Below are 49,496 nucleotides of genomic sequence, written 5' to 3'. Positions count from 1 at the left end.
CCAAGCAGGGTGCCCTCTCTTTTTGGTTACTTTTTCTCTGGGCACGCAGAGAAAAAGTAACTCGCCCCGCGGCAGCGGGGCGAAACCCTCGCCAACGGCGAGACAAGCAAGCGACAGCGCTCACTTCGCGGACGGCAACCCGAGCGCCTCCACGGCACGCACCAGCCAGCGCAGCTGCACCCCCTGCCGCGTGTCGTAATTCGCGCCCGAATACCCCCACCAATCCCAGCATGCCTGCGGATTCAAAGGCGCCATGCTGGCGCGCGTCTGAGGATACAGGACGGCGACGCCGTACACGTCAGCCCAGCGGTTGAAGCCGGCATCCTTGACGAAAGCCTCGCCCACCGCGGTAGCGTTCTGCTTGCAGCCATGGAACGCCACCAGCAGACCGCAAGGCTTGCCGGCAAGACACGACGGCGGCAGGTAGACGTAACCCTCGTCGGCGAGGAACGCATCGGCACCATCCGGCTTGTACGCATTCTGATCGAAGCGGCGCAGCTCACCCTTCGCCTCGCCCGCCGCATGCGCCGGCTTGCCGAACAGCTCGGCGAAGATCTCGCCCGCCGCATCGAAGCCACAATGCCCGAGATACGGCGACACCGACTTGTCGCAATCGTCGCCCTTTGCCGCAATCGGCAGGTTATGCGCGAAATCGCGCGCACCATCGTCATGCACCTTGAAATTCTTCAGCGCCGGATCGCCCGCGCGCAGCTTCTCGTAGAAGCTCGCCGCAGCCTCCGCCACCGAAGGCGCCACCAGCGCATCGCCCTTGCCATGCAGCAGATACACCTTGCCCTTGGCCAGCGCGGCCAGCGAACCGTTCTCGCCCGCTTTCGCGCGCTGGCGCGCCTTCTCCACCAGCGCCGGCACATCCGCCGGCGGCGCACCCTTCATGCAGGTACTGAGCGCCACGTCGAGCTTGCCATCCGCGCATCCGTACGGCCCGCCCGCCACCAGCGCGGCGGCGGGAAAGCGCTCCGGATACGCCAGCTGCACCTGGGTCGCCATATAGGCGCCCGAGGACAGCCCGGCCACCGCGACGCGCGATGCGTCCAGCTTCAACGACGGCAGCGCCGCCACGTCCGCGGCCTGCGCCGCGCCTGCCGCGGCCAGCAGCGCGCACGCCGCCAGCCAGGTTCCCCATCGATGCTTCATCGCCGTGCTCCGCGCCGTGTCCATGCTCAGAAGTTGTAGCGCGCGCTGACATACCAGTTGCGCGGCATGCCGTAGTACGCCGTGCGGATATTGCCCACGCTGGAGAACTCCTGCCCGTCGGTCTTGTACACCTTGTTGGTGGCATTGCGCACGCCGGCGCGGAACTGCCAGTGGCCGTCCAGGGTGTCGTAGATGCCGAACAGGCCCAGCAGGGTATACGCCTTCTGGCTCAGCGCCGCATAGTTGTCCACGCTCAGCCAGGTCTCGCTGCGGTACGACACGTCGCCGCCCAGGGTCAGCGTGCCGGCGTTGCCGATATTGAAGCTCTGGGTCAGCGCCAGGCGGCTGGTCCACTTCGGCGAGAACGGCACGTACTTGTGCAGGTTCGGGTTGTACTGCGGATCGCCGGGAATCAGGCGGTGGTCGTCGAAGCGGTCGTAGCGCGCATCCAGATAACCCACCTGCGCCTGCAGGCGCGTGCCCTCGCCCAGCACGGCGGCGCCTTCGAATTCGATGCCGTCCATCTTCAGCTTGGCCGCATTGATCACCGGGAAGGCGAAGGTCGGGGTGATCGAACCCGGATTCTGGATCTCCGACACGCGCGCCTGGAAATCCTTGTAGTCGCTGTGGAAGGCGGCGATGTTGGCCTGCAGGCGCTGGTCGGCGGAGCGCCACTTCAGGCCCAGCTCGTAGGTCCACACGTATTCCGGCGCGAACTGTGGATTGCGCGCCTCGTTGGCATCGTTGGCGCGGCCGTTGAAGCCGCCGGACTTGAAGCCGCGCGCGGCCGAGACATACACCATGGTCTGCGGATCGAGCTGCTTCTGCAGGCTCACCGTGGGCGTCCATGCGCTCCAGCGCTTGCTCTTGTCCAGCGCCACCGTGCCGTTGAGCGCGGTGAACGGCACGCCCCAGAAGGTGCTGGTGGTGCGGTAGTAGTCCTTGTCGTCGCTGCTGTAGCGCACGCCCGCGGCCAGGGTCCACGAGGGCACGAACTGCCAGTTGACGTGGGCGAAGCCGGCGTAGCTGGTGGTCTTCAGGTCGTCGTCGATGGTGCGCAGGAAAGTGATCTGGCGGCCGGCCAGCGCGAACAGGTCGTTGGCATAGGCTTCCTGGTGCGAGGGTACCGTCTCGCGCAGGTAGTACAGGCCGTACACCGCCTGCAGGTTGCTGCCATTGTCGTACTGCAGCTGCAGTTCCTGGCTGGTCTGCTTCTGGTGGAAATCCACCAGCACGTCGCCGAGCTGGTACTGCGAGGCGTCGATGTCGATATACGAATCGCTGTTGAGCTTGCGGAACGCACTGATGCTCTTGAGCGTCCACTGGTCGTTGAGCTTCCAGCTCAGGTTGAGCGCGGCGCCTTCGTGCTTGAGCTTCTGGCCCCGGTCGGGATCGAACGAGGTGCGCGTCTGGAAGTTGTATTTCCGGTCGAGGTCGGGCTTGTACAGCACCACCGGACCCAGCACCAGGTCGGTGCGGATCAAGGGGGACACCGGCTGGCCCAGGGTGAGGCCGGTGTCCTGCCTGGTGTAGTCCAGGCTCAGCACCGCGTCGAAGCGATCGGAGGGGTGGTAGCGCAGCTTGGCGCGCACCGCCTTGGTGTCCTCGTCATTGTATTCGTGATTGGTCGACGGGTCCTTGACGTAGCCGTCCGTCCTGGTCGCCACGCCGGCGATCGAGGCCGACCAGGCGCCGCCCAGCGCACCGCTCAGATAGAACTTGCCTTCGCGCCGGCCGAAGCGGCCGAAGGTCACTTCGGCCGCGCCTTCGGTCTGCTCGCCGGGATTGCGCGTCACCACCTTCACCGCGCCGCCGGTGGAGTTCTTGCCGTACAGCGTACCCTGCGGGCCGCGCAGCACTTCCACGCGCTCCACGTCGAACAGGTTCAGCAGCGCGCCCTGGATGCGCGAGTAGTAGACGTCGTCCACGTACATGCCGACGCCGGGATCGAAGGTCTGCAGCGCGTCGGGCTGGCCGATGCCGCGGATGAAGATGTTCACCGCCGAGGACGAACCGCGTCCCTGCACGATATTGAGATTGGGCACCGCGCCCTGCAGGCCGTCGATATTCATCGCCTGCAGGTCTTTCAGGTCTTCGCCGCTGAAGGCAGTGACCGCCACCGGCACCTTTTCCAGCGACTCCTCGCGGCGCCGCGCGCTGACGGTGATCTCCTCCAGCTGCTTGGCCTCCGTCTTCTTCGCGGCCGGCTGATTGCCGCTGTCCGCCGCCTGCTGCGCGTGCAGCGGCAGGCAGGACAGGCTCACGACCAGGCCGATGGCCAGACTCAAACGCGTGCGCTTCATGGTTCCCCTCGCAATGAAGAACAGCCCCTCACCCGGGCTGCCGATGCCGGGCAATGTAGGCAGGGCCGGCAGATGGGGCACTTGTACCTTCGTACAGTGCCGTGACTGAAGGCACATCCGGATACTCGCCGCCGTTGCGTCTTTGGCGTCGCCGCGAGGAAGTTCCCGGATGTCGTTCCTGATCGTGCTGGCCGCACTGTGTTTCCTGATGCTGGCGGCTTACCGCGGCTACAGCGTGATCCTGTTCGCGCCGCTGGCCGCGCTGGGTGCGGTGCTGCTGACCGACCCGTCCCTGGTCGCGCCGATGTTCACCGGCCTGTTCATGGACCGCATGGTGGGCTTCCTCAAGCTGTATTTCCCGGTGTTCATGCTGGGCGCGGTGTTCGGCAAGCTGATCGAGATGTCGGGTTTCTCCAAGGCGATCGTGGCCGCCACCATCGGGCTGGTCGGGCGCGGGCGGGCGATGCTGTCGATCGTGCTGGTATGCGCGCTGCTCACCTACGGCGGCGTGTCGCTGTTCGTGGTGGTGTTCGCGGTGTATCCGTTCGCCGCGGAACTATTCCGCCAGGCGGACATCCCCAAGCGCCTGATCCCCGGCACCATCGCGCTGGGCGCGTTCACCTTCACCATGGATGCGCTGCCGGGCACGCCGCAGATCCAGAACATCATCCCTACTTCGTTCTTCGGCACCACGGCATGGGCCGCGCCGTGGCTGGGCACGCTGGGCGCGGTGTTCATCCTGATCGTTGGCCTGGCCTATCTGGAATCGCGCCGCCGCCGCGCCGCGGCGGCCGGCGAAGGCTACGGCCAGGCGCTGGCGAACGAGCCGGCGCCGTTCGAGGGCACGCGCCTGGCGCATCCGCTGGTGGCGCTGCTGCCGCTGGTGGTGGTGGGCGTGGCGAACAAGCTGCTGGCGGACGCGATGCCGCGCTTCTACGGCGCCACGCAATCCTTCGTGCCGGCGGTGATCGGCGACGCCAAGCCCGTGGTGCAGGAGGTCTCCAAGCTCGCCGCGATCTGGGCGGTGGAAGGCGCGCTGCTGCTGGGCATCGCCTGCGTGCTGGCATTCGCGTGGAAGCCGGTGAAGCAATCCTTCGCCGAGGGCAGCAAGGCCGCGGTCGGCGGCGCGCTGCTGGCTTCGATGAATACCGCTTCGGAATATGGCTTCGGCGCGGTGATCGCCGCCCTGCCCGGCTTCAAGCTGATCGCCGATGCCTTGCACGCCATTCCCAATCCGCTGGTGAACCAGGCCATCTCGATCACCGCGCTGGCCGGCATCACCGGTTCGGCTTCCGGCGGCATGGGCATCGCGCTGGGTGCGATGGCCGATACCTTCATCAAGAACGCGCAGGCCGCCGGCATTCCGATGGAGGTGCTGCACCGCATTGCGGCGATGGCCTCCGGCGGCATGGACACGCTGCCGCACAACGGCGCGGTGATCACCTTGCTGGCGGTGACCGGGCTGACCCACCGCCAGTCTTACCGCGACATTTTCGCCATCACGCTGATCAAGACCGCGGCTGTCTTCGTGGCGATCGGCGGCTATTACCTGCTGGGCCTGGTCTAGTTCCATGACGTCTAGCTCCATGACGTCTAGCTCCACGAAGTCCGGCCCCATGGCGGAACGCGTCGCTTGCGATACGGAGCCGCGCCTTGCGCGCGGTTCCACACCGTTCCGCCACGGCGGGACTCGTCAAAGCGAAGGGAGCGAAAGCGCGATGTCGATCGAACGATGGGGTAAGGGCCTGCTGGCCCTGTTGTTGCTGATACCGGCGGTAAGCCTGCATGCCGCCTGCGTGGACAGCGTGGTGCTGGTGCACGGCAATACCGGCAGTCCCAGCGATTTCCAGAATACCTACAACGCCCTGGTGCAGCACGGCTATACCGACGCGCAGATCTACGCGCCGAGCTGGGGCAATGCGCTGTGCGCGGCCTGCAACGACCATAACGGCAGCGAAGAGACGCCGGTGGCGAATGCGCTCAAGGCGGCGATCGCCGGTTCGTGCACCGGGCGCATCGACGTGCTCGGCCATTCGATGGGCGCCACGCTGGCCGCGCGCGAAATCGACAAGCTCGGCCTGTCCGGCAAGGTCGACGTGTTCGTCGGCATCGCCGGTGCGTTCCACGGGCTGTGGTCGTGCGGCACCTATCCGTTCAACGTGGCGACCAGCACCTGCGGCTACTGGGGCCTGTCGGTGGGCAGCCCGCTGCTGGGCAGCCTGGCCGGCAAGCGCTTCGGGCAGAAGATGTATTCGATCAAGTCGTGGATCGACGAAATCAACTGCTACGGCGGCGTGTGCACGGTGGGCGGGGTGCATACCTCGAGCATCGACGGCGAGAACGGCAGCCTGACGTATGCGTATGGGCATTACGGCCTGCTGTGGTACACGGCGGCGGACCAGGTGTCGCTGCTGCAATAGCGCCCAGTGTAGGTTGGAGTGAGCAACGCGAACTCCAACACCGGCCTGGCCGCAGCGACCGTCGGGGTTCGCTGCGCTCACCCCAACCTACGCCACTCCTCGCTATCATCGGGCACTTCCACCGAAGGAAGCCCGCATGCCCCCGCGCTGGAAAACCCGCCTGCTCGCCGCCCTGCTCGCCTGCCTGTCCCTGCCCGCGGCGGCGGCCGACACCTTGCTGCTGCCCGCGCGCGTCTGGACCGGCGACGGCAACCAGGCCCACGCCGGCTGGGCCGTGCTGGTCCACGACGGCGCCATCGCCGCGGTCGGCCCCGCTGCGGGCATCCAGCCGCCGGCCGGCGCGCGCCGCGTCGAACTGCCGGGCGCCACCCTGCTGCCCGGCCTGATCGACCTGCATTCGCACCTGTTCCTGCATCCGTACAACGAGACGCTGTGGAACGACCAGGTGCTGAAGGAGCCGCAGGACTACCGCACGCTGGAAGCGGCGAAGCACGCGCGCGACACCTTGCTGTCCGGCTTCACCGCGCTGCGCGACCTGGGCACCGAAGGCGCCGGCTATGCGGACGTTTCGGTCAAGCGCGCCATCGACGAAGGCCTGATCCCGGGCCCGCGCCTGTTCGTCGCCACCCGCGCCATCGTCGCCAGTTCCAGCTACGGCCCCGGCCCGCGCGGCTTCCGCCCGGACCTGGACCTGCCCGGCGGCGCGCAGGAAATCAGCGGCGCGGACGAAGCCATGCGCGCGGTGCGCGAACAGGCCGGCCGCGGCGCCGACTGGATCAAGCTGTATGCCGACTACCGCGTCGGCCCCGGCGGCGGCACCGCGCCCACGCTTACCGCGGCGGAACTGAAAGCCATCGTCGACACCGCCCATCTCTCCGGCCGGCCGGTGGCCGCGCATGCCGCCAGCGATGCCGGCGTGCGCATGGCGGTGGAAGCCGGCGTGGACAGCGTCGAGCACGGCTACGGCGCGAGCGAAGCCACCTTCCGCCTGATGAAGCAGCGCGGCGTGGCCTACGAGCCCACACTCACCGCGGTCGAAGCCACCGCCGAATATTTCGAGCACTACGTGCCCGGCAAGAGCGAGCCGACCGAACGCATGAAGGAAGCCGGGCGCGCGTTCGGCACCGCCATGAAACTGGGCGTGACCATCGGCAACGGCAGCGACGTCGGCGTGTTCGCGCACGGCAGCAACTGGCGCGAGCCGGCCGCGATGGTGCGCGCGGGCATGACGCCGGCGCAGGCGCTGCATGCCGCCACCGACGTGGCCGCGCGCATCCTGCGCGAGCAGGAGCGCTTGGGCCGCATCGCGCCGGGCCTGCGCGCCGACCTGGCCGCGTTCGCCGGCGATCCCAGCGAGCGCATTAGCGATCTGCAGCATCCGGTGTTCGTGATGAAGGACGGCACCGTCTACCGCACTCCCGACGACAAGCCCACCAGCAGCGAACCATGAGCCAAGCTTTTCTGATCCGCCCCATCGAGCCGCGCGACGATGCCGACGTCGCCGCGATCATCCGCGCCGTGATGCCGGAGTTCGGCGCCGACGGCCCCGGCTTCGCCATCCACGATGCCGAAGTGGATGGCATGCATGCCGCGTATTCGCGTCCGCGCAGTGCGTACTTCGTCGTCGAAGTGAACGGCCGGGTGGTGGGCGGCGGCGGCGTGGCGCCGCTGGAAAACGGCGACGCCGATGTATGCGAGCTGCGCAAGATGTATTTTCTGCCCGCCGCGCGCGGCATCGGCGCCGGCGGCGCCATGATGGAGCGCTGCCTGGACGCGGCCCGCGCACATGGATTCAAGCGCTGCTATCTGGAAACGCTCACCGGCATGGACGCGGCGCAATCGCTCTACCGCCGCAGCGGCTTCACCACGCTGTGCGGGCCGATGGGCGGCACCGGGCATTTCAGTTGCGACCAGTTCTTTATCCGCGAGCTGTGAGGACAGCGCCATGAGCAGCCACGATCCGCGCATCGATGCGTATATCGCCAAATCCGCCGAGTTCGCGCGGCCGATCCTGGAACAGATCCGCGCCACCGTGCACGCCGCCTGCCCCGAGGCGGAAGAAACGCTGAAATGGAGCATGCCCTACTTCAGCTACCGGGGCGCGCTGATGTGCGGCATGGCGGCGTTCAAGCAGCATGCAAGCCTGCATTTCTGGCACTACAAGGAACTGTTCGGCGAGACGGCCGACGACGCCGGGGAAGGCATGGGCCAGTTCGGCAAGCTCGCTTCCGTGCGCGACCTGCCTGCGAAGAAGGAACTGGCCGCCTGCGTAAAGAAGGCGATGAAGCTGATCGAAGGCGGCGCCACGCGCGCGCGCCCGCAGGCCGCGCCGAAGGCGGCGCCAGCCATGCCGGAAGATCTCGCCGCCCTGCTCGCGCAGAAAAAGCACGCCGCCGCGCGCAAGACCTTCGACGGCTTCAGCGCCAGCATGCAGCGCGAATACCTTGAATGGATCGGCGAAGCCAAGACTGGCGCCACCCGCCAGAAACGCCTCGCCACCACCCTGGAATGGCTGGCCGAGGGCAAGCAACGCAACTGGAAGTACATGTGAAGACGCGACCGCAGCTCAGTTTCGCCATCGAGGATCCGGGCACGCCGGACATCCTGCCGCTGACCCAGCAATTGGACGGCTATCTGGCCGGGCTCTATCCCACCGCCAACATCCAGCCGGTGGCGCTGGATGAACTGCGCCGCGCCAATGTCGCCTTCGTCACTGCCCGCGTGGATGGCACGCCGGTGGCCTGCGGCGCCTGCGTCGACGAAGGCGACTACGTGGAGGTCAAGCGCATGTACGTGCTGCCGGCCTGCCGCGGACTGGGCCTGGGCAAGCAGCTGCTGGAAGCGCTGGAACAGCAGGTGCACGCGCGCGGCGGCCGCATCGTGCGCCTGGAAACCGGCACGGCCCAGGCCGAGGCGCTGGAGCTGTACGAACGCGCCGGCTATCGCCGCTGCCCGCCGTTCGGCAGCCATCGCTCCAATCCGCAGAGCGTGTGCATGGAGAAGGTGCTCGCATGATCCGCATTGCCGTTCCTGAAGATGCCGCCGCGATCCATGCCATCTACACCCCGCACGTGCTGCAGGGCATGGCCACGTTCGAGACCGAACTGCCCGGGGAAGCCACGATGCGCGAACGCATCGATGCGCGCCTGCGGCACTATCCGTGGATCGTGTGGGAGGAGCAGGGCCGCCTGCTCGCCTATGCCTACGCCAGCCGCTTCCGCGAACGGGCGGCCTACGACTGGATCGCCGAAACCTCGATCTACGTGCACGAAGACGCGCAGCGCCGCGGCATCGCGCGCCGCCTCTACGGCGTGCTGCTGGACGGCATGCGCCTGCAGGGCATCAACCAGGCGGTGGGCGTGATCACCATGCCCGGCGCGGCCAGCGTGAGCATGCACGAGTCGATGGGCTTCACCCCCGCGGGCATCTGGCGCAAGGCCGGCTACAAGCTGGGGCAATGGTGGGACGTGGGCGTGTGGCAGAAGGAACTGCAGGCGCCGGTGGTGCCGCCGCCGGCGGTGATTCCGTTCGCGCAGCTGCGCGAGCGGGACGCGTGGAAAGCGCTGCTGTAGCAAACGGCGCGGCTTCGATTAGGATGGCCGCGCCGCCCCGCCGGGGCACCCCACGCAAAGGAACTGCCATGAAGCCCCTGCCCCAGAAGCCCTCGCCCGCCTTTATCGCCGTGTCCTGGGCAGCCCTGCTGGCGGGCTTCCTGGCCTTCGTGACCGGCTTGTGGAACGCCGGCATGCAGCTCAACGAGAAGGGCTATTACTTCACCGTGCTGATGTACGGCCTGTTCTCCGCGGTGTCGGTGCAGAAGAGCGTGCGCGACCGCCTGGAAGGCATCCCGGTCACCAACATCTATTACGGCCTGAGCTGGGTGTCGGTGCTGCTGAGCATCGTGCTGCTGGTGGTGGGGCTGTGGAACGCCACCCTGGCGCTTAGCGAGAAGGGCTTCTACGGGATGTCGTACGCGCTGGCCCTGTTCGCGGCGATCGCGGTGCAGAAGAACACGCGCGACAGCCAGGCGGCGGAGGGTTCGGACGCCCGGGACTACGCGGCCTCCGAGTAACCGCCACTTGCCCCCTCTCCCCTCCGGGCGACCCGAAGGTAGTCCCTGTAGGAGAGAGGGTTGGGGTGAGCAACGGTCTTGCCTCATCGTCTCAACTTCGTCATCCCGGCGCAGGCCTCGCTCGTCATTCCAGCGAAAGCTGGAATCCAGGGACTTTGTCGCTCGGTTGTTGCGTTGACGGTTGGGTGTCTCGCCGTTGGCGAGGGTTTCGCCCCGCTGCCGCGGGGCGAGTTACTTCTTCTTTGCGTGCCCAATCCCCTCAAGGGGGACCTCGAGAAGAAGTAACCAAGAAGAAAGGGCACCCTGCTTGGCGCCCTCAGCAGCGCAGCTGCTGAGGGTCCGTGAGGGCTGGCCGGGCTTTTTGACAGGGCATCCTTGCCCTGATCAAAAAGGCGGGGACGTCCTGTCCCCGCCCCCCTTGCGGGGGCCTTTTCGTCCAGCCCTCACCGCCGGCGCCAAGGGGACCCGGTGGATCAAGAGCAGAAGCGCGCAAGCGGAACGCTGCGGCTACGCCGCATGCTCTTCGTTCGATTGTCGCCCCGCCCGTCATCCCCCTCTCCCCGCTGGGGAGAGGGTTGGGGTGAGGGGCCGGGCGGAGCGGTGAAGCAGAAGCAGTAAATGCGCTGCGCTCCATCGATCCGCCACCGCGGGCCCCGCCCCTCATCCGGCTGCCGCCACCTTCCTCGCTCCTCAAAGCAGGGCACATCCGTGTGCCCTCCCCGCGTGCTCCCCGGCGGGGAGAAGGGTTCCACCAGCAAGCGCATTCCCCAGCTCCTCGGCTACCATTCCGCTTTTCGGCATTCCCGAGGACGTACCCATGCAGCTCCAGCAGGTCAAGGCGATCATCACCGGCGGCGCCTCCGGTCTCGGCTACGCCGTGGCGCAGCGCCTGGTCGCCGCCGGCGGCCAGGTCGCGCTGTTCGACGTGAACGAGGACAAGGGCCAGGAAGCGGCCAAGGCGCTGGGCGCCGCCGCGCGCTTCCTGCGTACCGACGTCACCTCCGAAGACGGCGTGTCCGCCAACGTGGCCGCGGCCCGCGACGCCATGGGCGGCCTCAACGTGGTGATGAACTGCGCCGGCATCCTGGGCGCCGGCCGCGTGCTGGGCAAGGAAGGCCCGATGCCGCTGGGCACCTTCGCCGGCACGGTGATGGTCAACCTGGTGGGCAGCTTCAACGTGGCCAAGGCCGGCGCGGCCCTGATGCAATCCAACGAAGCGGGCGAGGACGGCGAGCGCGGCGTGATCGTCAATACCGCCAGCGTGGCCGCCTACGAAGGCCAGATCGGCCAGGCCGCGTATTCGGCCTCCAAGGGCGGCGTGGTCGGCATGACCTTGCCGATGGCGCGCGAGCTGTCGCGCTTCGGCATCCGCGTGGCGACCATCGCGCCGGGCATCTTCTGGACCCCGATGGTCGACGGCATGCCGCCGCAGGTGCAGGAGGCGCTGTCCGCGTCCATCCCGTTCCCGTCGCGCCTGGGCAAGCCGGAGGAGTTCGCCGAGCTGGTGGCCTTCATCCTGACCAACCGCTACATCAACGGCGAAACCATCCGCCTCGACGGCGCGGTGCGCCTGCAGCCAAAGTAAGGGAATAGGGAGTCGGGAATAGGGAATAGCAAAGGCAAAACCCTGCCAGACTCCCTCGCCCCGCTCTTCCTATTCCCAACTCCCTATTCCCGACTCCCTAAAAATCCATGAAAGCTTCCGACGTCAAGAAAGGCAACGTGGTCGAACATGAAGGCACCGTGTACCAGGTGCGCGACATCGAGCGCAGCTCGCCCACCGCGCGCGGCGGCAACGTGACGTTCCGCTTCACCCTGTATTCCATCCCCGGCGCACGCAAGTTCGATCTGAGCCTGCGCGCCGACGACGACCTGAAGGAAATGGACCTGGTGCGCCGCGCGGCCAACTATTCCTACAAGGACGGCGAGGCGTTCGTGTTCATGGACGCGGAGGACTACACGCAGTACCTGCTCGGTCCGGAACTGGTCGGCGAGAACGCCGGCTACATCGTCGAGGACACCGAAGGCTTCTACGTGCAGCTGATCGACGACGCGCCGGTGGGCCTGCAGGTGCCGACCAGCGTGATGCTGGAAGTGGTGGACACCGCGCCGGAACTGAAGGGCGCCAGCGCCACCAAGCGCACCAAGCCGGCCAGGCTCAGCACCGGCGTGGAAATCCAGGTGCCGGAATACATCACCAACGGCGAGAAGGTGTGGGTGAACACCACCACCGGCGAATTCGGCGGCCGCGCCTCGTAAACCTTGCGCGCAAAAAAAGGCCCGTGAAAATCACGGGCCGAAATGGGCATCACCCGATTCACCCTTGGGAGGCCGTCGCACCGAAGCGCGCCAGCCTCCCCCTTCCTGCGCGGGCCGCGCGCTCCCGGCCGCACGGCTCCGCCTTGATCGTTGCGCTCAAGCGCATGTTGCCGGCGAGGCCTCTGCCTCGCCGCAAGGTTTACGGGTCCAGCGCCTCATGCGCCGGACCCGCCCCCTGCTGACCCCGCCCGGCGCGCTGATCAGCTGCGGCACGTCCTGTGCCCGGCGCATCCATTCGCCGCAGGGAGACCCGGCTCCATGGGTATCCCTCCTTCCCAACCCCCATCAGACCGCTTCAGCCAGCCCCTGGGTGCCCGCCAGGGAGGCCGCCGGGCGCATCAACGCCAGCTGCGCGGTCCAGAACTGATCCCACAGATCGCAATAGCGCAGGCACAGCGACTGCACGCGCGGATAGTGTTCCGGCGTGAGCGCCTGCGTGAGCGCAAGCCACAGGTCGTTCTCGTGATCGTCGTCGGCCGCTTCGGCGCTGACGTCCTCGCTGACGCCGTGCACGAAGTAGTAGCCGTCGTCGACGTCGATGCCCAGCGCGCGGGTGGCTTCGCGCAGCGGCGCGCTGTACAGGATCACTTCCTCTTCCGCGGCGGCGAGCAGCACCACCACGTCGAGATAGTCGCCATAGCTGTGCTCGAGGAATTCGCGCACCTTGCGCGAGATGCGGCTGGCCGGATACGACTGCCGCTGCTGCAGGCTGATGCCGTAGTCGTCCAGCACGCGCTCGAACAGCGGGTAATGCGCGTAGGCCGGATTGCCGCGGTAATAGCCCTCGGCGTCGAGGCCGGGGCGGAAGCCGAATTCGTCCAGGTCGTTGAGCGTGATCAGGAACCGCGGCGCCAGCTTGGAACCCGGCGGCAGGCGCGGTTCCAGCTGGCGCGTCTGCAGCTGCGCGGCGAGCAGTGCGTCGGTGAAGATCTGCACGATCGCGTGGCGGTATTCCAGATGGATCGTGCGCATCGCTTCGAGATCGAGCGTGCCGCTGTTGAGCACGCCGATCGCGCGATGGCGCGCCACCGGATGCGTGGAGATCAGTTGCCGAAGGTTTTCCACGAAGCCGGCATTCCGTTGCCAGAGGGCCGGCGCAACGCTCGCCCGCATGGCGGCGATCGCCTTCCTGCGGGGTTGATCCAGATCAGCCATCAACGAAGGCATGGTTGTTCCCCCTGGGTTTGCCTGCACGAACAGCCAAAACCAAACGTTTGGTTTTCTACCAGACGGTACGCCCCCGTGTAAAGCGCTTTTTTCGGAGCTACAAGAGGTTACGCACCTGTTTACTGCATTCCCGCAAGGCTTCCTCTTCCCCGGCGATCTGCAGCCAGATCACCGCCCCCTCGATCCGCGCCAGGGCGTCCGTGGCCAGGCTGCGGGCCTGCGCCTCGCCGTGGCGGGGGGCCAGCAGGCCGGCCAGCAGGTCGCGCCAGTCGCGGAAGAACTGCTGGATCATGCCGCGCGCCTCCTCGCTCTCCTGCAGGGCGTCCGGCCATAAGTGAACCAGCGCGCAGACCCGGTGCTGGATGTAATAGCTCTCCACCGCGTCGACCATGCCGTCCAGGCGCTGCTTCTCGCTCAGGTCGGTGCGCCGCGCCTCCTCGAAAACGCCGTTCTCGAACAGTCCGATGACATGCTGCACCACTTCGATCAGCAAGCGCTCCTTGTTCGGAAAGTGATGATAGATGCTGCCCTTGAGCAATCCGGTCGCCCGGCCGATGTCGGCCATCGAAGTGCGCCGGTATCCCTTGCTCCTGAACAGCGACAGCGACACCTCGATCAGATTGGATGGATCAGTTTTCATAATGGCCTTCCAGATTGCACAAACCGGGCATCCATCCCGGGACACCGCGGCGACCTACTGTAAGTGATTTGACTGTAAGCGATTTGGGCAGCCGGACGGCCCCGGCCGCGCCCGCCCTTCGACCTATGCACTTTCGCCGGGAAATAAAGCCCTCGGCATGCGCTGATTGCAGGCGCCGCATCCCACCCTCTTCAGCCCTGCTCAGGCAGAATCCCTTAAATCGTTTAGGAGCGAACGAGAACCCATGCCCGCCAGCGGCTATTCGCTACGCGCCACCGTCATCGAGAGCCTGCTGACCGCCAAGCGCCCCGACGTGCCGCCGCGCGTCGTGCTGCGCAATACCGCTGCGGTGATCCTGCCGCTGGGGCTGGGCCTGGCCACCGGCCATGCGGAAATCGGCCTGGGCGTGGCCGCCGGCGCCCTGGACACCATGTTCTCGGACCAGCCCGGCCCTTACCGCCAGCGCATGTGGCAGCTGTTCCTCGCCTCGCTGGCGGCGGCGCTGGCCTCCGTGCTGGGCTTCCTGCTCGGCGACCAGCTGGCGCCGATGCTGGTGGCCACGGCGGCATTCGGTTTCTTCGGCGGCCTGCTGGTGGTGTTCGGCACCGACATTGCGCGCGTGGGCATGACCAGCATGATCCTGCTGGTGGTCACCGCCGCCTCGCCCACCACGCTCACCGGGGCGCTGAGCGGCGCGGGGCTGATCTTCGCCGGCGGCCTGCTGCTGGCGCTGTTCTCGGTGGCGGCATGGCCGCTGCAACGCTATCGGCCGGAGCGGCATGCGCTGGCGGCGGTGTATCGCGGCCTGTCGAGCCTGGCCAGGCAGCAGGCGCACGACGACGCGGACGTGCCCGCGCTCACCGACGCGATGACCACGCTGCAGCACACCCTGCTGGGCCGCCATCACGCCAATGGGCGTGCGATGGAGGCATTCCGCGTGCTGCTGGAGATCGCCGAACGCATCCGCCTGGAACTCACCGCCATGGCCGAGCTGCGCACCAACCCCGGCGTGCACGCGATGTTCCGCGGCGACGCCGCGCGCGTGCTCGCCGCCATTGCGGACGCGCTGGAAGCGGCCGAACCGCCGCAGCAGGCCGAGCGCGCGCTGCAGACCCTGCAGGCCAGCGAGAACGCCCTGCTGGGCCGCGGCGGCTCCGGCGATGGCCTGGCCGCGCATATCCATGCCTTGTCGGGCCAGCTCGCGGCGGCGGTGCGCAACGCCAACTGGGCCGGCAGCCGCGGCGAGCTGCGCGCCTCGGCGGCGGAAACGCCGCTGCCGGCGGCGCTGCGCGCGGATTCCGCGCTGTCGATCCTGCGCGCCAACCTCACGCCGCATTCGGTGGCGTTCCGCCATGCGGTGCGCAGCGCGGTATGCCTGAGCGTGGCGCTGTTCGTCGCGCGCAAGCTGGCGCTGCCGCATGGCTACTGGCTGCCGATGACGGCGGCCATCGTGCTGCGCCCGGATTTCGGCGCCACCTTCAATTTCGGCCTGCTGCGCGTGGTCGGCACCGTGCTCGGCCTGGTGCTGACCACGGCGGTGCTGCACTTCACGCCGCACGATCCATGGGCGCACCTGGCGGTGATGGCAGTGCTGTGCATGGCGTTCCGCTACCTGGCCAATGCGCACTACGGCATCGCGGTGGCGGCGCTGACCGGCACGGTGGTGATCCTGCTGTCGTTCGAAGGCGTCAATTCCAGCGCGGCGGTGGCCGACCGCGTGCTCAACACGGCGCTGGGCTGCGGCATGGCCCTGCTCGCCTACGTGCTGTGGCCCACCTGGGAACGCGGCCGCGCACGCGCCGCCCTGGCCGACATGCTGGACGCCTACGCCGGCTACCTGCAGTGCCTGGCGCGCCCCGGCCGCCGCGACGCGCAGCGCGAGTCGCGCACCGCCGCGCGCACCGCGCGCAGCAATGCGCAGGCCTCGCTGGACCGCATGCGCGCGGAGCCGGCCACGCCCACGCAGCTGATGGACCTGGCCAGCACGCTGTTCGCCAACGGCAACCGCCTGGCGCGCACCGCCATGACGCTGGAAGCGGTGATCGACGACCACGAGGCCCTGCCCGAAGCCACCGAGATTGGCGCCTTCGTCGAGCACGTCGCCGCCGCCCTGCACACCATCGCCACCGCCCTGCGCGATCACCGCGCGCCCACCGACCTGCCCGACCTGCGCGCATTGCAGCGCAGCCTGGCCTCGCTGCTGGCGATGGCCGAGGACCGCCGCGCGGCGGAGCTGCTGGAGCGCCTGAGCGACCGGCTAGTGGACAACGTGAATACGCTGGCGCACATCGTGGGGCGCGGCGAGCGGGAGAAGACGGCGGCCGCTGCTTGATCGTCATTCCGGCCTGCGCCGGAATGACGAGCAAAAAGCGGATCCCGCCCTGGACCGCGGTGACGAGCGACGGCTTTGCCGCGCCGCGACAAGGCACCGCCACCCCAAGCGCCTACACTCGCGGGCATGCTCAAGATCGATACCCACGCGCACGTCCTGCCCCGCGACTGGCCGAATCTTGCGGCCAAGTTCGACGACCTCCGCTTTCCCGTGATGACCCATCACGACGGGCGCCACCGCATCTACAAGGACGGAAAATTCTTCCGCGAGGTGTGGGAATCGGCGTTCGACCCGCAGCACCGCATCGACGACTACGCGCGCTTCGGCGTATCGGTCCAGGTCGTTTCCACCGTGCCGGTGCTGTTCTCCTACTGGGCGCCCGGCTACCAGGCGCTGGAGCTGCACCGGCATCTGAACGACAACATCGCCGGCCTGTGCCGCGACTATCCGCGCCACTACGCCGGCATCGCCACGGTGCCGCTGCAGTCGCCGGACCTGGCCATCCGCGAGCTGGAGCGCTGCATCGACGAGCTCGGCCTGCACGGCGTGCAGGTCGGTTCGCACTGCAACGACTGGAACCTGGACGCGCCGGAGCTGTTCTCGTTCTTCGAGGCCGCCGCCGACCTGGGCGCGGCGGTGATGGTCCACCCCTGGGACATGATGGGCGCCGCCAGCATGCCCAAGTACTGGCTGCCCTGGCTGGTCGGCATGCCGGCCGAGCAGTCGCGCGCGGCCTGCTGCCTGGTCTTCGGCGGCGTGCTGGAGCGGCTGCCGCGGCTGCGCGTGATGCTGGCCCACGGCGGCGGCAGCTTCCCCTCCACCATCGGCCGCATCGAGCACGGCTTCCGCATGCGCCCGGACCTGGTCGCCACCGACAACCCGCGCAACCCGCGCGAATACCTCAAGCGGCTGTATTTCGACTCCTGCGTGCACGATCCGCAGGCGCTGCGCTATCTGCTGGATGTGACCGGCGTCGAGCGCGTGATGCTCGGCACGGATTATCCTTTCCCGCTGGGGGAGCAGCACCCGGGCAGCGGCATCGAGGCCCTGGGGCTGGACGAGGCGGCGCGAGCGCGCCTGTTCCACGGTACGGCCCTGGAATGGCTGGGCCTGCCCCTCTACCGTTTCGCACCCGACTGACTTCACGAGAGCACACCCGGCATGAGTTTCCTGCGCAACACCCTCCTGGCCAGCGCCCTGCTGCTGGCCGGCGCCGCCCACGCGGGCGAGGTGGAGATGGCCCACGGCACCGTGCACTTCAGCACGCCCGACAACTGGCTGGGCATCATGGAGACCCAGGGCGACCCGGAACTGCGCGTGTTCCAGGTGCCCGACACCTCGCCCACCGGCAGCACCGCCCTGGCCCGCGTCACCGTGACGGTGAAGCAGGTGCCGGACGTGGCTTCTTTCCAGGACTACGTCAACGCCGCCACCGCCAAGGCCAAGGGCCTGACCGGCTACCAGCCCGGCAGCAGCCCCGCGCCGAACGCCAGCACCTACACCGCGCAGGAGAACGGCGCGCAGTTCAGCTACGTGGAGCGCTACTGGTTCCGCGAGGGCCACGCCATCCAGCTGCGCTGCGTGCGCCCGGCGCAGAGCCAGGCCGGCGCGGCCTGGAAAGCCGCCTTCGACAAGGGCTGCGACGCCATCGCCGAGCGCCTGAAGTAAGCGCGGCAAGCTGCAGAAGCCCGGGCCATGCGCCCGGGCTTTTTCTTTGCCCGCCGGCTTGGCCTAAGCTTTAGCGGTTTTCCGCGTGGGACGAGAACTCGATGTCGACCGCTTACCAAGCCACCCTCGAATGGGCCCGCGCCCAGGACGCCGCCGATCCGCTGCGCGCGTTCCGCGACGAGTTCCTGATCCCGCCGCACCAGGGCCGCGACAGCCACTACTTCTGCGGCAATTCCCTGGGCCTGCAGCCGCGCGCCGTGCGCGAGGCGCTGAACGCCGAACTGGACGACTGGGGCGCGCTGGCGGTGGAAGGGCATTTCAAGGTGCGCCTGCCGTGGCTGGACTACCACGAGTTCGTGCGCGACGACCTCGCCGCCCTGGTCGGCGCCCTGCCCTCCGAAGTGGTGGCGATGAATACGCTGGGCGTGAACCTGCACCTGATGATGGTGAGCTTCTACCGCCCCACCCTGGAGCGCCACGCCATCCTGATCGAGGCCGGCGCCTTCCCCACCGACCGCTACGCGGTGGAATCGCAGATCCGCTTCCACGGCTTCAGCCCCGCGCTGTCGCTGATCGAACTGCAGCCGGACGAACCGAACGGCACGCTGTCGATGGAAGCGATCGAACGCGCGCTGGCCGAACATGGCGAGCGCATCGCGCTGGTGCTGCTGCCGGGCGTGCAATACCGCACGGGGCAGGCCTTCGACTTGAAGGCGATCACCGCGCTGGCGCACGCGCAGGGCTGCGCGGTCGGTTTCGATCTCGCCCATGCGGTGGGCAACCTGCCGCTGCAGTTGCACGACAGCGGCGCCGACTTCGCCGTGTGGTGCAGCTACAAATACCTCAACTCCGGCCCCGGCGCGGTGGCCGGCGCCTTCGTGCACGAGCGCCACGCCCATACCGAGCACCTGCCGCGTTTCGCCGGCTGGTGGGGCCACGACAAGCAGTCGCGTTTCCGCATGGGCCCGGAATTCGTGCCCATGCCCGGCGCGGACGGCTGGCAGATTTCCAACCCGCCGATCCTGTCGCTGGCGCCGCTGCGCGTGTCACTGCAGATCTTCCAGCGCGCCGGCATGGCGCAGCTGCGCGAGAAGGCGCTGCGCCTTACCGGTTACCTGGAATGGCTGGTGCAGACCCAGCTGGGCGACGTGCTGGAATCGGTGACGCCGCGCGAGCCTTCGCGCCGCGGCTCGCAGCTGTCGATCCGCGTGCTCGGCGGGCGCGAACGCGGGCGGGCCTTGTTCCAGTACCTGATGGACCACGGCATCGTCGGCGACTGGCGCGAGCCGGATGTGATCCGGATTTCGCCGACGCCGTTGTACAACCGGTTTGAGGATTGTGTCGTGTTTGCGGAAGCGGTGCGGGATTGGAGCAAACGCTAGACCAAGGAACCCTTCTCCCCGCCGGGGAGCACGCGGGGAGCGCACATGGATGTGCGCGGCTTTGAGAAGCGAGGAAGGTGGCGGCAGCCGGATGAGGGGCAGGTGCTCGCGGCAGAGGATCGACGAAGCGTCGCATCGCTTTGATGCTTCCGCTTCTGCGCTCCGTAGGTCCCCCTCACCCCAACCCTCTCCCCGACGGGGAGAGGGAGCAAAAGCTCAGCGTGCGTCGCAGCGCTCGTGCTCGATGCGCTGCGGCTTCAGCCCCGGCAGATCCGCATCGTCGAAGGCGAACACGAAGAAGCGGTTCGGATTGTCGGCGCCCTGCGGATGCAGATCGTCGGTGACGGTGGCCAGGAAGTCGTTGTCGTTGGCGATGAACAGCGTGTGGCGGCGGCGGCCGTCCTGGGTCACGTCCGGGCCGAAGCTGAGGCCTTCGAGCTTGGCGGGAATCTCCGACGGCAGCATGCCGTGGCGGCCGAGCTCCGCGACCACATCCAGGAACGGCGTCTTCTGCACGGCCACCGCGGCCAGCGCGGCGGCGCCGCTGAGCTTGCCCACGTCGGCCGCGCCATCCAGGTCGATCAGGTACACGCGCTTGAACTTCGCCTCCGAGCCGTCGCCGAAGCCCTTGCCGTCGCGCTCGTCCACCAGCAGCTGGTGGTCGTTCACCGCCAGGATCTCGCTCACGCCGTTGTACTTCGGCTTGGCGGGCGTGCCGGAGTTGGTCAACGGATAGGCGTACTCGCGCACCTGGCGCGTGCGCAGGTCGATGCGCGCGATGCGCAGCACCGGCGCGCCGTCGCCGCCGTCCTGGATCAGCGGCGCCTGCATCGCGCCGAACAGCACGCGGCCATCGGGCGAGATGGCCAGACCTTCCATGCCCTTGTTGGCGACGCGGCCCGAGGTGTTGCCGGCGATCTCGTCGGCGCCGTGCGAAGCGGTCTTCGCCACGTAGAAATGCGCCGGCAGCGCGTAGCTGTCGAGGCGGCGGCCGCTGCGGCGGTCGAACTTGTAGACGTAGGGGCCGTATTCGTCGGAGACGAACACCGCGTCGCCATCGGCCGAGACGCGGATGCCTTCCGGATCGAGGCGGCCGTTCAAAGGCCAGCCGGAGTTGCGCGCCGGGTCGGCGTTGTCGGAGCGGCCGGTGAAGTAATGATGGAAGGCGTGGTTCTCGCGCGGCGCGCCGTTCGGCAGATTCGCCGCCTTGCCGTCGCCGTAGTACAGACCGAACAGGTCCCACAGCAAGGTGGTGCGTTCCAGCTTCGGCGTCAGCGCGAATGGCAGCGCGGCGCCCGCGCCGGCGGGGCGCAGGTCCATGCGCAAGGTGTGGAAGCGGGCGATATACGACGAGGTGTCGTCCACGGCGCTGTCGTAGGAGACCGCATTCGGACCGCGGTCCGGCAGGGCCACGAAGCTGCCGCAGCCGGCGTAGGCCAGGCCCGAGCCCAGGCCGCCGAGCAGGTTGCCCTGCACGCCGTTCTCCAGCGGGCGGGCGGTGCGCATGGCGCGGTCGCCCTGGTGGGCGTCGAGGCTGCCGGCAGCGATCAGTTCCACGCCGGCATGGACGGGAGCAGCGGCGGCGAACGCGGCGAACACAGCGAAAGCGAGCTTGGTACGCATGCGGGGCACTCCGGGCTGGGACAAGCTGCCGAGAGTGCTACCGCTGCGTTGCGGCGGTATGACGCCAGCTACCGGCGTAGGTTGGGGTGAGCCAGCTACCGGGGTAGGTTGGGGTGAGCCGCAGGCGAACCCCAACACCGGCACCTTCCTACGCCTCGCCACGTTGGGGTTCACCTGCGGCTCACCCCAACCTACGCATGGGTATTCACGATCTGCTCTCGGGATGCCGCACCTGCCCTTCCCCGCGCACCACGAAGCGCTCCACCGTCAGCGCTTCCGCGCCCATCGGCCCGTAGGCATGCAGGCGCGTGGTGGAAATGCCGATCTCCGCGCCCAGGCCCAGCTCGCCGCCGTCGCTGAAGCGCGAGGAGGCATTGACCATCACCACCGCCGAGCGGATGCCGCGCACGAAGCGGCGCGCGGCTTCGTCGTCGCCGGTGGCGATCACCTCGGTATGGTCGGAGCTGTAGCGATGGATATGCGCCAGCGCGGCGTCGAGATCGTCGACGATGCGCACCGCGATGATCAGGTCCAGGTACTCGGCGGCGTAGTCCGTTTCATCCGCGGCCTTCATCGCCGGCACCAGCGCGCGGCTGCGCTCGCAGCCGCGCAGTTCCACCTTGCGCCGGCCCAGCGCATCGGCGGCGCGCGGCAGGAACTCGGCGGCGATGTCCCGGTGCACCAGCAGCGTCTCCAGCGCATTGCACACGCCGGGGCGCGAGGTCTTGCCGTCGACCAGCAGATCCAGCGCCAGCGGCTGGTCGGCGGCGCGGTCCACGTAGAGATGGCAGACGCCCTTGTAGTGCTTGATCACCGGCACGCGCGCATGCTCGGCGACGAAGCGGATCAACCCTTCGCCGCCGCGCGGAATCGCCAGGTCGACGATGTCGGTCAGCTGCAGCAGTTCGACCATGGCCTCGCGGCGCAGATCGGTCACCAGCGTCAGCGCCGCTGCCGGCACGCCGTGCGATGCCAGCGCCCGGCGCAGCAGCTGCGCGATGGCAGCATTGGAATGCAGCGCTTCCGAACCGCCGCGCAGGATCACCCCGTTGCCGGCCATCAGGCACAGCGCCGCCGCGTCGGCGGTGACGTTGGGGCGCGCCTCGTAGATCATCGCGATCACGCCCAGCGGCACGCGCACGCGTTCGACCCGGATACCGTTGGGCCGTGTCTCGCGGCGCGTGACGATGCCGACCGGGTCGGGCAGCTCCGCCACTTCGCGCAGCGCGGCGACGATCTTCGCCACGCGCTCCTGGTCCAGCCGCAGCCGGTCGAGCATGGCGCCCTGCACGCCCTTCTCCTGCGCCGCGGCCATATCGCGCGCATTCGCCGCCAGCACCTCGGCCGTGCCGGCCAGCAGCGCATCGGCCATGCCCTGCAGCAGGGCACGCTTGGCGTCGGTGCTCAGTTCCGCCATGGCCAGCGCCGCGTCGCGGCAGGCCAGTGCCTGGGTTCGCATCTCGCTCATGAAAGCATCTCCGCCAGGACGACCAGGTCGTCCCTATGCACGATTTCCGCGCCGTAGCTGTAGCCGAGCACCGCATCGATCGCGCTGCTGTGCTTGCCGGCCAGCCGGCGTACCTCGGCCGCGCCGTACTGGCACAGGCCGCGCGCCACCGGGCGCCGGGTGACGTCGACGATCTCCACCATGTCGCCGCGGTGGAACTCGCCGTCCGCACCGACGATGCCGCCCGGCAGCAGCGAGGCGCGGCCGCCGGTCAATGCGCGCGCGGCGCCGTCGTCGACCAGGATGCTGCCCGGCGCCGCGGGCGCGTGGCGCAGCCAGTACTTGCGCGCCTGCATGCGGTTGCGCGGCGCGTCGAACAGCGTGCCGTGCAGCTGGCCTGCGGCCAGCGCCGCCACGGTGCCGGTGTTGCGGCCGTCGAACAGCACGGTAGGCACGCCGGCCGCGCCGGCTTTCACCGCCGCCTCCAGCTTGGTATGCATGCCGCCGGTGCCGACCGCGCTGCCGCTGCCGCCGGCCATCGCCATCACCTCCGGGCTCAGCACCGGCACGTGCGGCACCGGCGCGGCGGAAGCAACGCGGCGCGGGTCGGCGTCGTACAGCGCGTCGATATCGGAGGCGATCAGCAGCAGGTCCGCATCGACCAGGGCGGCGACGATGGCGGCGAGGTTGTCGTTGTCGCCGAGCTTGAGTTCGTCCACCGCCACGGTGTCGTTCTCGTTGACCACCGGCAGCACGTCGAGCAGCAGCAGTTCGCGCAGGGTCGCCCGGGCATTCAGGTAACGGCGGCGATGGCGCAGGTCGTCGTGGGTCAGCAGCACCTGCGCCACCGGGCGCGGCGACAGCGATTGCCACAGCGCGATCATCGGCGCCTGGCCCAGCGCGGCCAGCGCCTGGCGCGCGGCGAGGTCGTCGCCGGGCAGCGCGCGTTCGCGCAGCAGCGCGCGGCCCGCGGCCACCGCGCCGGAGGACACCAGCACCACCTGCCGCCCCTGCGCGTGGCTGTCGCCGACAAACGTGGCCAGCGCGCGCGCATGGCGCGGCGTCAGGCCGCCGCCGTCGGCCGCCAGCAGGTTGCTGCCGACCTTCAGCACCGCGCGCCGCCACGCGGGCAAGGCTTGCGCCGGCAGGCGTTCAGCCATCGACCGTCTCCCGGTCGCCATGGCTCTTGGGCGAGGACACCACGATGAAACGCAGCTCGCCGTCCGCTTCGTTGCGCATCTGGTGCGCGGCGCCCGGCGGCACGTGCAGGCCTTCGCGCGCGGCCAGGCGATGCGCCACGCCTTCCAGCTCCAGCACCGCCTCGCCTTCCAGCACGTAGAAGAACTGGCGCGCGCGCACGTGGCGGTGGCGCACCTCGGCCGTGCCCGGCGGCATGCGCTCCTCGATCACGCTGAGGTCGAAACCTTGCAGCAGATGCCAGCCGTCGCACTGCTGGCCCCAGGTGTAATGCGGTGCGTTGGCAGTGCTGACGGCTTTCATCGCGATGGCCTCAAGTGTGGAGCGCGGCGAGCCGCGCCTTCAGTTCGTCCAGCCGCAGGTCGTGGCCCGCGCCGGGCGACACGCGCGCGGCCAGGCTGCCCTCGGGCGTGCGCCCCTCGCCCGCCGAGGCCGCGGCATCGGCCGCGGCGCGGTAGGCATCGCGGAACGGCACGCCGGCGGCGGCCTGCTCGATCGCCACGTCGGTGGCGTACATGGCCGGCTCGATCGCCGCGCGCATGGCGGGCTCGTTCCAGGCCATCCGCGCCAGCAGGTCCGGCACCAGTTCCAGCGCGGCCAGGCCGTGGCGGCAGCCATGGAACAGCGAGCCCTTGGAGAACTGCAGGTCGCGCTGGTAGCCGGAAGGCAGCGACAGCAGCTGCTCGATCTCCGTACGCGCGGCGGCCACGCTGGCGTAGCTGGCGCGCAGCAGTTCCACCACGTCGGGGTTGCGCTTGTTCGGCATGATCGAGCTGCCGGTGGTGTATTCGGACGGCAGCTGCACGAAGCCGAATTCCGCGGTGGTGAACAGCGACAGATCCCAGGCCAGCCGGCGCACGTCCAGCACCGCGGCGGCGATCGCTTCCAGCACGGCCATCTCGAACTTGCCGCGCGAGAGCTGCGCGTAGATCGGCGAAATCTGCATGCGCGCGAAGCCGAGCGCCTGCGTGGTGTGCTCGCGGTCCAGCTGCAGGTTCACCCCGTAGCCGGCGGCGGTGCCGAGCGGGTTGCAGTCGATCAGCTCGGCGGTCTGGCGGGCGCGCAGCGTGTTGTCGATGAAGGCCTCGGCGAAACCGGCGAACCACATCGCGGTGGACGAAACCACGGCGCGCTGGATATGCGTATAGCCCGGCAGCGGCAGCGCCGGCTGCGCGGCGCGCTCCAGGCACACTTCGGCGATGGCGTGGCAATACCGCTCCAGCGCGGCCAGCTGCTCCTTCAGCCACAGCCGCGTGGCGACCAGGATCTGGTCGTTGCGGCTGCGCCCGGTGTGCACGCGGCGGCCGGCATCGCCGAGGCGCTCGGTCAGGCGCGCTTCGATGGCGGAGTGGCCGTCCTCGTAGCGCTCGTCGAGCACGAAGCTGCCGGCGCGGAAATCCCCGGCCAGCGCATCCAGCTCGCGCTTCAGCGCGGCGGCCTCGTCGGCGCTGACCACGCCGATGTTGGCCAGGCCTTCCACGTGCGCCTTGCTGGCGGTGATGTCATGCAGGAAGAACTCGCGGTCCAGCACCACGTCGTCGCCGGCCAGGAAACGCATGATGCGCGCGTCGATCTGGATGCCGGATTTCTGCCACAGGGGTTGGGTCATGGGAATTCCTGGGAAACGTGGGATCAGCCTTCGAGCGGGATGGACGTGTACTCGTCCACGCCGATCGCGCGATTGATGTTCTGGATGGCCTGGGTGGCGGCGCCCTTCAGCAGGTTGTCGAGGGTGGCGACCACCACCACGCGCTTGCCGTCCACCGACACGGCGAAGCCGCCGACGTCCGCATGGTGCTTGTGCGCGATCCGGCTGACCCACGGCGCCTCGTCCACCACCTTCACCAGCTTCTCGCCTTCGTAGGCGTGGCGGAAACGCTGCAGGATCTCCTCGCGCTTCATCGGCCGCACCAGGTACAGATTGGTGGTGACGGTGAGGCCGCGGAAATGCGGCGCCACGTGCGGCATGAATTCCACCGGCAGGCCGAGATGGCGGCTGGCTTCCTGCTCGTGCGTGTGGCCGGTGAGCGAATACGGCATCAGGTTGTCGCGCAGCTTCTCGGGGTCGTTCTTGTCCGAGGGCGTGGTGCCCGCGCCGGAATAGCCGGACACGCCGAAGCTCACCGGCGGCGCCGCCAGCACGTCCTTCAGCGGCGCGATGGACAGCTGGATCGCGGTGGCGTAGCAGCCGGGATTGCTGATGCGCTTCTCGCCGCGCCACTTGCTGCGAGTGAGTTCCGGCAGGCCGTAGTACCAGCGCTCGTTGAAGCGGTAGTCGGCGGAGAGATCGAGGATCAGCGTATCGGGCCTGGCCGCGTCGATCGCTTCCACATACGGCGCCGCCTTGCCGTTGGGCAGGGCCAGCACCACCACGTCGGCGCCCTGAGCGGCGACGGCGGCCGGATCGAGGCTGGCGTAGCGCAGCTCGCCGGCGTAGCCGTCGACCTGGTCGGCCACGCGCTGGCCGTCGAGCTCGCGCGAAGAAACGAAGCTCAGTTCCAGCGCCGGATGCGCGGCGATCAGGCGGATCAGCTCCGCGCCGGTATGGCCGCGCGCGCCGACGATGCCGATGGTTTTCTTGTCAGTGCTCATGGGCTTTCCGTCCAGCGAATCAATCAACCAGGGTGGCGGGACGCACGGCGCAATGCGCCACGCAGCGCTCGATCTCGGCGAAGTCCTTCAGGCCGTACCAGAACACCTTCCAGCGCTCCTGCTTGAAGCAGCCGTCCGACTCGGCGTAGTAGAAGATATTGACCTGGTTGCCATGGCGCGAGCGCCAGAACAGCTGCGGGTTCTCCTCGCGCATCACCTGCCACACGGCGCGGCCGAGGCCTTCGCCCTGCGCGTCGTCCAGCACGGCGAACTTGTCGAGATAGGCCAGGCCTTCTTCCCGGGTGAGGATCATCGCCGCGCGGTAGTTCTCGCTCACGTAGATGCGGTACGGCGTGGTGCGCGTGAAGTAGTCCGCCACCACCTTGCGGCCGAAGCTGGATTCGATCAGCTCGCGCATGCGCTCCAGGTCGATGCCTTCCCACGACTCGTAGCGCAGCACTTTCTCGCCGCGGCGCACCAGGGTGCCGGAGCCCTTGTGGGTGAACAGCTCCTTGGCCAGTTCCGCCGGCTGGGTGATCGACACCGACGAGGTCAGCGGCAGGCTGGAAAGCAGGTCGGCGATCTGCTCGATCTTCACGCGCATGCCGCCGTTGATCCACGGCTGCGCCATCAGATGCTCGTACTCGGTGCTGAGGTTGATCGAGTCGATGATGCGGCCCTTGTCGTCCAGCAGGCCGCCGGTGCCGGTCAGGAACACGATCTTGTACGGCTGCAGCACGCGCACCAGCTCGTTGGCGGCGAAGTCGGCATTGATGTTGAGGATCTGCCCTTCCTCGGTCTCGCCCAGGCTGGCGATCACCGGGATGGAGCCGGCGCGCAGGCTGGCTTCGATCGGCGCCAGGTTGATGCTGCTGACCTTGCCGACCAGGCCGTAGACGTCGCGGTCCAGGTATTCGGAGGTGAACACGCCGGACGGCACCGAGGTGGCGCGCGTGTCCATGCCCTGCAGCGCCTCGACCAGGCGCAGGTTCTGCTCCTGGAACACCTTGCGCACGATGGCCAGCGCCTTGGGCGAGGTCACGCGCAGGCCGTTGACGGTCTGCTTCTGGATGCCGGCGGCGGACAGCTCCTCGTCCAGCTGGGGGCCGGCGCCGTGCAGCACGATGGGCGTAAGGCCCACCTGCTGCAGGAAGGTGAGCGAGGAAGTGAGCGCCGGCAGGTCGTCGCGCAGCACCGCGCCGCCGACTTTCACCACGGCGAAGCGCTTGGCGTCCAGCTGCGAAAAACGCTTGAGGTACTGCTGGATTTCCTTGGCGCTGCCCATGCTCGACAGCAGCCGGACAATGGTCTTGCGGGTGTGCTTATGCGCTTCCACGGTCAACGATCCGATAGATGGTTTGTGCGTAATGGTCGAGCTGGTCCAGCGCCACCCATTCGTCGGCGGCGTGCGCCTGGGCGATGTCGCCGGGGCCGTAGACGAAGGAGATGTAGCCCGCGGCGGAGAACAGCGCCGCCTCGGTCCAGAAGTTCACGGCGTTGCCGACCGGGATGCCCAGTTCGTCGGCGAGGTCGCGCGCGGCGAGGCGGCGCGTTTCGGCGGTGGCGGTGTCGCCGGCCGGCAGCGAATCGCCGCGGAAAGTTTCACCGAATTCCACCGGCTGCGGCTCGACCAGGGTGCGGAAGGTTTCCAGCATCTTGTCCGCGTCCATCGAAGGCAGCGGGCGGAAGCCGAAACGCACGTCGGCGGTGGGCGCGATCACGTTGGCCTTGATGCCGCCCTCGACCTTGCCGATGTTGAAGCGCAGGCCGGTGAGTCCGCCGAAGCGCTCGTGCGCCTGTTTCTCCACGTATTCCAGCGCCGCGCCGCCCCAGCGGATCGCCTGGTGCAGCGCGCTGTCGGACGGCTTCTGCTCGCCCGAGGCGTGGCCGGCCTTGCCGCTGAAGCGCATCTGCACCGAGTGGATGCCGCGGTGCGCCAGCACCGCCTCGCCCTTGGTCGGCTCGGCCACGATCACCGCTTCGTACACGGGGTGGTCCTTGAGGAAGCCGGCGATGCAGCGCGCGTCGTTCGCTTCCTCGTCGGTGGACAGCAGCAGCGCCATGTCGCCCTGGGTGGCATTGGCTACGGCCACCAGCGCAGCGGCGGCGCCCTTGATGTCGCAGGCGCCCAGGCCGATGGCGCGGTCGCCTTCCACGCGCAGCACGTGCGGGTCGGCGCTCCAGTGCGGGGAATCGGGCACGGTGTCCAGGTGCACGTTGAACAGGTATTTCGGCTTGCCGCGCACGGCATAGAGGTTCACGGCGCCGGCGCCGAAATCGGTGACGGTCACTTCGAAACCGGCGAGCTGTTCGCGCAGGTAGTCGAAGATGCCGCCGGTGCCGATCTCGCGCGGCGGATTGCGCGTGTCGTAGCTGACCAGGGCCCGGAGATGCCGGAGGGTGTCGTCGAGTAGGTGGCTCATGAAATCCGTCTTGTGTCTGTTATTCCGGGGTGGTCATCGTCGGGCGGCTTGGTAGATGCCCGGTCGGTAGATTTCCATCAGGGTGTCCGGCTTGTGCGGCGGCGTGAAGCCATAGCGGGCATAGAGCTGGTGCGCGTCGAAGGTGGCCAGGGTGAAGCGGCGCAGCCCCTGCAGCTCGGGGTGCGCGATCACCGCTTCCACCAGCTGCTTGCTGTAGCCCTGCCCGCGATGCGCGGGCAGAACGAACACGTCGACCAGATTGGCGAAGGTGGCGTAGTCGGAAATGACCCGCGCGAACGCCACCTGCCGGCCGCCGAGATAGCCGCCGAAGCACAGCGAATGCTCGATGGACTTGCGCACCGTCTCGAACGAAATGCCTTGCGCCCAGCTGGAGCCGGTGGCGAGGAAATCGTGGATCAGAGCAAGGTCCAACTCGCTTTTATCCGTACCGATGCGCAAGGTTTCGCTCATGGCTCAGGCCTTGCGGTTCACTTCGGCCCACAGCGTGCTGCTCATGCCGAACAGCTTGATGAAGCCCTCGGCCTCGGCCACGCCCCAGTCCGCCGACTGCGCATAGGTGGCGCCCTTGGCGTTGAGGATATGCGGCGAGCGCACTTCCACCGCGGTGACCTGGGCGCCGCAGGTTTCCAGCACCACTTCGCCGTTGACCTGCTGCTGGCTGGAGGCGAGGAAGGCTTCCAGGTCGGCCTTCACCGGATCGTGGTAGAAGCCTTCGTAAACCACCTCCACCCACTTGCGCGCGACCTCCGGCTTGAAGCGGTTCTGCTGCTTGGTCAGCACGGCTTCTTCCAGCGCGCGGTGCGCGGCCAGCAGCGAGATCAGGCCCGGCGCCTCGTACACGATGCGGCCCTTCAGGCCGATGGTGGTGTCGCCGGTGTACATGCCGCGGCCCACGCCGTAGGGGGCGAACAGCTCGTTGAGCTTGGCCAGGATCTTCGCGCCCGCCAGCTTCTCGCCGTTGAGCGAAACCGCCTCGCCGTGCTCGAAGCCGAGCGTGACGCTGAGCTTTTCAGACGGCCATTCGGCGCGCGGCTTGCACCAGCCGCGGGCGCCTTCGCCCGGCGCCTTCCACGAGTCGATCTCGCCGCCGGACAGGGTCACGCCGAGCAGGTTCTCGTTGATGGTGTAGCTCTTCTGCTTGGCGCGCACGGGGAAGCCGCGCTCCTCCAGATAAGCCTGCTCGTAGGCGCGGGTCTGGGTGTGTTCCTTCTGGATCTCGCGGATCGGCGCCACGATCTCGTAGTCGCCCAGCGCCTTCACGGCGAGGTCGAAACGCACCTGGTCATTGCCCATGCCGGTGCAGCCGTGCGCGATGGCGCGCGTGCCGAGTTCCGCGCAGCGCTGGATCGCCGCATCGACGATCAGATAGCGGTCGGACACCAGCAGCGGGTACTGGCCCTGGTAGCCCTCGCCGGCCCACACGAACGGCTTGACGAAGCCGTTCCAGATCGCCGGGCCGCCGTCGACGGTGACATGGCTGGCCACGCCCAGCTCCTTGGCGCGGGCTTCGATATAGGCGCGCTCCTCGGCGTCCACGCCGCCGGTGTCGGCGAACACGGTGTGCACGTTCCAGCCGCGCTCCTTCAGGTAAGGCACGCAGAAGCTGGTGTCGAGGCCGCCGGAGAAGGCGAGGACGATGTCTTTGCTCATGGCTTTCGATGATCCTGGATGAAGAAGAACGTTCAGGCGGAAACGACGATGCGCGGGGCGCAGCGCACGGGGAAATTCATGGAGTTGGCGATAAAGCAGGCGTGATGCGCGTCGTCATGCAGCGCTTCCGCCTTCGCGGCATCGCCGGCCGCGATGGTGACTTCCGGATGCAGCACCACTTCGCTGAAGCGGCCGCCGTTCGCATTGACCACCAGCTTGCCTTCGGCGCGGTCGACATAATGCGTGACCACGATGCCGGCGTCCGCGGCCAGATGCAGGTACCACAGCATGTGGCAGGCACAGAGCGAGGCGACCAGCAGGTCTTCCGGGTTGTGCTTGCTGGCGTCGCCGCGGAAAGCGGCATCGGAAGAACCGGCGATGACCGGACGGCCGTCGACGCGGATCTCGTGCTCGCGGCCATAGCCTTGATACGTGCGTGTGCCGTCGCCGCGGTTGCCGGTCCACACGACTTCGACCGGGTAGTGGTGTTCATGCGCCATCGGCGGGCTCCTTGCTGGCGAGCATCAAGGCGGCAAGGTCGCCGTCGTGGCGATGCGCGCGTGCGCGCAGCCCGTCGACGACGCCGCCTCGGTTGCGCTCGGGGTGGTTCTGGCTGAGCTTGAACTTGCCTTCGATGCGTTCGATGGCGATGTCCAGGCCGCTGATCGCGCCGAGCATTTTTTCGACGTGGTCGGCCGGTGCGTCGTCGACGCGCCACGGCTTGGCCTGCCCTGCTTCGTGGCGGTCGGTGAGGCGCTCGAGCAGCGTGCGCAGCCAGGCCTGGTCTTCGACCACGCGCAGGCGGCCGTGCACGTGCACCACCGCGTAGTTCCAGGTGGGCACTTCGCGGCCGGTCTCGTGCTTGCTCGGGTACCAGTTGGGGCTGACGTAGGCGTCGGGGCCCTGGAAGATCGCCAGCACCTGCGCGCCATCCGCTTTCGCCAGTTCGTTGCCGCGCGCCACGTGGCCGTGCAGCCGGCCGTCGACCAGCTCCAGCGGCAGGTGGTTGGCGGCCAGGCCCGCGGCGCCGGCGGTGACCACCGTGGCGAACGGGTAGTCGCGCAGCAACGCCTGCAGGGCGTGCTCGCGCGTCTCCTGGAACGAACGCGGCAGATACATGTCAGCGCTGGCCGAGCAAGGTCGCCATCACCGCCTTCTGCACGTGCAGGCGGTTTTCGGCTTCGTCGATGGCGATGCAGTACGGCGCGTCCATCACGGCATCCGTCGCCTTGACGTTGCGGCGCAGCGGCAGGCAGTGGCTGAACAGGCCGTGGTTGGTCAGCGCCATCTTCCGCTCGTCGACGATGAAGTGCTTGTGCGCGTCGCGGATCGGCTTTTCCTGCTCCCAGCGGCCGAAGAACGGCAGCGCGCCCCAGCTCTTGGCGTAGACCACGTCGGCGCCGCGGTAGGCCTCGTCGATGTCGTGGCTGATGCGCAGCGAGCCGCCGTTGGCCTGGGCGTTGGCGTAGCCGGCCTGCATGTAGCGCTCGTCCAGCACGTAGTCCGGCGTGGGGCACAGCAGGGTCACGTCCATGCCCATCTTGGTGGCGATCAGCAGCGCGGAGTTGGCCACCGCGGTGTTGAGCGGCTTGGGGTGGTAGGTCCAGGTCAGCACGTACTTCTTGTTCTGCAGGCTGCCCAGGTGTTCCTGCATGGCCAGCGCGTGGGCGAGTTCCTGGCAGGGGTGGGTGATCGTTTCCATATTGATCACCGGCACCGTCGCGTACTGCGCGAAGGCCTTGATCACGCGGTCCTCGCGGTCCACCGACCAGTCCTGGAACTTCGGGAAAGCGCGCACGGCGATCAGGTCGACGTAGCGGCTGAGCACGCGCGCGACTTCGGCGATGTGCTCTTCGGTGTCGCCGTCCATCACGGTGCCGACGTCGAATTCGATCGGCCACGCATCCTTGCCGGGCGCCAGCACAATGGCATGGCCGCCGAGATGGAAGGCGCCCAGCTCGAAGCTGGTGCGGGTGCGCATGGAGGGATTGAAGAACAGCAGGGCCACCGACTTGCCGGCGAGCTGCTGGCCGCGCGGCGAGCGCTTGAACGCCGCGGCCTGTTCGAGCAGGGCGTCGATCTCGGCGCGGCTGTAATCCTGGGTGGTGAGGAAGTGGCGAAGCGTCATGTGATGTCTCTGCTAGTTCATCCGGTATTCGTAACGATGGTTCGGCAACGGCCGGAACCACGGTGAGCAACTCCCGGCCGAGCCGGTTTTCCCCTGCGTACCCCAAAACCGAAACACAAAAAAACCCGGCGCGATGGCCGGGTTCCTTTGTCGTCTATACGCATGAAACGCGTGCGACAGCCTACCCGGCCGAATGTCGGACCAGCGGTCGGCGCGCACGCGACGTCATGCCAGCAGCCATGCGGGCGCTGGTGAGGACGGTGGCGGTATAGACGGCTGAGGACATGGGTGGCTCGGGTAGAAGAATCGGCATGATGACGGGAATTTCGCTGCTCCGCAACAGGGAATCCGTCCGAAAAAGGCCGGCGCCCAAAAGAAACCGCCGCCCGAAGGCGGCGGTGGACTCCCCTGCGACAGGTCCGGCGCTCAGTCCGCCGGGGCCACGCTGACGCGGACGCGCAGGCGCTCGCCCGGGTCGTAATTCAGCCGCGACACGTAGACCTCGCCGCGGTAGCGGTATTCCACGTCATAACCCATGATGCGGCGCTGCTCGCTCACGGCCGAGACCTGGCGGCAGTGGGTTTCGGTGGACTCGTACTCGCCGCCGCCGCTGCGCGACACGCCGTTGCCCACGGCGCCGCCGACCACCGCGCCGGCCACGGTGGCGGCCCGGCGGCCGTCGCCCTTGCCCACGGTGTTGCCCAGCACGCCGCCGACCACGGCGCCCAGGATGGTGCCCGCGGCGCTGCCCGAACCCGGGTCGCGGCGGACCACCTGCTGGTCGTAGCACTCCTGGCGCGGGACTTCGGTGCGGGCGACGCCGTAGACGGGGTCCACGCGTAGCACGTCGGCCCAGCCGTAGTGGGTATTGTCGTCATTGGGGTAACGCGCGTCCTGCGCACCGACGCTGGCGGCTGCGAGACTCAGCACCAGTGCGGGAATGAACAGCTTGATCATCGCGGTCCTCCGACGGGACTATCACGGCGCTCCGTTGCGCTTATGTGAATTGCAGCAAAACATCTCTGAATCGCGGCTTAGAATAAACAGCTGCCAGCGGACCCGCTTACAGCTTGTTAAGATGCCCGGCTGGCCCGCGCGCCGCGCGGCCCTCACCGGACCGGAACCGATGCCGATCACGCTCTACAACAGCCTCACCCGCCGCCCCGAGCCGTTCGCCCCGCGCGATCCGCAGCGAGTGACCATGTATGTGTGCGGCCCCACGGTCTACAACTACGTGCATATCGGCAATGCGCGCGGCCCGGTGGTGTTCGACGTGCTGGCCAACCTGCTGCGGCGGCATTACCCGCGGCTGGTCTACGCCCGCAACATCACCGACGTGGACGACAAGATCAACGCCGCCGCCAAGGAAGCCGGCTGCCCGATCGGCGATATCACCGGGCGCTACACCGAGGCCTACCGCGAGGACATGGCCGCGCTGGGCGTCGCCCCGCCGGACATCGAGCCCAAGGCCACCGCGCATATCGAGCAGATCATCGCCATGATCGAAAGCCTGATCGCCGGCGGCCACGCCTACGCGGCCGAGGGCCACGTGCTGTTCGAGGTGGGCACCTATCCTGCCTATGGCGAGCTGTCGGGCCGCGATACCGAGGAACTGATCGCCGGCGCCCGCGTCGAGGTCGCTCCGTATAAGAAGAACCCCGGCGATTTCGTCCTGTGGAAACCCTCCACCCCGGACCTGCCCGGCTGGGACAGCCCCTGGGGCGTCGGACGCCCGGGCTGGCATATCGAATGCTCGGCCATGTGCGAGGCGCACCTGGGCGACACCATCGACATCCACGCCGGCGGCGTCGACCTGCAGTTCCCGCACCACGAGAACGAGATCGCCCAGTCCACCTGCGCGCATGGCGGCAAGGTGTTCGCGCGCTGGTGGCTGCACAACGGCATGCTCACCTTCGACGGCCGCAAGATGTCCAAGTCGCTGGGCAACGTGCTGAAGGTGCACGAGCTGGTGCAGCAGCATCCGCCGGAGGCGCTGCGCCTGGTACTGCTGCGCGGCCACTACCGCCAGCCGCTGGACTGGTCCGACGACGCCGTCGCCCAGTCGGTGAGCACGCTCGACGGCTGGTACCGCGTGCTGCGCGACCTGGCCGACGTGGCCCTGCCCGAAGGCGCGCTGCCGATACCGGCGGCGGTCGAAGCGGCGCTGTGCGACGACCTCAACACCCCGCAGGCGCTGGCCGAGCTGTCGCAGCTGGCCGACGCCGCGCGCCAGGCCGATGCGGCCGGGCGCCAGGCCGCCAAGGCCGCCCTGCTCGGCGGCGGCGCCCTGCTCGGCCTGCTGCAGCAGGATCCGGAAACCTGGTTCAAGCACGGCGGCTCCACCGACGTGGATGCGGCCCAGGTCGAATCCCTGCTGGAAGCACGCCGTGCCGCACGCGCGGCACGCGACTTCAAGCGTGCCGACGCGATCCGCGAGGAGCTGACCGCCATGGGCGTGGTGATCGAAGACGGCGCGCAAGGCACGCGCTGGAGCGTCGCCAAAGGCTGATGCATGCGCGAACAGGCGGCCGCACGGTCGCCTGTTCGCCGTGGTTTCGTCCGAAACGCGCGATAATGCGCCGATGAACACCACCGTATCGAGCGCCGCGCAGGCGCAGCAGGACATCGTCGACGAGTTCGCCTTCTTCGGCGACTGGACCGAGCGCTATCAGTACCTGATCGACCTGGGCAAGCAGCTGCCGCCCTTCCCCGAGGACCTGAAGACCGAGGCCTATCGCGTGCACGGCTGCCAGTCGATGGTGTGGCTGGTGCCCGAGGGCGACGCCGCGCGCATGCATTTCCAGGCGGCCAGCGACTCGGCCATCGTGTCCGGCCTGATCGCCCTGGTGCTGCGCGTGTATTCGGACCGCTCCGCACGGGAAATCGTCGACACCGAGCCGCGCTTCATCGACGCCATCGGCCTGGCCAAGCATCTCTCGCCCACCCGCTCCAACGGCCTGGCCGCGATGCTGGCCAAGCTGAAGTCCTACGCCGCCGCGGCGCTCTGAGCAGCGTGTTCCCTTAGACGTGTTCCCTTAGAGCGGACACGCAAAAAGCCCCGCCGGAGGCGGGGCTTGGCGATCCGTCATGACAGACGGATCTTAGTCGCCCATCTGCTTCTGCAGATGCTCGCGACGCTCCTGCGCATCCAGCGAGAGCGTGGCGATGGGGCGCGCTTCGAGGCGCTCCACGCCGATCTCTTCGTCGGTTTCTTCGCAGTAGCCGTAGCGGCCTTCCTCGATCCGGCGCAGGGCCTTGTCGATCTTGGAAATGAGCTTGCGGTAGCGGTCGCGGGTGCGCAGCTCCAGCGAGTTCTCCGTTTCGCGGGTGGCGCGCTCGGCTTCGTCGCCGACGTCGCGCACCTCGTCGCGGAGGTTCTCCATGGTCTGGCGCGACTCTTCCACCAGCTGCTCGCGCCATTCGCGGAGCTTGTTGCGGAAGTAGGCGAGCTGCCGCGGGTTCATGTACTCCTCGTCGTCCAGGGGCTTGTAGCCCTTGGGCAGGTCGATGGAGGTCGTGGAAGGCAGGGCGTAGCGCCCGTCTTCCTTGGTGATGCCATTGTCGAGTACGGCTGTGGAACTATTCATCGAGGACTGCGGGGTCTTCTGCTTTTTGGAGGGGGTATGGCGCGCGGTAGCGGTGGCTACTTTGGGGGGCGCCACGGCGATGGCGCTCGCCACCTTGCCCGGAGGGGGCGCGGCGACGGGCTTCGGTGTTTCCTTGGCGGCGGCCGGAGCCGGCGCGGCGACTTTCTTTTCCACCACGGCCGGCTTCGCAGCTGGCTTGGGCGCCACCGGCGCCTTGGCGGGTGCGGGCTTCACGACGGCCTGCTTGGCGGCGGCCTGCTTGGCGGCGGGCTGCTTGGCGACGGGCTTAGGCGGCGGCGCCTTCTTGGCGGCGACCGGCTTGGCGGGCGGCGCGGCCTTCTTGGGCGCCGGCTTGGCGGCTTGCTTCACGGGAGCGGATTTCACAGGGGCCTTTTTCGCGGCCGGCTTGGGAGCCGGTTTCTTGGCCGGGGCCGGCTTCTTGGCGGCCACGGTCTTTACGGGTGCCTTCTTGGCCGCGGGCTGCTTGGCCGGCGCCGCCTTCTTGGCGGGCGCGACCTTGGCGGCGGGTTTCTTGGCCGTCGTCTTGACCGCCTTGGCGGCGACTTTCGACTTGCTGGGCTTGACCTCTTTGGCCTTGGCCGCAGGCTTTCCCTTCTGCGTCTTGGCAGCTGTCGAACTACGCGTCGTTTTCGCCATTTCCCTTCACCATTTTGGCCTTGGCGGCCGGGTGTTATAGCCCATGTGACCTACCCCGGCAACCATGCATCTGGAATACTTCACGCCCGCTCTGCCAACTTCACCGCGCGCTGTTTCGGCAGCGTAAAACCGTCGTGACACGACTCTTACTTCTACTGCTGAGCCTGTACAAGCGCCTGTTGAGCCCCCTGCTCGGTCCGCGCTGCCGGTTCCATCCGAGCTGCTCGGATTATGCACGGATCGCCGTGGCGCGCTTCGGCCCCCTGCGCGGCAGCCTGCTGGCCGGCTGGCGCCTGTTGCGCTGCCAGCCGCTGTGCGACGGTGGCATGGATCCGGTGCCCGAGCAATTCACTTTCCGCCGTTGCCGCAACCACGAGGAACCTCATGTCCACTGACTGGCTGATCAAGAACGCCGAACTGGTCAACGAAGGCCGCCGCTTCCATGCCGACCTGCGCGTGAAGCACGGCCGCATCGAAACCATCGCCGGCGACCTCGACGCACGCCCCGGCGAGCAGGTGGTCGAGGCCGCCGGCCTGTGGCTGCTGCCCGGCATGATCGACGACCAGGTGCACTTCCGCGAGCCCGGCCTCACCCACAAGGCCGACATCGCCCACGAATCGGCCGCCTGCGCCGCCGGCGGCATCACCAGCTACATGGAGATGCCCAACACCAAGCCGCCCGCGCTGGACCGCGACACGCTGGAAGCCAAGTACGCGCGCGCCGCCGAAGTCTCCGCGGTGAACTACGCGTTCTACATGGGCGCCAGCAACGACAACCTCGAGGCGATCCGCTCGCTCGACCCGCTGGCCGCCCCGGGCGTCAAGGTGTTCATGGGCGCCTCCACCGGCAACATGCTGGTGGACAACCCCGAGGTGCTCGACGGCATCTTCCGCGAGGCGCCCACGCCGATCATCACGCACTGCGAAGACACCCCGATGATCGATGCGCTGCACGCCAAGGCGCGCGAGAAGTACGGCGACGACATTCCGGCCTGGGAACACCCGCTGATCCGCTCGCGCGAGGCCTGCATCAAGTCCACCCGCCTGGCCATCTCGCTGGCGCAGAAGCACGGCAGCCGCCTGCACGTGCTGCATATCTCCACCGCCGACGAACTCGCGCTGTTCCAGCCCGGCCCGCTCAAGGGCAAGCGGATCACCGCGGAAACCTGCGTGCACTTTTTGCACTTCGACGACCGCGACTACGAGCGCCTGGGTTTCCTGATCAAGTGCAACCCGGCGATCAAGACCGCCGCCGACCGCGAGGCGATCACCCGCGCCCTGGCCGAGGGCCGCCTCGACGTGCTCGCCACCGACCACGCCCCGCACCTGCTGGAAGAAAAGGCGCAGCTGTACGACAAGGCGCCGTCCGGCCTGCCGCTGGTGCAGTTCGCGCTGCAGGCGGCGCTGCAGCGGGTGTTCGAGGGCAAGCTGTCGCTGGAGCGCGTGGCCGAGGCGGTGACGCATGCGCCGGCCACGCTGTTCGACGTGAAGGAGCGCGGCTACCTGCGCGAAGGCTATGCGGCCGACCTGGTGCTGGTCGACCCCAACAAGCCGCATACGGTGCGCCGCGAGGAAGTGCTGTCCAAGTGCGGCTGGTCGCCGTTCGAGGGCTACACCTTCAACAGCTCGATCGCTGCCACCTTCGTCAACGGCCAGCGCGTGTGGGACGGCCGCAGCGTCGATCCCTCGGTGCGCGGCCAGCGCCTGGCTTTCGCCCGATGAGGCGATGGTGCCTGGCCATGCTCGCGCTGATGTGCGCGAGCGCGGCCCAGGCGGCGGGCGGTGCACTGCCCGCCAGCGTTTCGCAGGGCGGGCTGATCGTCGGCAAGTTGCCCGGACTGGCCCACGCCAGCGTCGGCGGCAAGCCGGTGCGCGTCGGTGCGGACGGCATCCTGGTGTTCGGCGCCGGGCGCGATGACAAGGGCCCGTTGCTGGTCAACCTGGCCTATCGCGACGGCCGCCGCGAAACCGTGCGCATCGCGGTGACGCCGCGCGGCTGGCCGACGGAACGCGTGAACGGCGTGCCGCCGAAGACGGTCAACCCGCCGCCGGACCTGGCCGCGCGCATCCGGCGCGAGCAGGCCGAGGTGGCCGCCGCGCGCAACCGCGACGACGACCGCGAGGATTTCCTCGCCGGCTTCGCCTGGCCGGTGCACGGCCGCATCAGCGGCCGCTTCGGCAGCCAGCGCATCTACAACGGCGATCCGAAGGCGCCGCATCCGGGCATGGACATCGCGGTGCCGCAGGGCACGCCGGTGCAGGCGCCGGCGGACGGCATCGTCACCTTCGCCAGGCCCGGCCTGTATCTCACCGGCGGCACCGTGCTGCTGGACCACGGCTACGGGCTCAGCTCGAGCTTCCTGCACCTGTCGCGGCTGGACGTGAAGGCGGGACAGCGCGTGCACCGGGGCGAGGTGCTCGGTGCGGCCGGCATGACCGGGCGCGCGACCGGCCCGCATGTGCACTGGGGCGTCAACTGGTTCGGCGTGCGGCTGGATCCGCTGCTGTTGCCGGGTATCGCCAAGCCATGAAAAAAGGCGCCGACCGGCGCCTTTTTTCATCCTTCTCCGAACACTGGCTCAGCCGCGCGGCGCGCTGCCGAAACCACCGGCCACACCCTTGCTCGCATAGGCCACGGCGTCGTGCGGATGCAGGCTTTCCTGGTGCTCCACGCGGATGTGGAAATCGCTCAAGGCCGCGTCGGCGTCCAGCGCCTTCTGGATGCGGCGCGCCGCGTCCTCGCAGAACATCAGGTTGCCGCCGTTGGCCAGTGCGAAGGCCTGTTCGTCCTCGCGCTTCACCGCGGTCTGCACCGGCGTGCCCAGCGCCTGCTCGGCGCGGTCGATCAGCCGGATCAGGTCGAAACTGCCGCCATCGGCGATGCGCACGCGCAGCCGCGCCACGCTGCGCTGCGCATGCGGCGTGGCGACGATGCCGTGCTCCGAACCGAGCCAGGCCAGCACGGCGGCATGGTCGAGCGGTGCGGTGGCTTCGAAGTCCCTGGCGAACTGGTCCTGGATCAGCTGCCGCGACAGCGCGGCCGAGGCCGGGCAGGTGGACGAATAGACCACCTCGGTGCCGTACTCCAGCAGGAACTCCTCGCCCACCATGCTCGCTTCGATGCACACCGGATACGCGCGCCAGCCGCTGTTGCCGCTGCGCAGTGCCGGGCGGCGCACCAGTTGCTCGAAGCGGATGCTGAGGCAGGCGCGGTCGGATAGATCCTTGTGCGATTCCAGGAAGGCCCGCAGCAGTTCGCGCAGCGACTGCGCCGTCACCGCCTGCGTGCTCAGCGCATGCTCCACCAGCAGATACAGCCGCGACATATGGATGCCGCGCTGGTCCGGCCGATGCAGGTTGACGAAGGCGCCGACCCGCGCGCTGGCGCGCTGCGGCTCGCCGTCGCCGGCGTCGAAGCGCACCGGCACCTCGATGCCGTCCATGCCGACCCAGTCCAGCGCGCCGGCCAGGTGCGGCTGCGCGTGATGGGCGACGTCGGGAAGCAGGCGTGCGGTTTGTTCGTGGGTGTACATGGGAAACCCTTCAGACGGGCATCGTAGCCGCGTGCCCTGACCTGCCTATCTTGGGACAGTGCACGCCCGCGGCAATAGCGCGGGCTCGGAAATGCCGCGCCGGCCGGCGCTCAGCCGGCCGCACGCTGCCATTGGCGCGCCGCGCGCCAGGCCTGCCAGGCCGTGCCGAAGCCGCTGCGCGACAGGCCGCTGCGCAGCACGGCCAGCGGGTCGGTGGCCTTGGCGGCGCGGCGGGCCAGCACGCGGCCGGTATCCGATTCCAGCGCGCGGAATACGCTCAGCGGTCCCGGCAGGCGCCCGGCATCGCGCCAGGCGGTGGCGAGGTCGCCGAGCTGGGCGCGGATCGCCTGCTCGCGCGCGGGGTTGTCCTTGCGCAGGTCGCCGCGGCTGAGGCCGAAGCGCGCCATGCGCGCCATCGGCAGCGACAGGCGGTCGCGGTCGGCGTCTTCCTCCACCCGCAGCAGGGCGAACAGCAGGTGCGACAGCGTGGCGACCCGCGCGGCCTGTTCGGCGGACGCGGATTCGCCATACCACCAGGCCGTCTCCAGCGCGGCCAGCGCGCCATGCAATTGGCCGCTGGCGGCCAGCTGCGCATCGAAGTCGGCGGCGGTGCCCTCTTCCAGCTGCGCCATGCCGGCCAGCACCGGCGCCAGCCAGCGCTCGGCCGGCATGCGGCGCGCGCGTTCGTCGTCGAACAGCACCTGGGTCAGCGGATGGCGGCCGCCGCTGGCGGCGGCACCGGCGAGTTCCTCGGCCCACCAGTTGAGCTTGACCGCGGCCACCTGCGGCTCGCGGATGCCGTAGGCGGCGGACAGCAGTTCCTGTTCCAGCGCGGCCAGCGCGATATGCCCGGGGTAGCGCGCGCCATCCACGAAGGCCAGCGCGATGCGCTGGCGCGGCTGTACCGCCAGCCACTTGTCGACGTAGCTCTGCAGCGGGCCGCTGGATTCGGCAGCGGTCATGCCGCGACGGCGCCGCGCTGGAGCAGCACGGTGAGCTCGGACGGCGCGTCCAGCACCAGGTCGGCGTTCCAGGCGTGCGGATCGCCGCCGTCCAGATAACCCCAGGCCGCGGCCACGGTGCAGCAACCGGCGGCAGCGCCGGCCAGCACGTCGCGGCGGTCGTCGCCGACGAACAGGCAGCGCGCCGGGTCCAGCCCCGCGCGCTCGCAGGCCAGCAGCACCGGCGCGGGGTCCGGCTTCTTCACCGGCAAGGTGTCCCCCGACACCACCGCGCAGGCACGCCCGGCCCAGCCGATCTGCCGCACGATCTCGTCGGTGAGGAAGCCGGGCTTGTTGGTGACGATGCCCCAGCGCAGGCCCTGCGCCTCGATCAGGGCGAGCAGGGCTTCCACACCGTCGAAAGCGCGCGTCTGGCGCGACATGACGTCCTGGTAGAGCTCCAGGTAGCGCGGCACCAGCGCCAGCACGCCGGCCTGGTCGAGCGCGGGAAAGCCGACGCCGATCAGCGCGCGCGAACCGCGCGACACCACTTCGCGCACCGGCTCGTAGGCCGGCACCGGAGCGCCCTGCTCCGCGCACAGCGCCACCAGGGCGTCGTACAGGTCGGGGGCGCTGTCGAGCAGGGTGCCGTCGAGGTCGAACAGCACGCCTTGAAGGTCTTGCGGGAGTGGTTTCATCAGGAGCGGGGCTTTAGGCAGGTTTGCGCGCGCACAGCACGTAGTTGACCGAAGTGATGCGGCCCAGCCAGGCCTTGCGGTTCACCGGGTTGTAGCCGAGGCCGGTGACGTCCTCCAGTTCCAGCCCGGTGTGGCGCAGCAGGCGGCCGAGCTCGGACGGCTTGAGGAACTTGCCGTAGTGGTGCGTGCCGCGCGGCAGCATGCGCAGCAGGTATTCGGCGCCCAGGATGGCCGCACCGAACGCGGCCGGCGTGCGGTTGATGGTGGACATGAAGACCAGGCCGCCGGGGCGCACCAGGTTCGCCAGGTCGGCCACCAGCGCGGCCGGATCCGGCACGTGCTCGATCAGCTCCATGCAGCACACCGCATCGAACGAAGCCGGTTCCGTGGCCGCCAGCGCGGCCGAGGACTGCACGCGGTAATCCACGTTCAAGTTGGATTCGTGCAGATGCAGCCTGGCCACCTCGATGACCTTCTCGCCCAGGTCGATGCCGGTGACCTCGGCGCCGGAGCGCGCCAGCGCCTCGCTGAGCAGGCCGCCGCCGCAGCCCACGTCGGCGACGCGGGCGCCGCGCAGGTCCATGCGGGCCGCCACGTAGCCCAGGCGCACCGGGTTGAGGTCGTGCAAGGGACGCGATTCGCCGTCGGGATCCCACCAGCGGGCGGCCAGCTTGCCGAAGCGGGCGATTTCGTCGGGGCTGACGTTAGGCGAGGCTTGCATGGGGGTACCTCTGGGGGTGTTGCTTGCGGGGAGGCCGTAGCTTAACGCGCGTGCCACTCGTGAACGGTGAAATCCCACCCGCCGCTGACATAGGCCGGATCGGCATGGACCATCGCCATGGCCTGGGCCAGGTCGTCGCCGAACAGCAGGTAGGCGCCGCCGCTGCCGTCGGCGAAGCCGCCGGTCAGTTCCAGCCGGCCGCCGCCGCGCAGGCCTTCCAGGTAGTCGCGGTGCGGCTGCACCACGGCCGGGTCGAACCGCGCGTTGCGCATCACCAGCACCAGATAACGCTGCATGGATTCAAACCCCCGCGTCGATGGCGGCGATGCGGTCGCGCCAGGCATGGGTGCGGGCGCGGATGCCGTCCACGTCCATGTCCACCAGCACGCGCCCGGCCAGCTTGCGGCGGCCGGCGATCCACACGTCGGTGACCTGGTGGCGGCCGGTGGCGTAGACCAGCTGCGAGGCCACGTGGAACAGCGGCTGGGTTTCCAGGTCCGACAGCCGCACCGCGGTAAGATCCGCCTGCTTGCCGGCCTCGATCGAACCGATCCGGTCTTCCAGTCCCATGGCCCTGGCGCCGTTGAGCGTGGCCGCGCGCAGCGCGTAGGCCGCATCGAAGGCGGCGGCGTCGTTCGACACCGCCTTGGCCAGCATGGCGGCGGTGCGCATCTCGCCGAACATGTCCAGGTCGTTGTTGGAGGCGCAGCCGTCGGTGCCGATCGCCACGTTGACGCCGGCCCGGCGCAACTGCTCGGCCGGGCAGAAGCCGGAGGCGAGCTTGAGGTTGGACTCCGGGCAATGCACCACCGACACGCCGGCCTCGGCGCAGGCGGCAATCTCGCCCTCGGTCAGCTGGGTCATGTGCACGGCGATCAGGCGGTCGTTGACCAGCCCCAGCTGCTGCAGGCGCTGGAACGGACGCAGGCCGGACTTCTGCTTCTCTTCCTCCACCTCGTGCGCGGTCTCGTGCGTATGCAGGTGCACCGGGATGTCGAGCTGGTCGGCCAGCACGCGGATGCGCTCGAAGCTCTGGTCCGACACGGTATACGGCGCATGCGGCGCGAACGCGGTGCCGATCAGCGCGTCGCCGCGGAAGCTGTCGTGCACTTCGGCCGCGCGCTCGAAGTATTCGTCCTGGGATTTGGCCCAGGCGGTGGGGAACTCGATCACCGGCAGGCCGACCGTGGCGCGGAAGCCCAGGCGCCGGTAGGTGGCGCCGATCACGTCGGGGAAGAAATAGTTTTCGTTGGCGCAGGTGGTGCCGCCGCGCAGCATCTCGGCCACCGCCAGCTCCACGCCGTCGCGCACGAACTCCGGCCCGATCACCTGGCCTTCCACCGGCCAGATGTGCTGCTGCAGCCACACCATCAGCGGCAGGTCGTCGGCCAGGCCGCGCAGCAGGGTCATGGGGTTGTGCGTATGCGTGTTGACCAGGCCGGGGATCAGCGCGTGCTCGCCCAGCTCGACGCGTTCGCGCGGCGCGTAGGCGGCGCGCGCGTCGGCGATCGGCAGCACGGCGACGATGGCGCCCTGGTTTACCGCGACGGCGTGGTTTTCCAGCACCACGGCGTGCGGCTCGACGGGGACGACCCAGCGCGCTTCGATAACCAGATCAATCACAGTGCTGCCGGGGTTCATGCGCTACCTCGCCGATTCGGTTCCAGAAAACATCTATAAAAAAACGGCACGGCGTCCGTGAGGCTGCCGTGCCGTTCGATGTCGCCGCCGCGATTATTTACCGACGCGGCTGACGTATTCGCCCGTGCGGGTATCGACCTTGATCACTTCGTCGGTGGTGACGAACAGGGGCACGCGCACCACGGCGCCGGTTTCCAGCGTGGCCGGCTTGCCGCCGCCGCCGGAGGTGTCGCCGCGCAGGCCGGGGTCGGTCTCGGTGATCTTCAGCTCGACGAAGTTCGGCGGCTGCACCACGATGATCTCGCCGTTGAACAGGGTGACCACGCACTCTTCCTCGCCCTTCAGCCACTTCGCCGCGTCGCCCACGCCGACCTTGCCGGCCTGGTGCTGCTCGAAGGTTTCCTGCTGCATGAAGTGCCAGTACTCGCCGTCGGAGTACAGGTACTGCATGTCGGTGTCGACCACGTCGGCGACTTCGAAGCTGTCGCTGGACTTCATGGTCTGCTCGGTGGTGCGGCCGTTCTTCAGGTTGCGGATGAAGATGCGGGTGAAGGCCTGGCCCTTGCCGGGCTTGATGAAGTCCGCGTCGGTGATGACCCACGGGTCGTTGTTGTGAAGGATCTTCATACCCTTCTTGACGTCGTTGAGACCGACGGTGGCCATGCGCTTGTGCTCCAGAGGTGACACCGCCCGGGGGCGGCTACAATAGGGGATCGTCCGGGCCCTGGGCCCGATCCAAGGCCCGACATGATAACCGCAAGCCCCGCCGCCCGCCTATTGCCGACCGCCCCCGACTGGCGCGAGCTGTGGCGCGCGTCGATCACCGATGCCGGCGAACTGCTGCGCAGCGTGGGCCTGGAACACCTGGCCGGGCGCCTGCCGCCCGCCGACGCCGGCTTCGCCCTGCGCGTGCCGCGCGGCTTCGCGGCGCGCATGCGGCCCGGCGACGCCAGCGACCCGCTGCTGCTGCAGGTGCTGCCCCAGCTGGCCGAACTGGAGCAGGCCCCGGGCTATCTGATCGACCCGGTCGGCGACCTCGCCGCGCGCGAGGCGCAGGGCCTGCTGCACAAATACGAAGGCCGCGCCCTGCTGATCGCCAGCGGCAGCTGCGCGGTGAACTGCCGCTACTGCTTCCGCCGCCATTTCCCCTACGGCGAGGAGATGGCCGCGGCCGGGCAGTGGCGCAAGGCGCTGGAGCATCTGCGCCAGGACGCCTCCATCACGGAGCTGATCCTGTCCGGCGGCGACCCGCTGTCGCTGGCCACGCCCAAGCTGGAAGAACTCAGCCGCGGCCTGGCCGGCATCCCCCACGTGACCCGCCTGCGCATCCATACGCGCCTGCCGGTGGTGCTGCCCGAACGCATCGACGACGCCTTCCTGGCCTGGTTCGCCGCGCTGCCGCTGCAGAAAGTGGTGGTGCTGCACGCCAACCACGCCAACGAATTCGATGCCGCCGTGGATGCCGCCTGCCGCCGCCTGCGCGAGGCGGGCGCCACGGTGCTCAATCAATCGGTGCTGCTAAAGCAGATCAACGACGATGCCGATACGCTGGTGAAGCTCTCGGAGCGCCTGTTCGCCGCGGGGGTCCTGCCCTACTACCTGCACCAGCTGGACCGCGTGCAGGGTGCGGCGCACTTCGAGGTGGACGATGCGCGCGCGCTGGCGCTGGTCGAGGCGATGCGCCGCCGGCTGCCGGGGTACCTGGTGCCGAAGCTGGTGCGCGAGGTCGGCGGAGACGCTTCCAAGCGCCCTGTCTGAAACTGAGTGCGCCGCGTCACTCCTAGGACTTTTTCGCTGGCGGATGTCATACGAATCCGTTAAAACCAAGCGCTGCCGGCCGGCGCCTCGCCGGCCAGCCCCATCGACAGCTCGGGCGCCCATGGACCGTACAACGTGCCAATGAAGACAGACCTGGTCATCAAGATTCTTTTCATCGAGAAATCGGTCGAAGACGCGGAACAGATCGTCAGCCTGCTGCGCAACAACGGCATCGCCGTGCGCCCTGCGCGCGCCACCAATGCGGAACAGATCCAGGCCGCGCTGGAGGAACTGGGCCCCGACGTGGTGCTCTACGACCCCTCCGTCGGCACGGTCGCCCTGGCCGATCTGCTCCACCAGCTCGACGCCAATGGCCGCGATCTCTCGGTGATCGCGGTGGTGCCGCAGGTGGACAACACCATCGTCTCGGACTTCTTCGTCAACGGCGTGCGCGCCATCGCACTGCGCCCGCAGCCCAAGCAGCTGCTGGCGGTGGTGCAGCGCGAGTTCGAATCGCTCAACACGCGCCGCCAGCTGCGCCGCCTGGAGACCGCGCTGCGCGAATCCGAGCGCCGCTGCGATGCCTTGCTGGATTCCTCCACCGACGCCATCGCCTACGTGCACGAAGGCATGCACGTACGCGCCAACCAGGCCTACCTGGACACCTTCGGCTATGCCGAATTCGACGACCTGCTCGGCCTGCCCGTGCTGGACATGATCGGCTCCACCCATGCCGAGGACTTCAAGGCCACGCTGAAGAGCCTGTCGCGCGGCGAGAAGCCCTCGTCGCCGATGGAGCTGCAGGCGCGCCGCGCCGACGCCAGCAGCTTCAAGGCCATGGTCGAATTCGCGCACGCCACCTTCGAGGGCGAGCCCTGCGTGCAGATCGTGTTCCGCCGCCAGCAGGTGGACCCGTCGGTGCTGGAGCAGTTGCAGCGCGACCCGGTCACCGGCCTGTTCAACCGCGCGCGCATGCTCGAATGCATCGACCAGGCGGTAGCCGCCGCCACCGAAGGCACCAAGGGCCAGTCGCTGCTGCTGATCGAGCCGGACAACTGGCAGGCGATCGTCTCCGGCATCGGCCTGGGCAAGGCGGACGAGCTGCTGGCGGCCTTCGCCGCGCGCGTCAATGCCCTGCTCGGCCTGGAAGACACCGCCGGCCTGCTGGCCGAGCACACCGTCGGCGTGATCCTGCATTCGCGCAACGACGACGGCATCAAGGAATGGATCGCCAGCCTGCAGCAGGCGGTGGCCAGCGAGATCTTCGACGTCGGCTCGCGCTCGCTCACTGTCACCACCAGCATCGGCGGCAGCCTGCTGGGCGAGAAGAACGCCAATACCGAGCTGCTGCTGGAACAGGCCGGGCAGTCGCTGCGCAATGCGCAGAGCCTGGGCGGCAGCCGCTACGACCTGCACGACCCGGCGGCGCGCGAGAAGGCCGACGCCGAGCGCGAACGCTACTGGCTGGGCCAGCTGAAGCAGGCGCTGAGCCAGGACGAGTTTGTGCTGTACCACCAGCACATCATCAGCCTGCAGGACGCCGAGGGCGAGTTCTCTGAGATCCTGCTGCGCCTCAACGGCCCGCAGGGCGAAGTGCTGCCCGGCTTCTTCATGCCGATCGCGGAGAAGTACAACCTCACCCCGGCGATCGACCGCTGGGTGCTGAACCAGGCCATCCAGGCGCTGACCTCGCGCGAGCGGCTGGCCTCGCCGACCACCTTCTTCGTCAAGCTCACGTCCGGCTCGCTGCAGGACGAGCAACTGATTCCGTGGCTGTCGCAGCGCCTGAAGCAGGCCAATCTGAAGCACGGCAAGATCGTGCTGGAGATGACCGAGAGCAAGGTGGTCACTTCGATGCGGCCGGCCCAGGTGTTCGTGCGGGCATGGAAGCAGCTCGGCGGCCAGTTCGCGCTGGAGCAGTTCGGCTCGGGCCTCAACTCGTTCCAGCTGCTCAACCATATCGACGCGGACTACGTGAAGATCGACCGCAGCTACATGTCCAACCTGCCGCAGCAGCCGGACAGCCAGAAAAAAGTGGCCGAGCTGTGCCGCCAGGCGCGCGAGATCAAGCGCCTGACCATCGCCGAATGGGTGGAGGATGCGGCCAGCACCTCGCTGCTGTTCGCCTGCGGCGTGGACTTCGTGCAGGGCAACTTCCTGCAGGAGCCGCAGCGGCTGGCGATCACGCCCTGAGCTGAACCTGGCGGGTCCGCCGCATGCGGGCCCGGCCTCTCGGGCAGGCACAAAACCCGGGCATGAAAAAACCCGCGGATGCCAGGCATCCGCGGGTTTCTTTTGAACGGTAGACCGAAGCCCGATTACTCGGCGCTGGCCTTCGCCTTGGCGGCGGCGGCGACGTCTTCCTTGATGCGGGCAGCCTTGCCTTCCAGGCCGCGCAGGTAATACAGCTTCGCGCCGCGGACCTTGCCCTTGCGCTTCACCTGCACCGACTCGATGGCGGCGCTGTGCGACTGGAACACGCGCTCCACGCCGGTGCCGTGCGAGATCTTGCGCACGGTGAAGGCGGAGTTGAGGCCGCGGCTGCGCTTGGCGATGACCACGCCTTCGAAGGCCTGCACGCGCTCGCGGTTGCCTTCCTTCACCTTGACGTTGACGACCACGGTGTCACCAGGGCCGAACTCCGGCAGCTGGCGGGTGATCTGCTCGGCTTCGAACTGTTCGATGATCTTGTTCATGGCAACACCTATCTGATTTCAATGGCTGCGGTTACTGCTTGGCCGCATCGTTAGCTTGCCGCGTGAGCTCTGCTTGAGCGTGTTCGCGACGGAATTCTTCCAACAACGCACGGGATTCTTTATCCAGCGCGCGTTGCACCAAGAGGTCCGGACGCCGCAGCCAGGTCCGTCCCAGGGCCTGCTTCAGGCGCCAGCGGCGGATCGCCGCGTGGTCGCCGGACAGCAATACCTCCGGCACGTCACCCAGTGCGTGGCGCACCGGCTTCGCGTAGTGCGGGCAATCCAGCAATCCGTCCGAGAACGAATCCTGCTGCGCCGACTGCGCGTCGTTGAGCGCCCCTTCCTGCAGGCGGCCGACCGCGTCGATGATCACCGCCGCGCCCAGCTCGCCGCCTGACAGCACATAATCGCCGATAGAAAGCTCTTCGTCGACCTCGTGCGCCAGCAGACGCTCGTCCACACCTTCGTAACGTCCGCAGAGCAGTGCGATGCGCGGCAGCTTCGCCAGCGCCTCCACCCTGCCTTGCGTCAGCCGCGCACCTTGCGGGCTGAGATAAATCACGTGCACCGGTTCCGGTGCGGCCTCGCGCATGGCCTGGAGGGCCGCGCGCAGAGGATCGATCAGCATCACCATCCCGGGTCCGCCGCCACAGGTGCGGCCGTCCACGGTGCGGTAATTATCGGTGGCGTAGTCGCGCGGGTTCCAGGTTTCCACCTGGAGCAGC

49 protein-coding genes (1 of these 49 cut by a window edge) are annotated in these 49,496 nt (G+C 68.5%); 21 read left to right on the top strand and 28 right to left on the bottom strand.

Translation table 11 applies throughout. From position 1 onward, the window contains the following. Positions 1 to 120 precede the first annotated feature (120 nt). Both FHW84_RS21275 and FHW84_RS21270 read right to left on the bottom strand, forming a co-directional pair. Positions 121 to 1,155 carry a PHB depolymerase family esterase gene (locus tag FHW84_RS21275; protein ID WP_167258156.1) on the bottom strand — a complete coding sequence of 345 codons (1,035 nt, stop codon included), beginning with the start codon at positions 1,153 to 1,155 and terminating at the stop codon, positions 121 to 123. Positions 1,156 to 1,181: 26 nt separating this feature from the next. Then, positions 1,182 to 3,458, bottom strand: coding sequence for a TonB-dependent receptor (locus FHW84_RS21270; protein WP_167258154.1), 2,277 nt, complete (start codon positions 3,456 to 3,458; stop codon positions 1,182 to 1,184). A gap of 169 nt (positions 3,459 to 3,627) precedes the next feature. Here FHW84_RS21270 and FHW84_RS21265 point away from each other — a divergent pair, with 169 nt between their 5' ends. The 10 genes from FHW84_RS21265 to yeiP all read left to right on the top strand — a co-directional run bounded on the left by FHW84_RS21265 (position 3,628) and on the right by yeiP (position 12,209). Continuing rightward, entirely contained in the window at positions 3,628 to 5,025 is a 1,398-nt protein-coding gene (locus FHW84_RS21265; protein ID WP_167258152.1) for a GntP family permease, read from the top strand. Positions 5,026 to 5,176: 151 nt separating this feature from the next. Next, positions 5,177 to 5,878, top strand: a complete 702-nt coding sequence (locus FHW84_RS21260) for an alpha/beta fold hydrolase (RefSeq protein ID WP_167258150.1) — start codon at positions 5,177 to 5,179, stop codon at positions 5,876 to 5,878. Between the two features lie 136 nt (positions 5,879 to 6,014). Beyond that, positions 6,015 to 7,328: an amidohydrolase family protein gene (locus FHW84_RS21255; RefSeq protein WP_167258148.1), complete on the top strand. Its 1,314-nt coding sequence runs from the start codon at positions 6,015 to 6,017 to the stop codon at positions 7,326 to 7,328. Beyond that, positions 7,325 to 7,813 (top strand): GNAT family N-acetyltransferase, encoded by a 489-nt coding sequence (locus FHW84_RS21250; protein ID WP_167258145.1) that lies wholly within the window; start codon positions 7,325 to 7,327, stop codon positions 7,811 to 7,813. Before FHW84_RS21255 ends, FHW84_RS21250 begins: the two co-directional genes overlap by 4 nt. A 10-nt stretch (positions 7,814 to 7,823) precedes the next feature. Next, a complete protein-coding gene (locus FHW84_RS21245; RefSeq protein WP_167258143.1) occupies positions 7,824 to 8,429 on the top strand; it encodes a YdeI/OmpD-associated family protein in 606 nt (201 codons plus the stop codon). After that, positions 8,426 to 8,893, top strand: a complete 468-nt coding sequence (locus FHW84_RS21240; protein ID WP_167258141.1) for a GNAT family N-acetyltransferase — start codon at positions 8,426 to 8,428, stop codon at positions 8,891 to 8,893. Before FHW84_RS21245 ends, FHW84_RS21240 begins: the two co-directional genes overlap by 4 nt. Next, on the top strand, positions 8,890 to 9,450 hold the full coding sequence (locus FHW84_RS21235) for a GNAT family N-acetyltransferase (protein ID WP_167258139.1): 561 nt from the start codon (positions 8,890 to 8,892) through the stop codon (positions 9,448 to 9,450). Before FHW84_RS21240 ends, FHW84_RS21235 begins: the two co-directional genes overlap by 4 nt. Before the next feature lie 68 nt (positions 9,451 to 9,518). After that, on the top strand, positions 9,519 to 9,950 hold the full coding sequence (yiaA, locus tag FHW84_RS21230) for an inner membrane protein YiaA (protein ID WP_167258137.1): 432 nt from the start codon (positions 9,519 to 9,521) through the stop codon (positions 9,948 to 9,950). Positions 9,951 to 10,767: 817 nt separating this feature from the next. Beyond that, positions 10,768 to 11,535: an SDR family NAD(P)-dependent oxidoreductase gene (locus FHW84_RS21225; protein WP_167258135.1), complete on the top strand. Its 768-nt coding sequence runs from the start codon at positions 10,768 to 10,770 to the stop codon at positions 11,533 to 11,535. A gap of 107 nt (positions 11,536 to 11,642) precedes the next feature. Continuing rightward, positions 11,643 to 12,209, top strand: coding sequence for an elongation factor P-like protein YeiP (gene yeiP / locus FHW84_RS21220; RefSeq protein WP_167258133.1), 567 nt, complete (start codon positions 11,643 to 11,645; stop codon positions 12,207 to 12,209). 345 nt (positions 12,210 to 12,554) lie between these two features. Here yeiP and FHW84_RS21215 read toward each other — a convergent pair whose 3' ends face one another. Together FHW84_RS21215 and FHW84_RS21210 are read right to left on the bottom strand one after the other, a co-directional pair. Beyond that, a complete protein-coding gene (locus FHW84_RS21215; protein ID WP_208399904.1) occupies positions 12,555 to 13,334 on the bottom strand; it encodes an iron-containing redox enzyme family protein in 780 nt (259 codons plus the stop codon). 199 nt (positions 13,335 to 13,533) lie between these two features. Continuing rightward, the gene (locus tag FHW84_RS21210; RefSeq protein ID WP_167258130.1) at positions 13,534 to 14,076 is read right to left on the bottom strand and encodes a TetR/AcrR family transcriptional regulator; all 543 of its coding nucleotides are present in this window, start codon (positions 14,074 to 14,076) and stop codon (positions 13,534 to 13,536) included. Between the two features lie 244 nt (positions 14,077 to 14,320). Between FHW84_RS21210 and FHW84_RS21205 the strand changes: the two genes are divergently transcribed. The 4 genes from FHW84_RS21205 (at position 14,321) to kynU (ending at position 19,458) form a co-directional block, all read left to right on the top strand. Continuing rightward, positions 14,321 to 16,408, top strand: a complete 2,088-nt coding sequence (locus tag FHW84_RS21205) for an FUSC family protein (protein ID WP_167258129.1) — start codon at positions 14,321 to 14,323, stop codon at positions 16,406 to 16,408. 126 nt (positions 16,409 to 16,534) lie between these two features. Beyond that, positions 16,535 to 17,548 carry an amidohydrolase family protein gene (locus FHW84_RS21200; protein ID WP_167258128.1) on the top strand — a complete coding sequence of 338 codons (1,014 nt, stop codon included), beginning with the start codon at positions 16,535 to 16,537 and terminating at the stop codon, positions 17,546 to 17,548. Between the two features lie 21 nt (positions 17,549 to 17,569). Next, complete coding sequence (locus FHW84_RS21195; RefSeq protein WP_167258127.1) at positions 17,570 to 18,076, top strand: hypothetical protein; 507 nt, start codon at positions 17,570 to 17,572, stop codon at positions 18,074 to 18,076. A gap of 101 nt (positions 18,077 to 18,177) precedes the next feature. Then, a complete protein-coding gene (gene kynU, locus FHW84_RS21190; protein WP_167258126.1) occupies positions 18,178 to 19,458 on the top strand; it encodes a kynureninase in 1,281 nt (426 codons plus the stop codon). A gap of 216 nt (positions 19,459 to 19,674) precedes the next feature. On the opposite strand, the gene FHW84_RS21185 is transcribed toward kynU, so the two are convergent. The 14 genes from FHW84_RS21185 to FHW84_RS21120 form a co-directional block, all read right to left on the bottom strand. After that, entirely contained in the window at positions 19,675 to 21,081 is a 1,407-nt protein-coding gene (locus FHW84_RS21185) for an esterase-like activity of phytase family protein (protein WP_167258125.1), read from the bottom strand. 205 nt (positions 21,082 to 21,286) lie between these two features. After that, the gene (locus FHW84_RS21180) at positions 21,287 to 22,549 is read right to left on the bottom strand and encodes a glutamate-5-semialdehyde dehydrogenase (protein WP_167258124.1); all 1,263 of its coding nucleotides are present in this window, start codon (positions 22,547 to 22,549) and stop codon (positions 21,287 to 21,289) included. After that, positions 22,546 to 23,709, bottom strand: coding sequence for a glutamate 5-kinase (gene proB, locus FHW84_RS21175; RefSeq protein WP_167258123.1), 1,164 nt, complete (start codon positions 23,707 to 23,709; stop codon positions 22,546 to 22,548). Before proB ends, FHW84_RS21180 begins: the two co-directional genes overlap by 4 nt. After that, the gene (locus tag FHW84_RS21170; RefSeq protein WP_167258122.1) at positions 23,681 to 24,028 is read right to left on the bottom strand and encodes a cupin domain-containing protein; all 348 of its coding nucleotides are present in this window, start codon (positions 24,026 to 24,028) and stop codon (positions 23,681 to 23,683) included. Before FHW84_RS21170 ends, proB begins: the two co-directional genes overlap by 29 nt. A gap of 10 nt (positions 24,029 to 24,038) precedes the next feature. Next, complete coding sequence (gene argH / locus FHW84_RS21165) at positions 24,039 to 25,334, bottom strand: argininosuccinate lyase (protein WP_167258120.1); 1,296 nt, start codon at positions 25,332 to 25,334, stop codon at positions 24,039 to 24,041. A gap of 23 nt (positions 25,335 to 25,357) precedes the next feature. Further along, the gene (gene argC / locus FHW84_RS21160) at positions 25,358 to 26,317 is read right to left on the bottom strand and encodes an N-acetyl-gamma-glutamyl-phosphate reductase (protein ID WP_167258118.1); all 960 of its coding nucleotides are present in this window, start codon (positions 26,315 to 26,317) and stop codon (positions 25,358 to 25,360) included. A gap of 19 nt (positions 26,318 to 26,336) precedes the next feature. Next, positions 26,337 to 27,602, bottom strand: a complete 1,266-nt coding sequence (locus tag FHW84_RS21155) for an acetylglutamate kinase (protein WP_243868229.1) — start codon at positions 27,600 to 27,602, stop codon at positions 26,337 to 26,339. Between the two features lie 37 nt (positions 27,603 to 27,639). Next, on the bottom strand, positions 27,640 to 28,740 hold the full coding sequence (locus FHW84_RS21150) for an acetylornithine deacetylase (RefSeq protein WP_167258114.1): 1,101 nt from the start codon (positions 28,738 to 28,740) through the stop codon (positions 27,640 to 27,642). 33 nt (positions 28,741 to 28,773) lie between these two features. After that, complete coding sequence (locus FHW84_RS21145; protein WP_167258112.1) at positions 28,774 to 29,211, bottom strand: GNAT family N-acetyltransferase; 438 nt, start codon at positions 29,209 to 29,211, stop codon at positions 28,774 to 28,776. A gap of 3 nt (positions 29,212 to 29,214) precedes the next feature. After that, positions 29,215 to 30,411 (bottom strand): argininosuccinate synthase, encoded by a 1,197-nt coding sequence (locus FHW84_RS21140; protein ID WP_167258110.1) that lies wholly within the window; start codon positions 30,409 to 30,411, stop codon positions 29,215 to 29,217. A 32-nt stretch (positions 30,412 to 30,443) separates the two neighbouring features. Continuing rightward, positions 30,444 to 30,911 carry an OsmC family protein gene (locus tag FHW84_RS21135; RefSeq protein ID WP_167258108.1) on the bottom strand — a complete coding sequence of 156 codons (468 nt, stop codon included), beginning with the start codon at positions 30,909 to 30,911 and terminating at the stop codon, positions 30,444 to 30,446. Further along, positions 30,901 to 31,530, bottom strand: coding sequence for an FMN-binding negative transcriptional regulator (locus tag FHW84_RS21130; RefSeq protein WP_167258106.1), 630 nt, complete (start codon positions 31,528 to 31,530; stop codon positions 30,901 to 30,903). The genes FHW84_RS21135 and FHW84_RS21130 overlap by 11 nt, the downstream gene beginning before the upstream one ends. A gap of 1 nt (position 31,531) precedes the next feature. Then, a complete protein-coding gene (locus FHW84_RS21125) occupies positions 31,532 to 32,539 on the bottom strand; it encodes an N-acetylornithine carbamoyltransferase (RefSeq protein ID WP_167258104.1) in 1,008 nt (335 codons plus the stop codon). A 426-nt stretch (positions 32,540 to 32,965) separates the two neighbouring features. Continuing rightward, entirely contained in the window at positions 32,966 to 33,496 is a 531-nt protein-coding gene (locus FHW84_RS21120) for a glycine zipper 2TM domain-containing protein (protein ID WP_167258102.1), read from the bottom strand. A 169-nt stretch (positions 33,497 to 33,665) separates the two neighbouring features. On the opposite strand from FHW84_RS21120, the gene cysS reads away from it, so the two are divergent. Together cysS and FHW84_RS21110 are read left to right on the top strand one after the other, a co-directional pair. Then, on the top strand, positions 33,666 to 35,048 hold the full coding sequence (gene cysS / locus FHW84_RS21115) for a cysteine--tRNA ligase (protein WP_167258100.1): 1,383 nt from the start codon (positions 33,666 to 33,668) through the stop codon (positions 35,046 to 35,048). Between the two features lie 73 nt (positions 35,049 to 35,121). Beyond that, positions 35,122 to 35,547, top strand: a complete 426-nt coding sequence (locus FHW84_RS21110) for a SufE family protein (RefSeq protein ID WP_167258098.1) — start codon at positions 35,122 to 35,124, stop codon at positions 35,545 to 35,547. A 93-nt stretch (positions 35,548 to 35,640) separates the two neighbouring features. Here FHW84_RS21110 and dksA read toward each other — a convergent pair whose 3' ends face one another. Beyond that, a complete protein-coding gene (gene dksA, locus FHW84_RS21105) occupies positions 35,641 to 36,783 on the bottom strand; it encodes an RNA polymerase-binding protein DksA (RefSeq protein WP_167258096.1) in 1,143 nt (380 codons plus the stop codon). A 110-nt stretch (positions 36,784 to 36,893) separates the two neighbouring features. Here dksA and yidD point away from each other — a divergent pair, with 110 nt between their 5' ends. From yidD to FHW84_RS21090, 3 genes are read left to right on the top strand one after another with little or no spacing between them, the layout of a single operon-like run. Further along, positions 36,894 to 37,178: a membrane protein insertion efficiency factor YidD gene (gene yidD / locus FHW84_RS21100; protein WP_167258164.1), complete on the top strand. Its 285-nt coding sequence runs from the start codon at positions 36,894 to 36,896 to the stop codon at positions 37,176 to 37,178. Beyond that, complete coding sequence (locus tag FHW84_RS21095) at positions 37,168 to 38,505, top strand: dihydroorotase (RefSeq protein WP_167258094.1); 1,338 nt, start codon at positions 37,168 to 37,170, stop codon at positions 38,503 to 38,505. Before yidD ends, FHW84_RS21095 begins: the two co-directional genes overlap by 11 nt. A gap of 17 nt (positions 38,506 to 38,522) precedes the next feature. Next, the gene (locus FHW84_RS21090; protein ID WP_243868228.1) at positions 38,523 to 39,314 is read left to right on the top strand and encodes a M23 family metallopeptidase; all 792 of its coding nucleotides are present in this window, start codon (positions 38,523 to 38,525) and stop codon (positions 39,312 to 39,314) included. A 48-nt stretch (positions 39,315 to 39,362) separates the two neighbouring features. On the opposite strand, the gene folE2 is transcribed toward FHW84_RS21090, so the two are convergent. The 7 genes from folE2 to efp form a co-directional block, all read right to left on the bottom strand. Further along, positions 39,363 to 40,316 carry a GTP cyclohydrolase FolE2 gene (gene folE2 / locus FHW84_RS21085; protein WP_167258090.1) on the bottom strand — a complete coding sequence of 318 codons (954 nt, stop codon included), beginning with the start codon at positions 40,314 to 40,316 and terminating at the stop codon, positions 39,363 to 39,365. A gap of 110 nt (positions 40,317 to 40,426) precedes the next feature. Beyond that, a complete protein-coding gene (locus FHW84_RS21080; protein ID WP_167258088.1) occupies positions 40,427 to 41,278 on the bottom strand; it encodes a squalene/phytoene synthase family protein in 852 nt (283 codons plus the stop codon). Next, on the bottom strand, positions 41,275 to 41,955 hold the full coding sequence (gene gph / locus FHW84_RS21075) for a phosphoglycolate phosphatase (RefSeq protein WP_167258086.1): 681 nt from the start codon (positions 41,953 to 41,955) through the stop codon (positions 41,275 to 41,277). Before gph ends, FHW84_RS21080 begins: the two co-directional genes overlap by 4 nt. A gap of 13 nt (positions 41,956 to 41,968) precedes the next feature. Beyond that, positions 41,969 to 42,676: a bifunctional 2-polyprenyl-6-hydroxyphenol methylase/3-demethylubiquinol 3-O-methyltransferase UbiG gene (gene ubiG / locus FHW84_RS21070; protein WP_167258084.1), complete on the bottom strand. Its 708-nt coding sequence runs from the start codon at positions 42,674 to 42,676 to the stop codon at positions 41,969 to 41,971. Positions 42,677 to 42,717: 41 nt separating this feature from the next. Beyond that, positions 42,718 to 42,972 carry a YciI family protein gene (locus FHW84_RS21065; RefSeq protein ID WP_167258082.1) on the bottom strand — a complete coding sequence of 85 codons (255 nt, stop codon included), beginning with the start codon at positions 42,970 to 42,972 and terminating at the stop codon, positions 42,718 to 42,720. 4 nt (positions 42,973 to 42,976) lie between these two features. Further along, positions 42,977 to 44,317: a TRZ/ATZ family hydrolase gene (locus tag FHW84_RS21060; RefSeq protein WP_167258080.1), complete on the bottom strand. Its 1,341-nt coding sequence runs from the start codon at positions 44,315 to 44,317 to the stop codon at positions 42,977 to 42,979. 93 nt (positions 44,318 to 44,410) lie between these two features. Next, on the bottom strand, positions 44,411 to 44,980 hold the full coding sequence (gene efp / locus FHW84_RS21055) for an elongation factor P (protein WP_167258078.1): 570 nt from the start codon (positions 44,978 to 44,980) through the stop codon (positions 44,411 to 44,413). 84 nt (positions 44,981 to 45,064) lie between these two features. On the opposite strand from efp, the gene epmB reads away from it, so the two are divergent. Beyond that, on the top strand, positions 45,065 to 46,075 hold the full coding sequence (gene epmB, locus FHW84_RS21050) for an EF-P beta-lysylation protein EpmB (RefSeq protein ID WP_167258076.1): 1,011 nt from the start codon (positions 45,065 to 45,067) through the stop codon (positions 46,073 to 46,075). A gap of 141 nt (positions 46,076 to 46,216) precedes the next feature. Beyond that, a complete protein-coding gene (locus FHW84_RS21045; protein WP_167258162.1) occupies positions 46,217 to 48,268 on the top strand; it encodes a bifunctional diguanylate cyclase/phosphodiesterase in 2,052 nt (683 codons plus the stop codon). A 125-nt stretch (positions 48,269 to 48,393) separates the two neighbouring features. Here FHW84_RS21045 and rplS read toward each other — a convergent pair whose 3' ends face one another. After that, positions 48,394 to 48,771, bottom strand: coding sequence for a 50S ribosomal protein L19 (gene rplS / locus FHW84_RS21040; protein ID WP_167258074.1), 378 nt, complete (start codon positions 48,769 to 48,771; stop codon positions 48,394 to 48,396). 31 nt (positions 48,772 to 48,802) lie between these two features. Continuing rightward, positions 48,803 to 49,496, bottom strand: the 3' portion of a protein-coding gene (gene trmD, locus FHW84_RS21035; RefSeq protein ID WP_167258072.1) for a tRNA (guanosine(37)-N1)-methyltransferase TrmD. The gene runs 86 nt beyond the window's last position; 694 of the gene's 780 nt are visible here — the last part of the coding sequence; the start codon falls outside the window, past its right edge; it ends in the stop codon at positions 48,803 to 48,805.

It is taken from the genome of Dyella sp. SG562 (assembly GCF_011759495.1).
Classification (GTDB): Bacteria; Pseudomonadota; Gammaproteobacteria; order Xanthomonadales; family Rhodanobacteraceae; genus Dyella_D; species Dyella_D marensis.
Note: the sequence above shows the minus strand (reverse complement) of the source record. Positions and strands in the feature narration are given on the sequence as shown.

Excerpts from the sequence above, each read along its gene's own strand:
- FHW84_RS21275 (WP_167258156.1), bottom strand. The coding sequence starts at position 1,155 with ATGAAGCATCGATGGGGAACCTGGCTGGCGGCGTGCGCGCTGCTGGCC.
- FHW84_RS21270 (WP_167258154.1), bottom strand. The coding sequence starts at position 3,458 with ATGAAGCGCACGCGTTTGAGTCTGGCCATCGGCCTGGTCGTGAGCCTG.
- FHW84_RS21265 (WP_167258152.1), top strand. The coding sequence starts at position 3,628 with ATGTCGTTCCTGATCGTGCTGGCCGCACTGTGTTTCCTGATGCTGGCG.
- FHW84_RS21260 (WP_167258150.1), top strand. The coding sequence starts at position 5,177 with ATGTCGATCGAACGATGGGGTAAGGGCCTGCTGGCCCTGTTGTTGCTG.
- FHW84_RS21255 (WP_167258148.1), top strand. The coding sequence starts at position 6,015 with ATGCCCCCGCGCTGGAAAACCCGCCTGCTCGCCGCCCTGCTCGCCTGC.
- FHW84_RS21250 (WP_167258145.1), top strand. The coding sequence starts at position 7,325 with ATGAGCCAAGCTTTTCTGATCCGCCCCATCGAGCCGCGCGACGATGCC.
- FHW84_RS21245 (WP_167258143.1), top strand. The coding sequence starts at position 7,824 with ATGAGCAGCCACGATCCGCGCATCGATGCGTATATCGCCAAATCCGCC.
- FHW84_RS21235 (WP_167258139.1), top strand. The coding sequence starts at position 8,890 with ATGATCCGCATTGCCGTTCCTGAAGATGCCGCCGCGATCCATGCCATC.
- yiaA (WP_167258137.1), top strand. The coding sequence starts at position 9,519 with ATGAAGCCCCTGCCCCAGAAGCCCTCGCCCGCCTTTATCGCCGTGTCC.
- FHW84_RS21225 (WP_167258135.1), top strand. The coding sequence starts at position 10,768 with ATGCAGCTCCAGCAGGTCAAGGCGATCATCACCGGCGGCGCCTCCGGT.
- yeiP (WP_167258133.1), top strand. The coding sequence starts at position 11,643 with ATGAAAGCTTCCGACGTCAAGAAAGGCAACGTGGTCGAACATGAAGGC.
- FHW84_RS21210 (WP_167258130.1), bottom strand. The coding sequence starts at position 14,076 with ATGAAAACTGATCCATCCAATCTGATCGAGGTGTCGCTGTCGCTGTTC.
- FHW84_RS21205 (WP_167258129.1), top strand. The coding sequence starts at position 14,321 with ATGCCCGCCAGCGGCTATTCGCTACGCGCCACCGTCATCGAGAGCCTG.
- FHW84_RS21200 (WP_167258128.1), top strand. The coding sequence starts at position 16,535 with ATGCTCAAGATCGATACCCACGCGCACGTCCTGCCCCGCGACTGGCCG.
- FHW84_RS21195 (WP_167258127.1), top strand. The coding sequence starts at position 17,570 with ATGAGTTTCCTGCGCAACACCCTCCTGGCCAGCGCCCTGCTGCTGGCC.
- kynU (WP_167258126.1), top strand. The coding sequence starts at position 18,178 with ATGTCGACCGCTTACCAAGCCACCCTCGAATGGGCCCGCGCCCAGGAC.
- FHW84_RS21185 (WP_167258125.1), bottom strand. The coding sequence starts at position 21,081 with ATGCGTACCAAGCTCGCTTTCGCTGTGTTCGCCGCGTTCGCCGCCGCT.
- FHW84_RS21180 (WP_167258124.1), bottom strand. The coding sequence starts at position 22,549 with ATGAGCGAGATGCGAACCCAGGCACTGGCCTGCCGCGACGCGGCGCTG.
- proB (WP_167258123.1), bottom strand. The coding sequence starts at position 23,709 with ATGGCGACCGGGAGACGGTCGATGGCTGAACGCCTGCCGGCGCAAGCC.
- FHW84_RS21170 (WP_167258122.1), bottom strand. The coding sequence starts at position 24,028 with ATGAAAGCCGTCAGCACTGCCAACGCACCGCATTACACCTGGGGCCAG.
- argH (WP_167258120.1), bottom strand. The coding sequence starts at position 25,334 with ATGACCCAACCCCTGTGGCAGAAATCCGGCATCCAGATCGACGCGCGC.
- argC (WP_167258118.1), bottom strand. The coding sequence starts at position 26,317 with ATGAGCACTGACAAGAAAACCATCGGCATCGTCGGCGCGCGCGGCCAT.
- FHW84_RS21155 (WP_243868229.1), bottom strand. The coding sequence starts at position 27,602 with ATGGGCAGCGCCAAGGAAATCCAGCAGTACCTCAAGCGTTTTTCGCAG.
- FHW84_RS21150 (WP_167258114.1), bottom strand. The coding sequence starts at position 28,740 with ATGAGCCACCTACTCGACGACACCCTCCGGCATCTCCGGGCCCTGGTC.
- FHW84_RS21145 (WP_167258112.1), bottom strand. The coding sequence starts at position 29,211 with ATGAGCGAAACCTTGCGCATCGGTACGGATAAAAGCGAGTTGGACCTT.
- FHW84_RS21140 (WP_167258110.1), bottom strand. The coding sequence starts at position 30,411 with ATGAGCAAAGACATCGTCCTCGCCTTCTCCGGCGGCCTCGACACCAGC.
- FHW84_RS21135 (WP_167258108.1), bottom strand. The coding sequence starts at position 30,911 with ATGGCGCATGAACACCACTACCCGGTCGAAGTCGTGTGGACCGGCAAC.
- FHW84_RS21130 (WP_167258106.1), bottom strand. The coding sequence starts at position 31,530 with ATGTATCTGCCGCGTTCGTTCCAGGAGACGCGCGAGCACGCCCTGCAG.
- FHW84_RS21125 (WP_167258104.1), bottom strand. The coding sequence starts at position 32,539 with ATGACGCTTCGCCACTTCCTCACCACCCAGGATTACAGCCGCGCCGAG.
- FHW84_RS21120 (WP_167258102.1), bottom strand. The coding sequence starts at position 33,496 with ATGATCAAGCTGTTCATTCCCGCACTGGTGCTGAGTCTCGCAGCCGCC.
- cysS (WP_167258100.1), top strand. The coding sequence starts at position 33,666 with ATGCCGATCACGCTCTACAACAGCCTCACCCGCCGCCCCGAGCCGTTC.
- FHW84_RS21110 (WP_167258098.1), top strand. The coding sequence starts at position 35,122 with ATGAACACCACCGTATCGAGCGCCGCGCAGGCGCAGCAGGACATCGTC.
- dksA (WP_167258096.1), bottom strand. The coding sequence starts at position 36,783 with ATGGCGAAAACGACGCGTAGTTCGACAGCTGCCAAGACGCAGAAGGGA.
- FHW84_RS21095 (WP_167258094.1), top strand. The coding sequence starts at position 37,168 with ATGTCCACTGACTGGCTGATCAAGAACGCCGAACTGGTCAACGAAGGC.
- FHW84_RS21090 (WP_243868228.1), top strand. The coding sequence starts at position 38,523 with ATGCTCGCGCTGATGTGCGCGAGCGCGGCCCAGGCGGCGGGCGGTGCA.
- folE2 (WP_167258090.1), bottom strand. The coding sequence starts at position 40,316 with ATGTACACCCACGAACAAACCGCACGCCTGCTTCCCGACGTCGCCCAT.
- FHW84_RS21080 (WP_167258088.1), bottom strand. The coding sequence starts at position 41,278 with ATGACCGCTGCCGAATCCAGCGGCCCGCTGCAGAGCTACGTCGACAAG.
- gph (WP_167258086.1), bottom strand. The coding sequence starts at position 41,955 with ATGAAACCACTCCCGCAAGACCTTCAAGGCGTGCTGTTCGACCTCGAC.
- ubiG (WP_167258084.1), bottom strand. The coding sequence starts at position 42,676 with ATGCAAGCCTCGCCTAACGTCAGCCCCGACGAAATCGCCCGCTTCGGC.
- FHW84_RS21065 (WP_167258082.1), bottom strand. The coding sequence starts at position 42,972 with ATGCAGCGTTATCTGGTGCTGGTGATGCGCAACGCGCGGTTCGACCCG.
- FHW84_RS21060 (WP_167258080.1), bottom strand. The coding sequence starts at position 44,317 with ATGAACCCCGGCAGCACTGTGATTGATCTGGTTATCGAAGCGCGCTGG.
- efp (WP_167258078.1), bottom strand. The coding sequence starts at position 44,980 with ATGGCCACCGTCGGTCTCAACGACGTCAAGAAGGGTATGAAGATCCTT.
- epmB (WP_167258076.1), top strand. The coding sequence starts at position 45,065 with ATGATAACCGCAAGCCCCGCCGCCCGCCTATTGCCGACCGCCCCCGAC.
- FHW84_RS21045 (WP_167258162.1), top strand. The coding sequence starts at position 46,217 with ATGAAGACAGACCTGGTCATCAAGATTCTTTTCATCGAGAAATCGGTC.
- rplS (WP_167258074.1), bottom strand. The coding sequence starts at position 48,771 with ATGAACAAGATCATCGAACAGTTCGAAGCCGAGCAGATCACCCGCCAG.